The 56,666-nt window shown below is 71.0% G+C and carries 53 protein-coding genes (2 of these 53 cut by a window edge); 41 read left to right on the forward strand and 12 right to left on the reverse strand.

Going from position 1 to position 56,666, the window contains the following annotated elements:
- From PSH03_RS29950 to PSH03_RS29960, 3 genes are all read left to right on the forward strand, one after another.
- Window positions 1-978: the 3' portion of a DUF4331 domain-containing protein gene (locus PSH03_RS29950; protein ID WP_238691077.1), read on the forward strand. It extends 417 nt beyond the left edge of the window; 978 of the gene's 1,395 nt are visible here — the last part of the coding sequence; the start codon falls outside the window, past its left edge; it ends in the stop codon at window positions 976-978.
- Between the two features lie 19 nt (window positions 979-997).
- Complete coding sequence (locus PSH03_RS29955) at window positions 998-1,327, forward strand: phospholipase (RefSeq protein ID WP_238691078.1); 330 nt, start codon at window positions 998-1,000, stop codon at window positions 1,325-1,327.
- 458 nt (window positions 1,328-1,785) lie between these two features.
- Complete coding sequence (locus PSH03_RS29960) at window positions 1,786-2,043, forward strand: WhiB family transcriptional regulator (RefSeq protein WP_007455784.1); 258 nt, start codon at window positions 1,786-1,788, stop codon at window positions 2,041-2,043.
- Window positions 2,044-2,116: 73 nt separating this feature from the next.
- On the opposite strand, the gene PSH03_RS29965 is transcribed toward PSH03_RS29960, so the two are convergent.
- The gene (locus tag PSH03_RS29965; RefSeq protein ID WP_074316962.1) at window positions 2,117-2,566 is read right to left on the reverse strand and encodes a metallopeptidase family protein; all 450 of its coding nucleotides are present in this window, start codon (window positions 2,564-2,566) and stop codon (window positions 2,117-2,119) included.
- Between the two features lie 153 nt (window positions 2,567-2,719).
- Here PSH03_RS29965 and PSH03_RS29970 point away from each other — a divergent pair, with 153 nt between their 5' ends.
- Window positions 2,720-3,088, forward strand: a complete 369-nt coding sequence (locus tag PSH03_RS29970; protein WP_238691079.1) for a DUF3499 domain-containing protein — start codon at window positions 2,720-2,722, stop codon at window positions 3,086-3,088.
- 125 nt (window positions 3,089-3,213) lie between these two features.
- Here PSH03_RS29970 and PSH03_RS29975 read toward each other — a convergent pair whose 3' ends face one another.
- Complete coding sequence (locus PSH03_RS29975) at window positions 3,214-4,560, reverse strand: aspartate aminotransferase family protein (RefSeq protein WP_238691080.1); 1,347 nt, start codon at window positions 4,558-4,560, stop codon at window positions 3,214-3,216.
- 1,165 nt (window positions 4,561-5,725) lie between these two features.
- Between PSH03_RS29975 and PSH03_RS29980 the strand changes: the two genes are divergently transcribed.
- Both PSH03_RS29980 and PSH03_RS29985 read left to right on the forward strand, forming a co-directional pair.
- Complete coding sequence (locus tag PSH03_RS29980; RefSeq protein WP_210784531.1) at window positions 5,726-6,469, forward strand: DUF5753 domain-containing protein; 744 nt, start codon at window positions 5,726-5,728, stop codon at window positions 6,467-6,469.
- Complete coding sequence (locus PSH03_RS29985) at window positions 6,460-6,654, forward strand: DUF397 domain-containing protein (RefSeq protein ID WP_210784475.1); 195 nt, start codon at window positions 6,460-6,462, stop codon at window positions 6,652-6,654. Before PSH03_RS29980 ends, PSH03_RS29985 begins: the two co-directional genes overlap by 10 nt.
- Before the next feature lie 82 nt (window positions 6,655-6,736).
- Here PSH03_RS29985 and PSH03_RS29990 read toward each other — a convergent pair whose 3' ends face one another.
- Window positions 6,737-7,249, reverse strand: a complete 513-nt coding sequence (locus PSH03_RS29990; RefSeq protein WP_091394101.1) for an Lrp/AsnC family transcriptional regulator — start codon at window positions 7,247-7,249, stop codon at window positions 6,737-6,739.
- Window positions 7,250-7,463: 214 nt separating this feature from the next.
- Here PSH03_RS29990 and PSH03_RS29995 point away from each other — a divergent pair, with 214 nt between their 5' ends.
- The 14 genes from PSH03_RS29995 to PSH03_RS30065 all read left to right on the forward strand — a co-directional run bounded on the left by PSH03_RS29995 (window position 7,464) and on the right by PSH03_RS30065 (window position 21,994).
- Window positions 7,464-8,648, forward strand: coding sequence for a polyamine ABC transporter substrate-binding protein (locus PSH03_RS29995; RefSeq protein ID WP_238691081.1), 1,185 nt, complete (start codon window positions 7,464-7,466; stop codon window positions 8,646-8,648).
- A 5-nt stretch (window positions 8,649-8,653) separates the two neighbouring features.
- Window positions 8,654-9,805 (forward strand): ABC transporter ATP-binding protein, encoded by a 1,152-nt coding sequence (locus PSH03_RS30000; RefSeq protein ID WP_238691330.1) that lies wholly within the window; start codon window positions 8,654-8,656, stop codon window positions 9,803-9,805.
- Window positions 9,802-10,710 (forward strand): ABC transporter permease, encoded by a 909-nt coding sequence (locus tag PSH03_RS30005; RefSeq protein WP_238691082.1) that lies wholly within the window; start codon window positions 9,802-9,804, stop codon window positions 10,708-10,710. The genes PSH03_RS30000 and PSH03_RS30005 overlap by 4 nt, the downstream gene beginning before the upstream one ends.
- Complete coding sequence (locus tag PSH03_RS30010; protein ID WP_238691083.1) at window positions 10,710-11,525, forward strand: ABC transporter permease; 816 nt, start codon at window positions 10,710-10,712, stop codon at window positions 11,523-11,525. The genes PSH03_RS30005 and PSH03_RS30010 overlap by 1 nt, the downstream gene beginning before the upstream one ends.
- Window positions 11,522-12,976, forward strand: a complete 1,455-nt coding sequence (locus PSH03_RS30015) for an NAD(P)/FAD-dependent oxidoreductase (protein WP_238691084.1) — start codon at window positions 11,522-11,524, stop codon at window positions 12,974-12,976. The genes PSH03_RS30010 and PSH03_RS30015 overlap by 4 nt, the downstream gene beginning before the upstream one ends.
- Entirely contained in the window at window positions 12,976-14,157 is a 1,182-nt protein-coding gene (locus PSH03_RS30020; protein WP_238691085.1) for a saccharopine dehydrogenase family protein, read from the forward strand. The genes PSH03_RS30015 and PSH03_RS30020 overlap by 1 nt, the downstream gene beginning before the upstream one ends.
- A gap of 387 nt (window positions 14,158-14,544) precedes the next feature.
- Window positions 14,545-15,171, forward strand: coding sequence for a G5 domain-containing protein (locus tag PSH03_RS30025; RefSeq protein WP_238691086.1), 627 nt, complete (start codon window positions 14,545-14,547; stop codon window positions 15,169-15,171).
- A gap of 255 nt (window positions 15,172-15,426) precedes the next feature.
- Window positions 15,427-16,278, forward strand: a complete 852-nt coding sequence (locus PSH03_RS33205) for a type IV toxin-antitoxin system AbiEi family antitoxin (RefSeq protein ID WP_502361703.1) — start codon at window positions 15,427-15,429, stop codon at window positions 16,276-16,278.
- Window positions 16,279-16,649: 371 nt separating this feature from the next.
- Window positions 16,650-17,315, forward strand: coding sequence for a response regulator transcription factor (locus PSH03_RS30040; RefSeq protein WP_210784484.1), 666 nt, complete (start codon window positions 16,650-16,652; stop codon window positions 17,313-17,315).
- Window positions 17,312-18,376, forward strand: a complete 1,065-nt coding sequence (locus PSH03_RS30045) for a sensor histidine kinase (RefSeq protein WP_238691087.1) — start codon at window positions 17,312-17,314, stop codon at window positions 18,374-18,376. Before PSH03_RS30040 ends, PSH03_RS30045 begins: the two co-directional genes overlap by 4 nt.
- A 74-nt stretch (window positions 18,377-18,450) precedes the next feature.
- On the forward strand, window positions 18,451-19,461 hold the full coding sequence (locus tag PSH03_RS30050) for a threonine ammonia-lyase (RefSeq protein ID WP_210784485.1): 1,011 nt from the start codon (window positions 18,451-18,453) through the stop codon (window positions 19,459-19,461).
- Window positions 19,458-20,588 carry a D-alanine--D-alanine ligase family protein gene (locus PSH03_RS30055; protein ID WP_238691088.1) on the forward strand — a complete coding sequence of 377 codons (1,131 nt, stop codon included), beginning with the start codon at window positions 19,458-19,460 and terminating at the stop codon, window positions 20,586-20,588. Before PSH03_RS30050 ends, PSH03_RS30055 begins: the two co-directional genes overlap by 4 nt.
- On the forward strand, window positions 20,585-21,262 hold the full coding sequence (locus PSH03_RS30060) for a M15 family metallopeptidase (RefSeq protein ID WP_238691089.1): 678 nt from the start codon (window positions 20,585-20,587) through the stop codon (window positions 21,260-21,262). Before PSH03_RS30055 ends, PSH03_RS30060 begins: the two co-directional genes overlap by 4 nt.
- 57 nt (window positions 21,263-21,319) lie before the next feature.
- Window positions 21,320-21,994: an RlpA-like double-psi beta-barrel domain-containing protein gene (locus tag PSH03_RS30065; protein ID WP_238691090.1), complete on the forward strand. Its 675-nt coding sequence runs from the start codon at window positions 21,320-21,322 to the stop codon at window positions 21,992-21,994.
- Between the two features lie 55 nt (window positions 21,995-22,049).
- Here PSH03_RS30065 and gabT read toward each other — a convergent pair whose 3' ends face one another.
- Complete coding sequence (gabT, locus tag PSH03_RS30070) at window positions 22,050-23,321, reverse strand: 4-aminobutyrate--2-oxoglutarate transaminase (protein ID WP_238691091.1); 1,272 nt, start codon at window positions 23,319-23,321, stop codon at window positions 22,050-22,052.
- Window positions 23,322-23,324: 3 nt separating this feature from the next.
- Complete coding sequence (locus PSH03_RS30075) at window positions 23,325-24,761, reverse strand: gamma-aminobutyraldehyde dehydrogenase (RefSeq protein WP_238691092.1); 1,437 nt, start codon at window positions 24,759-24,761, stop codon at window positions 23,325-23,327.
- Window positions 24,762-24,903: 142 nt separating this feature from the next.
- On the opposite strand from PSH03_RS30075, the gene PSH03_RS30080 reads away from it, so the two are divergent.
- Window positions 24,904-26,343, forward strand: coding sequence for an aldehyde dehydrogenase family protein (locus PSH03_RS30080; RefSeq protein WP_238691093.1), 1,440 nt, complete (start codon window positions 24,904-24,906; stop codon window positions 26,341-26,343).
- Here PSH03_RS30080 and PSH03_RS30085 read toward each other — a convergent pair.
- A complete protein-coding gene (locus tag PSH03_RS30085; RefSeq protein ID WP_238691094.1) occupies window positions 26,340-27,602 on the reverse strand; it encodes an SUKH-3 domain-containing protein in 1,263 nt (420 codons plus the stop codon). The two genes, PSH03_RS30080 and PSH03_RS30085, sit on opposite strands and share 4 nt — an antisense overlap.
- A gap of 78 nt (window positions 27,603-27,680) precedes the next feature.
- Here PSH03_RS30085 and PSH03_RS30090 point away from each other — a divergent pair, with 78 nt between their 5' ends.
- From PSH03_RS30090 to ahcY, 13 genes are all read left to right on the forward strand, one after another.
- Window positions 27,681-28,103, forward strand: coding sequence for a YbaB/EbfC family nucleoid-associated protein (locus PSH03_RS30090; protein ID WP_210784493.1), 423 nt, complete (start codon window positions 27,681-27,683; stop codon window positions 28,101-28,103).
- Complete coding sequence (locus PSH03_RS30095) at window positions 28,100-28,432, forward strand: hypothetical protein (protein ID WP_210784494.1); 333 nt, start codon at window positions 28,100-28,102, stop codon at window positions 28,430-28,432. Before PSH03_RS30090 ends, PSH03_RS30095 begins: the two co-directional genes overlap by 4 nt.
- A 15-nt stretch (window positions 28,433-28,447) precedes the next feature.
- Window positions 28,448-32,731 (forward strand): toxin glutamine deamidase domain-containing protein, encoded by a 4,284-nt coding sequence (locus PSH03_RS30100; protein ID WP_238691095.1) that lies wholly within the window; start codon window positions 28,448-28,450, stop codon window positions 32,729-32,731.
- On the forward strand, window positions 32,731-33,165 hold the full coding sequence (locus tag PSH03_RS30105) for a hypothetical protein (protein ID WP_238691096.1): 435 nt from the start codon (window positions 32,731-32,733) through the stop codon (window positions 33,163-33,165). Before PSH03_RS30100 ends, PSH03_RS30105 begins: the two co-directional genes overlap by 1 nt.
- 62 nt (window positions 33,166-33,227) lie before the next feature.
- Window positions 33,228-33,506 carry a hypothetical protein gene (locus PSH03_RS30110; protein WP_238691097.1) on the forward strand — a complete coding sequence of 93 codons (279 nt, stop codon included), beginning with the start codon at window positions 33,228-33,230 and terminating at the stop codon, window positions 33,504-33,506.
- A gap of 10 nt (window positions 33,507-33,516) precedes the next feature.
- Window positions 33,517-34,236, forward strand: coding sequence for a deoxyribonuclease V (nfi, locus tag PSH03_RS30115; protein WP_210784498.1), 720 nt, complete (start codon window positions 33,517-33,519; stop codon window positions 34,234-34,236).
- Between the two features lie 151 nt (window positions 34,237-34,387).
- Window positions 34,388-35,449 (forward strand): hypothetical protein, encoded by a 1,062-nt coding sequence (locus PSH03_RS30120; RefSeq protein WP_238691098.1) that lies wholly within the window; start codon window positions 34,388-34,390, stop codon window positions 35,447-35,449.
- A 69-nt stretch (window positions 35,450-35,518) separates the two neighbouring features.
- On the forward strand, window positions 35,519-36,904 hold the full coding sequence (locus tag PSH03_RS30125; protein WP_238691099.1) for a phosphomannomutase/phosphoglucomutase: 1,386 nt from the start codon (window positions 35,519-35,521) through the stop codon (window positions 36,902-36,904).
- Between the two features lie 61 nt (window positions 36,905-36,965).
- Window positions 36,966-37,151 carry a Trm112 family protein gene (locus tag PSH03_RS30130; protein WP_210784501.1) on the forward strand — a complete coding sequence of 62 codons (186 nt, stop codon included), beginning with the start codon at window positions 36,966-36,968 and terminating at the stop codon, window positions 37,149-37,151.
- Window positions 37,148-38,347 (forward strand): SIS domain-containing protein, encoded by a 1,200-nt coding sequence (locus PSH03_RS30135; RefSeq protein WP_210784502.1) that lies wholly within the window; start codon window positions 37,148-37,150, stop codon window positions 38,345-38,347. Before PSH03_RS30130 ends, PSH03_RS30135 begins: the two co-directional genes overlap by 4 nt.
- A 67-nt stretch (window positions 38,348-38,414) precedes the next feature.
- The gene (locus tag PSH03_RS30140; protein ID WP_238691100.1) at window positions 38,415-39,422 is read left to right on the forward strand and encodes a cation diffusion facilitator family transporter; all 1,008 of its coding nucleotides are present in this window, start codon (window positions 38,415-38,417) and stop codon (window positions 39,420-39,422) included.
- 3 nt (window positions 39,423-39,425) lie between these two features.
- Window positions 39,426-40,589 carry a mannose-6-phosphate isomerase, class I gene (manA, locus tag PSH03_RS30145; RefSeq protein ID WP_210784504.1) on the forward strand — a complete coding sequence of 388 codons (1,164 nt, stop codon included), beginning with the start codon at window positions 39,426-39,428 and terminating at the stop codon, window positions 40,587-40,589.
- A gap of 279 nt (window positions 40,590-40,868) precedes the next feature.
- Window positions 40,869-42,368 carry an adenosylhomocysteinase gene (gene ahcY, locus PSH03_RS30150; RefSeq protein ID WP_091394012.1) on the forward strand — a complete coding sequence of 500 codons (1,500 nt, stop codon included), beginning with the start codon at window positions 40,869-40,871 and terminating at the stop codon, window positions 42,366-42,368.
- Between the two features lie 94 nt (window positions 42,369-42,462).
- On the opposite strand, the gene PSH03_RS30155 is transcribed toward ahcY, so the two are convergent.
- A complete protein-coding gene (locus tag PSH03_RS30155) occupies window positions 42,463-42,621 on the reverse strand; it encodes a hypothetical protein (RefSeq protein WP_210784505.1) in 159 nt (52 codons plus the stop codon).
- Window positions 42,622-43,000: 379 nt separating this feature from the next.
- Between PSH03_RS30155 and mtrA the strand changes: the two genes are divergently transcribed.
- The 5 genes from mtrA (at window position 43,001) to hpf (ending at window position 48,864) form a co-directional block, all read left to right on the forward strand.
- Complete coding sequence (mtrA, locus tag PSH03_RS30160; protein ID WP_030331519.1) at window positions 43,001-43,690, forward strand: MtrAB system response regulator MtrA; 690 nt, start codon at window positions 43,001-43,003, stop codon at window positions 43,688-43,690.
- A 12-nt stretch (window positions 43,691-43,702) separates the two neighbouring features.
- The gene (gene mtrB / locus PSH03_RS30165) at window positions 43,703-45,460 is read left to right on the forward strand and encodes an MtrAB system histidine kinase MtrB (RefSeq protein WP_210784506.1); all 1,758 of its coding nucleotides are present in this window, start codon (window positions 43,703-43,705) and stop codon (window positions 45,458-45,460) included.
- Window positions 45,461-45,492: 32 nt separating this feature from the next.
- Window positions 45,493-47,271, forward strand: coding sequence for an LpqB family beta-propeller domain-containing protein (locus PSH03_RS30170; protein ID WP_210784533.1), 1,779 nt, complete (start codon window positions 45,493-45,495; stop codon window positions 47,269-47,271).
- A 4-nt stretch (window positions 47,272-47,275) separates the two neighbouring features.
- A complete protein-coding gene (locus PSH03_RS30175; RefSeq protein ID WP_210784507.1) occupies window positions 47,276-47,983 on the forward strand; it encodes a ComF family protein in 708 nt (235 codons plus the stop codon).
- 245 nt (window positions 47,984-48,228) lie between these two features.
- Entirely contained in the window at window positions 48,229-48,864 is a 636-nt protein-coding gene (gene hpf / locus PSH03_RS30180; protein WP_210784508.1) for a ribosome hibernation-promoting factor, HPF/YfiA family, read from the forward strand.
- 67 nt (window positions 48,865-48,931) lie between these two features.
- Here the strand turns inward: hpf and PSH03_RS30185 are convergent, their stop codons facing one another.
- Window positions 48,932-50,044 carry a GNAT family N-acetyltransferase gene (locus tag PSH03_RS30185; RefSeq protein ID WP_210784509.1) on the reverse strand — a complete coding sequence of 371 codons (1,113 nt, stop codon included), beginning with the start codon at window positions 50,042-50,044 and terminating at the stop codon, window positions 48,932-48,934.
- Window positions 50,041-51,192, reverse strand: a complete 1,152-nt coding sequence (locus tag PSH03_RS30190; protein WP_238691102.1) for a GNAT family N-acetyltransferase — start codon at window positions 51,190-51,192, stop codon at window positions 50,041-50,043. The genes PSH03_RS30185 and PSH03_RS30190 overlap by 4 nt, the downstream gene beginning before the upstream one ends.
- Before the next feature lie 168 nt (window positions 51,193-51,360).
- Between PSH03_RS30190 and secA the strand changes: the two genes are divergently transcribed.
- Window positions 51,361-54,288, forward strand: a complete 2,928-nt coding sequence (gene secA, locus PSH03_RS30195) for a preprotein translocase subunit SecA (protein ID WP_210784511.1) — start codon at window positions 51,361-51,363, stop codon at window positions 54,286-54,288.
- 103 nt (window positions 54,289-54,391) lie between these two features.
- Here the strand turns inward: secA and PSH03_RS30200 are convergent, their stop codons facing one another.
- Window positions 54,392-54,988 carry an Rv3235 family protein gene (locus PSH03_RS30200; protein WP_238691103.1) on the reverse strand — a complete coding sequence of 199 codons (597 nt, stop codon included), beginning with the start codon at window positions 54,986-54,988 and terminating at the stop codon, window positions 54,392-54,394.
- A 104-nt stretch (window positions 54,989-55,092) separates the two neighbouring features.
- Window positions 55,093-55,320: a helix-turn-helix domain-containing protein gene (locus PSH03_RS30205; RefSeq protein WP_030490852.1), complete on the reverse strand. Its 228-nt coding sequence runs from the start codon at window positions 55,318-55,320 to the stop codon at window positions 55,093-55,095.
- A gap of 215 nt (window positions 55,321-55,535) precedes the next feature.
- On the opposite strand from PSH03_RS30205, the gene PSH03_RS30210 reads away from it, so the two are divergent.
- Window positions 55,536-56,045 carry a DUF6912 family protein gene (locus tag PSH03_RS30210; RefSeq protein ID WP_210784513.1) on the forward strand — a complete coding sequence of 170 codons (510 nt, stop codon included), beginning with the start codon at window positions 55,536-55,538 and terminating at the stop codon, window positions 56,043-56,045.
- Between the two features lie 81 nt (window positions 56,046-56,126).
- Here PSH03_RS30210 and PSH03_RS30215 read toward each other — a convergent pair whose 3' ends face one another.
- On the reverse strand, window positions 56,127-56,666 hold the 3' portion of the coding sequence (locus tag PSH03_RS30215) for a hypothetical protein (protein WP_238691104.1). Its footprint extends 594 nt past the window's final position; only the last 540 of its 1,134 coding nucleotides appear in the window; its start codon lies off the right edge, out of view; the stop codon is at window positions 56,127-56,129.

Genomic DNA, 56,666 nt, shown 5'->3' on the forward strand with positions numbered 1-56,666 from the left:
ACCCCGAAGTACGCCGACCTGGTGCGGCAGGCCACCTACTCGCTCTCCACGGGGGAGCGGGTCTTCGCGGGGCAGCGCGCCGACGGGTTCTTCGTGGACCTCGGGGCGATCTTCGACCTCGGCACGCTGCGGCCGTTCCAGCAACTGCACGTCGCCGGGAAGAAGATCTTCAAGGCGGAGGGGGAGCCGGTAAACGCCACCGACCGGATGAACGTGCACAGCATCGCGGTGCAGGTGCCGCTGGAGCGGGTGCGTCGACGCGCCAACCGGTACGGTGCCGCCGATCGGGCGTCGGTGATCGGGGTGTGGACGTCGGCGTCGCGTCGGCAGGTGCGGGTGCTCGGCGACCGGGGCGGGGCGGACACCAGCACCGGCCCGTTCACCCAGGTCTCGCGGTTGGGCAATCCACTGTTCAACGAGGTCATCGTGCCGATGTCCAAGAAGGACCTGTGGAACTCGCTGCCGCCGTCGGAGGACAAGCGCTTCGCCCAGTTCGTCGAGCAACCGGAGCTGGCCGTGTTGCTGCCGGCGCTCTACCCGGACGTCTTCCCCAACCTGGACAAGCTCACCAAGGCGAAGAAGGCCCGAGCTGATCTGGTGGCGATCCTGCTCACCGGCGTGCCGGCCGGGCTGATCGACGGCTTCACCAACGCCACCGGCGACGTGCAGGCCGACATGCTGCGACTGAACACGGCGATCCCGCCCACCAGGCGGCCGGACCGGTTCGGGGTGCTCGGTGGCGACCTGGCCGGGTTCCCGAACGGGCGGCGGGTCGGCGACGACGTGGTCAGCATCGCGTTGCGGGCCATCGCCGGGGTCACCGTCCCGCTGGTCGACAAGACGTTCCAACCGGACGCGGCGGCCGCCGCGGTCACCCCGGGGCTGAGCTCCGCCGACGTGACCGCGCCGTTCCTCGGAAACTTCCCCTACCTGGGTACGCCGTACGACGGGTTCAACAACCCGCCGGCGGCGTCCTGATCGGGCCGGGGGCGAGCGGATGCACGAGCACGCGTACGGGCCGTCGGAGACCGGGACAGTCGTCCTCGATCTGGGCGGTGACACCGGCGCCCTGATCGTCTACACGGGTCCGGATCTGCACGGCCGGGAGATCGAGATCAGTCGCGACGACGACCGGCGGGTCCACTCGGCGGTGCGTGAGCGTCGGGTGCGGGACGGCTCGTTCCACAGTGCGGTCTATCCCGATCTGCCGAGCGGAATCTATACCGTCTGGTGGGACGACTGTACGCCTGCCGGCACGATTTCCGTCCATGGTGGAGAGATAGCCGAGTTTGCCTGGCCCAGCAGCGGTTTCGGGGCCGCGGGCTGACCTCGACGCATCGGTTTCACCACCGTGCCCCGTCCACAATGTGGACGGGGCGCGAGTGCTGTCCGCAGCTCGACGGGCAGTCTGCGCCGCACCGCGTTAACCTGTCCCCCACCAAGATCAGCTTAGGGGTGGAGGTCTCTGGTGCCGTCCGGTCGGCGACTCGTCGGAGAAGCGCCACGGCAGAAAAGTCGGGCAACTCGCCGGAGAGGGCGTTACTCGGCCGGGGTCTGAATCGATAGGGCAGGTTGCGAGGCTGGACGGCCCGAGTGGCCGGCCGGGGGTGTCGGGAGGGCGACTCCATTATCAAGTTTGGCTTGACGGCGCACGCATTACACGCGTGTAATTTGAATGGGGTTGTTCGCACGGAACGCAACAAAACGGGACCGGACGGACAAGCACGCCTTTCGCGTGGGGGGTTGCAGCGGCGATGACGCCGGTGCGCGACAAGGAGGCATTTGATGGACGGCCAGCTTGAGGTGGCCGACCTGCTCGGAAACGCGCCGGAGTGGCAGGAGCGGGCGTTGTGCTCGCAGACCGACCCCGAGGCGTTCTTTCCCGAGAAGGGCGGCTCGACCCGCGAGGCGAAGCGGATCTGCTCGCGTTGCGAGGTCAAGACCGAGTGCCTCGAATACGCACTGGGTCACGACGAGCGGTTCGGCATCTGGGGTGGGCTCTCCGAGCGGGAGCGGCGCAAGTTGAAGCGGCGCGCAGCCTGAGCGGTGTGAGGTCGAGGCGGTGGGGGCCGCCCGACTCTCCGCTCGGGGGTCGGCTCAGGCTCGGGGGTTGGGCTCAGGCGAGCTCGTCCGGGTCTACTCCGAGAAGGTTCGCCACCTGTTCGATGATCACGTCATGGACGAGATCGGCGAGGTCCTCACGGTCCATCGCCCGGAACTCCAGGGGCCGCCGGTACAGCACGATCCGCGGCGGCACCTCCTGCCGGCCCGGGCGGCCGGGCAGCAGCCGGGCCAACGGGACCTCGCCGTCCTCCAGCACGTCCGAGTCGTAGACGTTCAGGTCCGGCGGGACGTCCTCGACCGCGAACTCGACCCCGGCCAGCTCCTTGGCGAACCGACGCTCCAGCGTCTCGACGGTGTCCAGGACCAGGTCGTCGAAGACCTCGGCCTTGGTCCGCGCCAGCGGGACGGTGGCCGGAACCAGCCGCCCGCGCAGGCCGCGCCCGTGCCGGTCACGATGCGCACGCCGGCCGGAGCCGGGGCGGCGGTGTTCCGGGCTCGTCATGAGGCAAAGGGTAGCGCCCGCGTCGGGCTGGCCAGCGGCAGCGCCGATCCCGTGGCGCGGCGCGCCCAGGACGGTCGAGTGTGATCACCATGACGGGCGTGTCGCAACGCGAAGCGATGCGCCGGACCCGGTAATGGAGATACCCTGCCGCACGTGAGGTCACCACGGCGCTGCTCCCGTAACGGCTGCCCCCGGCAAGCGGTCGCCACATTGACCTATGTCTACAACGAGTCGACAGCGGTGGTGGGGCCGCTGGCGGCGTTCGCCGAGCCGCACACGTACGACCTGTGCGAGCCGCACGCCCGTAGCCTGACCGCGCCGCGGGGCTGGGACGTCGTCCGACACGAGGGCGAGTTCGAGCCGCCGCCGCCCACGACTGACGACCTGGTCGCGCTGGCCGAAGCGGTCCGCGAAGCCGCCCGTCCGGCCCCCCGCCCCCCGGAGCCGGACCAGAACCGTCCCGAGCACCCCCACCAAACGGGCCGCCGAGGCCACCTCCGAGTAATCCCCCCCAACCACTAACCCCGCACCCCGCCCGGCCCCCGCCCCGCCCCCTTCCCTGGGTTGATCAAGAGGTTTCGGTCATCAGCCGGCTCGTCTTTGACGCAAACCTCTTGATCAACAGCGGTGGGTGGGGTGGGGTGGGGTTAGAGCTTGGTCCAGGCTTGGGTTAGGACTGTGCGGAGGGTTTGTTCGATCTCGTCGAAGTGGTGCTGCTCGGCGATCAGGGGTGGGGCCAGTTGGATGACCGGGTCGCCCCGGTCGTCGGCCCGGCAGTAGAGGCCCGCCTGGAACAGGGCGGTCGAGAGGAAGCCCCGCAGCAGGCGCTCCGACTCGGCCTCGTCGAAGGTCTCCCGGGTGGCCTTGTCCTTGACCAGTTCGATGCCGTAGAAGTAGCCGTCGCCGCGGACGTCGCCGACGATCGGCAGGTCGTACAGCTTCTCCAGGGTGGCCCGGAAGGCGTCCTCGTTGGCGCGTACGTGCCCGACCAGGTCCTCGCGGGCGAACACCTCCAGGTTGGCCAGGGCCACCGCGCAGGAGACGGGGTGGCCACCGAAGGTCACCCCGTGGGCGAACATGCCGGTCTCGGTGAGGAACGGTTCCATCAGCCGGTCGCTGGCGATCATCGCGCCGAGCGGGGCGTAGCCGGAGGTGATGCCCTTGGCAGTGGTGATGATGTCCGGCTGGTAGCCGTAGCGCACCGCGCCGAAGTACTCGCCCAACCGCCCCCACGAGCAGATCACCTCGTCGGAGACAAGCAGAACGTCGTACGCGTCGCAGATCTCCCGTACCCGATCGAAGTAGCCGGGCGGTGGTGGGAAGCACCCGCCGGAGTTCTGCACCGGCTCAAGGAAGACCGCTGCGACAGTGTCCGGCCCCTCCCGTTCGATGGCCCGACCGATCTCGTCGGCGGCCCAGCGGCCGAACGCCTCGGGGTCGTCGCCGTGCTCGGGCGCCCGGTAGAAGTTCGTGTTCGGCACCTTGATCGCGCCCGGTACCAGTGGCTCGAAGTCGCTCTTGATGCCGGGCAGGCCGGTGATCGACAGGGCGCCCATGGAGGTGCCGTGGTAGGCGATGTACCGGCTGATCACCTTGTACTTGTTGGGCTTCCCGGTGCGCTTGAAGTACGCGCGGGCCAGCTTCCATGCCGCCTCGACGGCCTCGGAGCCGCCGGTGGTGAAGAAGATCCGGTTGAGGTCGCCGGGGGTGAGCGCGGCGATCCTCGCGGCAAGCTCGATGGCCTTCGGGTGCGCGTACGACCAGAGCGGGAAGTAGGCCAGCTCGCCGGCCTGCTTGGCGGCGGCCTCGGCCAGTTCGGTGCGGCCGTGGCCGGCGTTGACCACGAAGAGCCCGGCGAGCCCGTCCAGGTAGCGGCGACCCTGCGCGTCCCACACGTACGCTCCCTCGCCGCGCACGATGGTCGGCACCTCACCGGCGGAGTAGCTCGCCATCCGGGTGAAGTGCATCCAGAGGTGGTCGGTGGCGTTGGCCATGTCAGCCCCATCGGTCGTCGGGCCGGTCAAAGGGGTGAGGCCGGCCGCTCTGTCAACGGTTATCGCACAGTTTCAACCTCCGAAGCAAGTGTTATCGGCGGTATCACGGTCGGTTGGCGACGGATTTAGCGCAGCGGCGTCATAGATGCAACGGAATCCGCACCGCTGTTTGCCGGCTGGTCGGCTGGCCGGCGGTCGGCTGGTCGGCGGTCGGCAGGAGGTGGAGGTGTGCTGGTGGCTGCCTTTGGAGCTGAATCGTTTGCGGCATCACGGCCGGCCTGTCGGGGCCGCGCCACGTGCCTTCCCGGATTCGGGCCTGTCGGATCGGGCCTGTCGGATCGGGCCTGTCGGATCGGGCCTGTCGGATCGTGCCTGTCGGATCGTGCCTATCGGATCGGGCCTATCGATCAGACAGGCCGGCTCGTCGCCGGGTTCTCCCGTCCGCGACTCGTTTGCGACATCAGCTCCAAAGGGCCCGGCGGGTGACAGCGCCTTCCTCGGCCGCCGCCTCGATCCACTCGGGTTCGCCGAGATCGCGGTGTCCGGGCGTGGTTGATACCGCGATATTCGTGAAGTCGAGTGGATCAAGCGCAAGCGCAAGCGCAAGGGCAAGCGCAAGGGCAAGCGCAAGGGCAAGCGCAAGGGCAAGTGCAAGGGCAAGCGCAAGGGCAAGTGCAAGGGCAAGCGCAAGGGCGGGGCCGGGGAGGCCGCAGGGCAGCGGTCGCGGATTGCGGTGACGCAGGCCGGGGTCAGTGACGCAGGCCGGGTCGGGTGCGCGGCTGGGGTCGGGTGCGCGGCTGGCGTCGGGTGCGCGGCTGAAGGTCGGGGCGACGCGTGACGGGGGAGGCGCGGGCCGGGGTGCCGGGGGCCGGGAGGGCGTGCTGGGGGCCGGGGAGGGCGTGCTGGGGGCCGGGAGGCGCGGGTCTTGGGACGCTGGTGGGGCACTTCGGGGACTGTCGGGGGGCGTCCTGGCTGCGCGCCAACACGTCCCACCGCAACACGCCGGTAGGTCGCAGACACGGACACGCAGCGTGGCTATCGTCCGCCGCAACGTGCATCGAGCGGCGTCGCAGCGCGCCTGCTGGGCGAACGACCCGGGGTCGTCCGCCACGGCACGGATGAGCGGCGGGAGGGTCCGGTGGCGAACGAGGCGTTGCGGGTGGCGATGGCCGAGGCGGGGGAGACTGTCGAGTCGTTGGCCGAGAAGGTCCGCGTCGACCCGAAGACGGCGGCGCGGTGGCTCGCTTCGGGGCGCATCCCGCATCCGCGTACCCGGGTGGCGGTGGCCGAGGTCCTGCGCCGGGAGGCAGCCGACCTTTGGCCGGAGCCGTTCCGCCGCCGTGACCTGCCGTGGTTCCGGCCGTGGGCCGAGCTGGAACAGGACGCCACGTCACTCCGGTCCTACCAGCCGCTGCTCGTGCCGGGCCTGCTCCAGACCGAGGGGTACGCCCGCGCGATCCTGGGCACCGGCGGGCTGGTCGCACCGTCCGAGGTGGACCTGATCGTGGCGGGCCGCCTTGAACGGCAGGCGGTGCTGTGCCGCGATGCCCCACCGCAGCTCGTGGCGGTGATCGACGAGGTGGTGCTGCGCCGGCCGGTCGGCGACCGCGCCGTGATGGCCGGCCAGTTGGCCCACCTCGCGAGAGTGGCCGAGTGGGAGCACGTGCAGGTCCGGGTCATCCCGGCCGAGAGCCCGTGGCACACCGGGTTGGCCGGCCCTTTCGTGCTGGGCCGGCTGCCCGACGGGACCGAATTGGCGTATCTCGACAACCAGCTCCGCGGTCAGGTCGTGACCGATCCCCTCGACGTCGCTAACCTGGGACGCAGGTGGGAGAGCGTCACCGGCGAGGCGTTCCCCCAACGCCGGTCGATCGAGCTGATCAGGGAAGTGGCCACGACATGGACATGACCGACGCCCGCTGGCGCACCGCGACCCGCAGCAGCAACAACGGTGGTGACTGCGTCGAGGTGGCCGACAACCTGCCCGGCCGGGTGCTGGTGCGCGACAGCAAGGACCGCGACGGCGGCACGCTGACGTTCGCGCCGACCGCCTGGGCGTCGTTCGTGCAGGAAGTCCGCGCGACGCACCGCTGATCCACTCGGGATCACGGAAGTCGGGGCATCAGGGCGGCCCGGACACCCCGACTCCCGGAAAGCCGAGTGGATCAGGGGAAGCTCAGGCCGTACCCCAGGTGTAGGTCTGCTTGCGCAGCTTGAGATAGACGAACGCCTCGGTGGAGAGCACCCCGGGCACCGCGCGCAGTCGCTGCAGGATCTCCAGCAGGTGGTCGTCGTTGCGACAGACCACCTCGGTGAGCAGGTCGAACGACCCGGCGGTGATCACCACGTAGTCGACCTCGTCCAACTCGGCCAGCCGGTCGGCGACAGCTTCCAGGTCGCCGTCGGTACGGAGGCCGATCATCGCCTGCCGGTTGAAGCCGAGCTGGAGCGGATCGGTCACCGCCACGATCTGCATCACGCCGGAGTCGAGCAGCCGCTGCACCCGCTGCCGGACCGCCGCCTCGGACAGCCCCACCGCCTTGCCGATCGTCGCGTACGGGCGGCGACCGTCCTCCTGGAGCTGCTCGATGATCTGCTTGGCCACGTCATCCAGCAGAGCGTGATTCGCACCGTCACGGACAGCGACGCGTCGACCGCCATTGCTGTTCTCGTGCTGCCGGTTTGTCATAGCCCGCTCCCCATGTCCCGAATCGTGATGTCGCGCATGTATCCCCGCGTAGTCTGGCGTATTTCGTCGTGTATCGCTATTCCCGCAACGGAATCCCTTGTAAGGGAGGTCCTCTCATGTCAGGATCAGTCGTCCATGGCACTTGACCCTCCCGACATTCCCGCCGGCGCGCCTCCCCGTCCCGCCCGCCGACGATGACCCCCTAGGAGTCGTCATGCGTACTCCCCTCCGGCCCCTCTCCCGGCGTGGACTGCTCACCGGCACTCTCGGTTCGGCCGCCCTGCTCACCATGGGTGGCAGCCTCGCGGGCTGCGGCACCAAGGGCGCGCAGCAGACCGAAACTGGCTGCGTCAGCGAGGACCTCTCCGGCACCGAGAAGAAACTCGCCTTCGCCAACTGGCCGCAGTACATGGACGTGGACGACACTGACGAGTCCAAGCGGCCGAGCCTCGACGAGTTCATCACGAAGACCGGCATTCAGGTGACCTACACCGAGGACATCAACGACAACAACGAATTCTTCGGCAAGGTGCAGAACCAGCTCGCCGCCTGCCAGAGCACCGACCGGGACATCATCGTGCTGACCGACTGGATGGCGGCCCGGATGATCCGGCTCGGCTGGATCCAGAAGCTCGACCCGGCGAAGATCCCGAACGTGCAGGCCAACCTGCTTCCGTCGCTGCTCAATCGCCCCTTCGACGCCGAGAACCGAATCTCCATTCCGTGGCAGTCCGGCCTCGCCGGCCTTGCCTACAACGGCAACGTCACGAAGGAACTGCGGACTGTCGACGAACTGCTCACCCGCCCCGACCTCAAGGGCAAGGTGACAGCGCTCAGCGAGATGCGCGACACAATGGGTCTGCTGCTCGGGTCGAACGGGCACGACCCGGCGAACTTCACCGCCGCCCAGTTCGACGACGCCCTCAACAAGCTCAAGAAGGCCGTCGACTCCGGGCAGATCCGCAGGTTCACCGGCAACGACTACGCGCCCGACCTGGCAAAGGGCGACATCGCGGCGTGCATCGGCTGGTCCGGCGACGTCATCCAACTGTCCGGTGAGGACGAGAAGGTGCGTTTCGTCGCGCCGGACTCCGGCGTGATGCTCTACAGCGACAACATGATGGTCCCCAACAAGGCCACCCACAAAGGCAACGCCGAAGCGCTGATCAACTACTACTACGAGCCGGCGGTCGCGGCGAAGCTCGCCGCCTACGTCAACTACATCTGCCCGGTCAAGGGCGCTCAGGCCGAGATGGAGAAGATCGACCCCGAGTTGGCCGCCAACCCGCTGATCTTCCCGGACGAGGCGCTGCTGTCGAAGTCCTCTGTGTTCATGGCCCTGGACGAGAAGCAGGAGAAGGAGTACGAGGGCAAGTTCCAACAGGTCATCGGGGCGTGACGAGGATGGCGCGCGAGACACCCGCCGGCGACCTGCGCCTGGCCAACCTCACCAGACTGTTCGGCGTCTTCACAGCTGTCGACGACCTGAGCCTGACCATCGAGCAGGGCTCGTTCTTCGCGCTGCTCGGCGCGTCCGGCTGCGGCAAGACCACCACGTTGCGGATGATCGCCGGGCTGGAGGAGCCGACCAGCGGCCAGGTGCTGCTCGGTGACCGGGACATCACCCGGCTGCGGCCGTACAAGCGACCGGTAAACACCGTCTTCCAGAGCTACGCGCTCTTCCCGCACCTCACCATCTTCGAGAACGTGGCCTTCGGGCTGCGCCGACGCGGCATCCGCTCGGTCGACGACGAGGTCACCCGGATGCTGTCACTGGTGCAACTCGACGGGTACGGCAACCGCCGCCCCGCCCAGCTCTCCGGCGGCCAGCAGCAGCGGGTCGCGCTGGCCCGCGCCCTGATCAACCGGCCGCAGGTGCTGTTGCTCGACGAACCGCTGGGCGCACTCGACCTCAAGCTGCGCCGACAGATGCAGATCGAGCTGAAGCGCATCCAGACCGAGGTCGGCATCACCTTCGTGCACGTCACCCACGACCAGGAGGAGGCCATGACAATGGCCGACACCGTCGCGGTGATGAACGCCGGCCGGATCGAGCAACTCGGTCCTCCCGCCGACCTCTACGAGTTTCCCGCCACCGCCTTCGTGGCGAACTTCCTCGGCCAGTCCAACCTGCTCGCCGGCGAGGCCACCGGCGCCGGTGGCGGCGACGTCGCGGTGACGGCGCACGGCACGCGCTTCTCGGTGCCCGCCGGCCGGTCGCGGGCCGACCACGGTCCGGTCCACCTGGGGGTACGCCCCGAAAAGCTGATTCTGGTCGGCTCCGCCGACCAGGTGCCCGCCGGGCATCAGCACGTCACCGGAGTCGTCACCGACGCCTCCTACGTGGGCGTCAGCACCCAGTACCTGCTGCGCACCGGTTGGGGCACCGAGTTGTCGGTCTTCGCCGCCAACAGCGGGACGTCGACGCCCGCGGCGGTCGGCAGCGAGGCAGTGGCGTACTGGGATCCGCAGCACGCGTTCCTGCTGCCCCGCGACGCCGCCGACACCGACCGGACATCACCGGTGCTCGACGAGCCGGTGGGTGCGTCGTCGTGACCCTGCTGGCCCCCACCAGGGCGGGGCACCCGCCACCCGCGCCACCGGCAGCCCGGTCCGGGCGACGCCGGCTCCTGCCGTACCTCCTGTTGTTGCCCGGCGCGGCCTGGCTGCTCATCTTCTTCGGTGTGCCGCTGGTGCAGTTGGCGGCGGCCAGCCTGTACGACCCCAGCGGCTCGCTCTCCACCGGGTACGCGATGACCTGGGCGGTCAGCAACTACCCGGACGTGCTGCAGGCGTACTGGCCGCAGTTCCTGCGCTCGTTCGGCTACGCCGGGCTGGCCCTGGTGCTGGCGTTGCTGCTGGGCTACCCACTGGCGTACGCCATCGCGCAGAAGGCCGGCCGCTGGAAGAACCTGCTGCTGGTGTGCGTCGTCGCGCCGATGTTCACCAGCTTCCTGGTCCGCACGCTGGCCTGGAAGACGATCCTGTCGGACAACGGCGCGCTCGTCGGTCTGTTGCGCGACGTGCACCTGCTCGCCCCGGACGGTCGGCTGCTGGCCACCCCGTTCGCTGTGGTGCTCGGCCTGACGTACAACTTCCTGCCGTTCCTGGTGCTGCCGCTGTACGCGAGCCTGGAGCGGCTGGACCCCCGGTTGCTGGAGGCGGCCACCGACCTGTACGCGAGCCCGGTGCAGACGTTCCGCCGGGTGACGCTGCCGCTGTCCATGCCCGGTCTGGTCGCCGGCACGCTGCTGTTCTTCATCCCGGCCAGCGGCGACTACATCAACGCCGAACTGCTCGGCACCCCGAACGAATACATGATCGGCAACGTCATCGACTCGGCGTTCCTGGTCCGACTGGACTACCCGCAGGGCGCCGCGCTGTCGTTCCTGCTGATGGCGGCGATCCTCGCTGTGGTCTTCGGCTACCTCCGTCGAGCCGGCACGGAGGAGGTCCTCTAATGAGACTTTCGCGCTGGTTCGCGGACCGCTGGGTGATGCTCGTGGCGTTGCTGGTGCTCGGCTACCTGGCGCTGCCGATCCTGGTGGTGGCCGCGTTGTCGTTCAACCGGCCGTCGAGCCGGCTGTCGTACGACTTCAACGAGTTCACGCTGGACAACTGGCGGCAGCCCTGCGCCACCTCGGACATGTGCGACGCGGTGGTCCGCAGCGTGCAGGTCGGCTTCATCGCCACGGTGGTCGCCACAGTGCTCGGCACGCTGATGGCGTTCGCGCTGGTCCGGCACCGCTTCCGTGGACGCTCCGGGGTCAACGTGCTGATCTTCCTGCCGATGGCCACCCCGGAGCTGGTGATGGGCACGTCGTTGCTGGCCCTGTTCGTGTCGGCGGGCGTACCGCAGGGTTTCTGGACCGTCGTGATCGCGCACGTGATGTTCTGCGTGTCGTTCGTGGTGGTCACAGTGAAGGCGCGGCTCGCCGGGATGGACCGACGGCTGGAGGAGGCCGCCATGGACCTCTACGCCAACGAGTGGCAGACCTTCCGGCGGATCACCCTGCCGCTGGTGCTGCCCGGCATCGTGGCCGCCGCGTTGCTGGCCTTCTCGCTGAGCTTCGACGACTTCATCATCACGAACTTCAACGCCGGCACCACTGTCACGTTCCCGATGTACGTCTGGGGCGCTGCCCAGCGTGGCATCCCACCGCAGGTCAACGTGATCGGCACCGCGATGTTCGCGGTCGCGCTGCTGCTCGTCGGGCTCAGCTCGCTGCGCGGTCGACGGGCCCGCCGCGCCAACCTGCTGACCGGCCCGTCATGACCCTTCCGCATACCGGCCGGGCGTTGGCCGACGCGGCACCCGTGCCGTACTGGCTCGATCGCCCGGACCGCCCCGACCCGCTACCGCCACTGAGCGGTCGGCACTCCGCCGACCTGCTGGTGATCGGTGGCGGTTACAGCGGACTGTGGGCCGCGCTGTTGGCGAAGCAGGCGGACCCGGACCGGGACGTGCTGCTCGTCGACGCCGGGACCTGCGGTTGGGCCGCGTCCGGGCGCAACGGCGGGTTCTGCGCAGCCTCGCTGACCCACGGCCTCGCCAACGGCGTCGACCGGTTCCCCGACGAGGTCGGCGAGTTGGAACGCCTCGGCCGGGACAACCTGGACGCCATCGCCGCCACCGTCGCGAAGTTCGACATCGAGTGCGACTTCGAGCGCACCGGTGAGCTGGCCGTCGCCGTCGAGCCGTACCAACTCGACGGGCTGGCCGCCGACGCGGACCTGGCCCGCCGGTACGGCCACCGGGTGCGGTTGCTCGACCGCGACGAGGTGCACTCGCCGACGTACCTGGGTGGGATGTTCGACGCCGACCGGGTGGCGATGGTGGACCCGGCGAAGCTGGCCTGGGGGCTGCGCCGCACCTGCCTCGACCTCGGCGTACGCGTGCACGAACACACCCGGGTCACCGGCCTGCGCGCCGACACCGCGGCGGTGCACGCCAGCACCCTGGGCACCGATCCCACCGCCCACCCGGCCGACCCTGGCCCGGCCGACACCCGGGCCGCCGGTCTTCCCGGCTCGATTCGGGCGCGCCGGGTCGTGCTGGCCACCAACGCGTTCCCGCCGCTGCTGCGCCGGCTACGGGCGTACCTGGTGCCGGTCTACGACCACGTGCTGATGACCGAACCGCTGACCCCGGCCCAGCGCGACGCCATCGGTTGGCGCAACCGGCAGGGGCTCGCCGACACCGCCAACCAGTTCCACTACTACCGGATCACCACCGACGGGCGGATCCTCTTCGGCGGCTATGACGCCGTCTACCACTACGGCAACCGCGTCGCGCCCGAGTTGGAGCAACGACCGGCCACCTTCACCACCCTCGCCCGCCACTTCTTCACCACGTTCCCGCAGCTCGCCGACGTGCGGTTCAGCCACCGCTGGGGCGGGGTCATCGACACCTGCACCCGGTTCTGCCCGTTCTTCGGCACCGCCTACGGCGGTCGGCTGGCGTACGCGGCCGGCTACACCGGCCTCGGCGTCGGGGCCACCCGCTTCGGGGCCCGGGTGCTGCTCGACCTGCTCGACGGCGGGAACACCCCGCTGACCCGGCTCGACCTGGTTCGCCGCAAGCCCCTGCCGTTCCCGCCGGAACCCGTCCGCGCGGTCGGCATCAATCTCACCCGCTGGTCACTGGCCCGCGCCGACGCGCGCGAGGGTCGGCGCGACCTCTGGCTCCGTACTCTCGATCGTTTCGGTTTGGGGTTTGATTCCTGATGCGTGTCCTCCTCGTCGGCGCCGGTGGCGTCGGCTCCGCCGCCGTAGCCATCGCCGCCCGACGGACCTTCTTCGAGTCCATTGTGGCCGCCGACCACGACCCCGTTCGGGCCCAGCGGGCGGTCGCCGGGCACGGTGACCGGTTCGTCGCCGCCCAGGTGGACGCCTCCTCGGCCGACGCGGTCACCGCGCTGTGCCGGGAGCACCGGATCACGCACGTGCTGAACGCCGTCGACCCGCGGTTCGTCATGCCGATCTTCAACGGGGCGTTCGCGGCCGGCGCGGACTACCTGGACATGGCGATGTCGCTGTCGCACGTGGGGACCGGCGTGAAGCTCGGCGACGAACAGTTCGCCCTGGCCGACACCTGGTCGGCCGCCGGTCGGCTGGCGCTGTGCGGCATCGGGGTCGAACCCGGCCTCTCCGACGTGTTCGCCCGCTACGCCGCCGACGAACTGTTCAGTGAGATCGACGAGATCGGTGTCCGGGACGGGGCGAACCTCACAGTCGACGGGTACGACTTCGCGCCCTCGTTCTCCATCTGGACCACCATCGAGGAGTGCCTCAACCCGCCGGTCATCTGGGAAAGGGACCGGGGCTGGTTCACCACCGAACCGTTCTCCGAGCCGGAGGTCTTCCACTTTCCGGAGGGGATCGGGCCGGTCGAGTGCGTCAACGTCGAACACGAGGAGGTGCTGCTCATCCCGCGCTGGGTCAAGGCCCGGCGGGTCACCTTCAAGTACGGCCTCGGCGACGAGTTCATCGAGGTGCTCAAGACGCTGCACAAGCTCGGCCTGGACGCAGTCTCCCCGGTACGGGTACGCGGCGTCGACGTCTCCCCGCGCGACGTGGTGGCCGCGAGTCTGCCCGACCCGGCCACGCTCGGTGCCCGGATGCGCGGCAAGACCTGCGCCGGCACCTGGGTACGCGGCCTCGGCCCGGACGGGCAACCCCGCGAGGTCTACCTGTACCACGTGGTCGACAACGAGTGGTCGATGCGGGAGTACGGGCACCAGGCGGTGGTCTGGCAGACCGCCGTCAACCCGGTCGTCGCGTTGGAGTTGCTCGCCAGCGGCGCGTGGGCCGGTGTCGGGGTGCTCGGCCCGGAGGCGCTGCCCCCGATACCCTTCCTCGACCTGCTGAACGGTTACGGGTCACCATGGGCGATGGAGGAGCGGTGAGCCGGCCGCGCTGACGGCATCGCGACAGTTTCGTTGTCGCCGTTGGGCCTCCGATCCCCTGTCGATGCGGTGCGTGGTGATCTGCGGCTTTTGTTGGTGCTGACACCCGCACGATCGGCCCTGCCCTGCCAACCTGGAGGGTTGCCGCGTCTGTCGACTCGTCGCCCGCGAGCGCGCCCACCGATCTTTCCCGTGAAGCGAAAGGCGCAGGTGACGAACGCGACGGGGGATATTGCAGACTGTGTTTGCGACGACACTCATCGCCGTGACGATGCAACCACCACAGAACCCGGGGCCCCGTACCCGCCGTCGTTCGGCCAGACGCCCCGACCGAACTGGTTCCGCCGGGCCACTCCCGCCGGCCGGGTCGCCGTGATCCTCGGCTCGGTGACGCTGTCGATCCTGCTGCTCTGCTGCGCCGGCACCGCCATCGTCGGCGCGTTGACCGGCGAGCCGGAGCCGACAAAAACCGGCACCGCCGCCGAGCAGCCGCAGCAGCCGATCCTGGCCGCACCCGGCGAGCCGGCCCAGGAGGAGTCGCCGACTGCCGCGCCGCCCTCCACCGTGCCCCCGGCCCCGCCCTCGTCAGCGGCAGCCGTGCCGGTGGTGCAGGTGACGACCGTGACGGAGAAGGCGACCATCCGGTACGGCGAGCGGACCGTCAAGGACTCGTCGCTGGCCGAGGGCAAGCGGGTCGTCCGGACCAAAGGCGTGAACGGCGTCCGGACCCTGACCTACGAGGTGACCACCACCGACGGCGTGCGGACGGCCAAGAAGCTGGTCACATCCGTAGTGACGAAGCAGCCGGTGACCCAGGTCGTGGCCGTCGGCACCAAGAAGCCGCAGTCGTCGAAGTGCGACCCGAACTACAGCGGCTGCGTCCCGATCGCCAGTGACGTCGACTGCCTGCCTGGCAAGGGCGACGGCCCCGCCTACGTCAGCGGACCGATCAGGGTGATCGGCAACGACATCTACGACCTGGACCGAGACGGCGACGGCACAGCCTGCGACTAACCCCGGTCCCGCCCCCGGCCCCGCCCCCGCCCCCGCCCCGCTGAACCGTGTCGATCATGGAGTTGTGGTGGGCGGAAGGCGCTGTATCAAGGCATTTGTCCGCCACCACAACTCCATGATCGACTCAGGTGGCGGACTCGGTGCTATAGCACGGTTGGAAAGGGCTGCGGGGGTTGTGCACAGGGTCGGCGGTTATCCACAGGGCGCGTTCTTGGGGTCGAGGGTTGGTGAAGTGGTGCTGCAGATTCCTGCGGCATGGCAGAACCTCTGTATCCATACTCGGAGTTACTCGCAGCCGGCCTCAGCCGGGAACAAGTGCGCAGATTGACCGAGCAGTCCCATCTGCACCGGCTGTCGCGGAGCATCTACGGGCCATCGGCCGACCAGGCTGGACGTCTACCGGCAATCTTCCGGCGGCTGCCTCCCGGAGCCGTCGTCGGCTTTCACACCGGGGCGCAACTGCATGGCTTCGGCGACGCGCGAAGCTCCGACGTGCACGTGATCGTGCCAGCGGGGGAGAAGGTCCCGCGCATCCGAGGCGTCGTTACACACGAGGCAGTGCTGCCGGTGCGTGACCCGGTGCTGCTCGGCGGAGTGCCGTGCGCGCCCGCCGTCAGGTGCGCGGTGGACCTGGCCCGGTCGTTGCGCCGAATGGAAGCGATGCCGCTGCTGGACCTTTGCCTTCGCGTAGGCGCCTGTCGGCCCGAGGAACTCCGGGTAGAGGTAGCTCGGCACGATCGTCTGCGGGGAGTCTCTCAGGCGCGCGATCTCGTGCCACGCGCCGATCCTCGGGCAGAATGTCGGCAGGAGAGCCAGCTGCGCCTGGTGCTGATAGATGGCGGCTTGCCGCCGCCGGAGCCGCAGATCTGGGTCCCGGACAACTATGGGATACCGCTCTACCGCCTGGATCTTGGGTATCGGCGACACCGCGTCGGCGTCGAGTACGACGGATCGTCCCATCTAAACCGTGCTCGACTCCAGCATGATCGCTCTCGTACGAACTGGCTCGCCGCCAACGGCTGGCAAATGCGCCACTTCACGGACCGGGACCTCTACCGTCGCCCCACCCACATCGTCCGAACCTTGATACCCCTCCTGTACCCCTAGCTCTCCAGTCATTCGCCTTCACCTGACCTCGCGCCGATCATGAAGTTGTGGTGCCTCACGGAAGGCGTGAAACGGATCTAACTCCCACCACAACTCCATGATCGACGGGAGGGGTCGGGGTCGGCGGCCGGGGCTTGGACGGGGCGAGCGCTTGTCGTGACGCAGCTCACTCCCGCACGCCAAGCGCCGTGGCCTTCGGGGACGCACGACGCAGATGACGTGACACGGGTACGAAGTCGACCGGGACTGGCTTGCGGTGGTTTGCCCGCTGGACACCCGCGTGGAGGATGGCTGCGACGGGTGCTTACAGAACCCTTAACCCGGGCCTGCGACGGTATGCCGGGCAAGCCGAACTGGGGGAGCGGAAAAACGTGCGGGTGCTGGTGGCGGACGACGAGCGGTTGTTGGCGGACACGGTGGCCGAAGGGCTGCGCCGCCTCTCGATGGCCGTCGACGTCTGCTACGACGGTGACGGTGCACTGGAGCGGGTCGGGGTGAACCGGTACGACGTCGCGGTGCTGGACCGGGACATGCCCGGACACACCGGTGACGAGGTGTGCCGCAGCATCGCCGACTCACAGGTCGGCACCCGGGTGCTGCTGCTCACCGCTGCGGCGGGCATCCGGGACCGGGTCGAGGGCCTCGGCCTCGGCGCGGACGACTACCTGACCAAGCCGTTCGCGTTCGCCGAGCTGGTGGCCCGGGTACAGGCCCTCGGGCGACGGTCCACCCCGGCGCTGCCACCGGTGCTCGCCCAGGACGGCCTCGCCTTGGACGTGGGCCGGCACCTGGCCACCCGGGACGGCCGGTCCCTCGCGTTGAGCCCAAAGGAGTTCGCGGTGCTGCACGTGCTGCTGCGCGCGGACGGCCAGGTGGTCAGCGCCGAGGAGTTGCTGGAGCAGGCCTGGGACGAGTTCGCCGACCCGTTCACCAACGCCGTACGGGTAACCGTGATGACCCTGCGCAAGAAGCTCGGCGATCCCGCGATCATCCACACCGTTCCGAAGGCCGGCTACCGCATCGGCGGCACGGCGTGAGCTGGACGCCACGACGTCGGGTGCTGCTGGTGGGGCTGCTGGCGCTGCTGGCCGGCCCGATACTGCCGGCGATGGGCAAGTGGCTCTCGGAGATGACCTGGGCCTGGGGGCAGCAGTTCTGTGACGTGCCCGTGCCCGGGTTGTCGACGGTGTGCGGCAACGTACGGCCGGGGGCGTTCATGCTGCCCCTGGTGGCCGTCCTGCTCGTGACAGTGGCTGTCCTGGTGGCGCTCTGGTTCGCAGCGGTGTGGTGCCTGCGTCCGGTCGCTGATCTGGCCGGGCCGATCGGGCACCTCGGCCCGCAGAACCTTGGTCACCGGATCCGGCCGCGGGGCAGCGACGAGTTGGCCCGGCTGTCCCGGGCGATCGACGAGATGATGGAACGCGTCTCCGCCGGGTACGAGGGGCAGCGGCGGTTCGCCGCGAACGCCTCGCACGAGCTGCGGACGCCCCTCGCCGTGCAGCGGACGCTCATCGAGGTCGGCATGGCCAGGGCGCTCACCGGTGAGCAGTTGGAGCTGCTGACCAGTCAGCTGCTGGAGACCAACGAGCGCAACGAACGACTGATCGAGGGCCTGCTCGCGCTCAGCGAGAGCGACCAGGGCCTCCGTTCGCGGATACCGCAGCGGTTGGACACGATCGTCGAGGCGGTGCTGGCCGGGTACCTGGACCGGGCCGGGGAGGCCGGGGTCACAGTGGAGACCCATCTCGCACCCCGCATCGTCGTCGGCGAGCGGGTGCTGCTGGAACGCCTGGTCACCAACCTGGTGGAGAACGGGATCAAGTACAACCGGCCGGGCGGCTCACTGACCGTCGTGGTGAGCGGCGTGCCCGCGCTGTCCGTTGTCAACACCGGCCAGCCCGTGCCGGCCGAGGCGGTGGCCGGCTTGTTCGAGCCGTTCCGCCGACTCGCCCGGGACCGGACCTCGCAGGGCGGCGGGGCCGGCCTGGGCCTGGCCATCGCCCGCTCGATCACCCAGGCCCATGACGGCATCATCGCGGCCCGGCCCGCCGAGTACGGCGGCCTGCGGGTCGACGTCCGGCTACCCACATTGAACTGACACTTCCACCCACCTTCACCGGGGTCCACGTGCCGCTGGACCCCTTCTGTGGTGTGCCCGAAAGAGGAGAGACGATGACACGCACCGTTGGCCAGGTCCGGGCCGATGTCGAGGAGGCCAGCCGCTGGCTTGCCGGCCGCGTGGTCCGTACCCCCGTGCTGCGCTCCCCGGTGATCGACGAGCGTGCCGGGGCGCGGGTCCTGCTCAAGGCGGAGAACCTCCAGAACGGCGGCTCGTACAAGATGCGGGGCGCGCTGCGCGCGGTCGGCCGCCTCGCGGTGGCCGGCCACACCGGGGTTGTCGCGCAGAGCACCGGCAACCACGCGGTGGCGGTGGCGTTGGCGGCCCGGCAGCACGGGCTCGCGGCGACAGTGGTGCTGCCTGTCGACGCGGCATCGACGAAGGTCGGCCGGGCGCGCGCGGCGGGAGCGCGGGTGGTGTTCGCCGGCACCAGCGTCGAGGAGCGGGTGGCGGTGGCCACCGGGCTCAGCGACGAGAGCGGTCACCCCGTCGTCGACGCGTACGACCACCCGGATGTCATCGCCGGGCAGGGCACCGCGAGCCTGGAGCTGATCGAGGACGCCGAGCGCGCGGGGACGCCGTTGGACGCGTTGGTCGTACCGGTGGGTGGTGGTGGCGGGGTGGCCGGCGCGTGCCTGGCCGCCGCCGGCTCCGGCATCGAGGTGTACGGCGTGGAGCCGGTGGGCTGCGACTCGCTCGCCCGCAGCCTGGCGGCAGGTGTACGCGTGCCGGTCGCGCCGGCGCCCACCATCGCGGACGGGCTGCGGCCGTCCTGCGTGGGGGAGCTGCCGTTCGCCATCGTGCGGGACACGCTGCGCGGGGTCGTCCGGGTCGACGACGACGAGATCGCTGCGGCGTTCCGGCTGATCCTCACGGAGCTGAAGGTGCTCGCCGAGCCGTCCGGGGCGGCGGGCCTGGCCGGCGCTCTCCGGCTTCCGCCGGACCGGGACCGGCAGCGGACGGTCGGTGTGGTGCTTACCGGCGGGAACGTGGAGGAGGCGTTGGTGGCCCGGTTGATGGCCCCGCGATCCGCCGACCTGGCTGAGGAAGGGGCGGCGGCGTGAGCGCGCCAGTTCGGATCGGAATTCTGTTCGGTGGACCGTCGGCGGAGCACGAGGTCTCCGGTGCCTCCGCGCTCGGGGTGGCTCGGGCGCTCGCCGGTGGCGGCTACCGCACTGTCGCCATCGGCGTCACCCGCAGCGGCGGGTTTCGGCTGATGCCCGACGCGCTGCTGGCCGAGCTGCGTGACCGGCCGGCCGGCGAGCGGGCCATCGACGACCAGTTGGTGGTGACCGGGCCGGCCGTCGAGTTGCGGGCCGGTCCGCGTCCGGGTGTCGTGCAGGTGTCCGCCGGTAACGCCCCCGGCGCGGTGCACGCCGAGCTGGACGTGGTCTTCCCGGTGCTGCACGGCCCGTACGGCGAGGACGGTGTGGTGCAGGGGCTGCTGGAGTCACTGAACGTGCCGTACGTCGGGTGCGGCATCCTCGCCTCGGCGGTCGGCATGAACAAGGTGGCGATGAAGCGGGCGCTGCGCGCCGAGGGCATCCCCGTCACCCCGTACGTGTCGTTCGACGCGCACACCTACCGGGCGGTCGACGACCCGGAGAAGTTGGTGACCGGGCTGAGCCGGCCACTGTTCGTCAAGCCGGCCAGCATGGGTTCGTCGATCGGCATCTCCCGCGTCGGCGAGGATGACGACCTGGCCGCCGCCGTGGAGGAGGCGCTTCGCCACGACCAACTCGTCATTGTCGAGCAGGGGGTCGTCGGCCGTGAGTTGGAGTGCGCGGTGCTCGGCGGCTGGCGTCCCGAGGCGTCAGCGGTGGGCGAGGTGCAGGTCAGCGGCGGCTGGTTCGACTACCAGCAGAAGTACTTCGGCGACGCCGACCCGATGATCGTCCCCGCCGTGCTGCCGGACGAGGTGACCGCGCGGGTCCGCGAGCTGTCGCTGCGCGCGTTCGCCGCGATCGGCGGCTGGGGTCTGGCCCGGGTCGACTTCTTCTACGACGAGACGACCGGTGAGCTGTACGTCAACGAGCTGAACACGATGCCCGGCTTCACCGCGCACTCGATGTACCCGAAGGTGTGGGCCGCCGTCGGGGTCAGTTACCGGGAGGTGGTGGACCGGCTCGTCGAGTTGGCCCGGCTCCGGCACGCGGAACGGCCCGCGAGCACGGCGGGGAGCATCAGATGATCCTGCTCTCCGACCCCCGGGTGGCGGCGGTGCCCAGCGCCGACGACGGCGAGGAGTTCGTGGACCTGCGTGAGCTGCCGGAGTTGCGGCTCGACAGCCGGGCGGCCGACCCGGCCGGGGCGTACGCCCGGTTGCGCGCCGGTGTCGTGGACCGCCTGCTGGCCGCGCAGCGTGCCCTGCCCGACGGGCTGCGGCTGCTGGTGGTCGAGGGCTACCGGCCGTACCAGGCGCAACTGGCCATCTTCACCGGCTACCGCGACGAGCTGCGCCGACGGCACCCGGACTGGTCGCCACAGCGGCTGCACCGGGAGACCACGAAGTTCGTCTCACCGGTCGAGGTGGCCCCGCACAGCACCGGCGGCGCTGTGGACCTGACGCTCTGCACCGACGACGGTGTGGAGCTGGACCTGGGCACGGCCATCGACGCCACCCCGGAGGACAGCGCCGACGCCTGCTTCACCGACGCGCCGACGATCGGCGGCACCGCCCGTCGGCACCGGCAGATCCTGGTGGACGCCCTCGGTAGCGCGGGGATGGTCAACTACCCGACCGAGTGGTGGCACTGGTCGTACGGCGACCGTTACTGGGCGCTGATCACCGGGGCCCCGCGCACCCGGTACGGGCCGGTGGACCTGGCCGCCGCACGATCGATACCCGTGCCGGCTGAACGGTAGGACGCTCCGGTCCGTACCGGTGAGTGAAGGACACCACCGAGGACGGGAGTGACGGCGATGAGGGTGCAGCGCAGGCACGTGCTGGCAGCGAGCGTGGCGGTGCTCGCCGCGGTGGGCGTGTCGGTGGGGACCAGCTTCGGGTTCGCCGACACGGCCCCGGCACGGTCGTCGGTCTGCTCCGGCTCGGTCACCTTCTCCGCGGAGGGCGGCGCGCCGGCCGCGACCAGCGACCGGTTCCCGGTGGGTACCCGGCTGCGGGTGACCAACCTGGACAACAACCGGGCGGCCACTGTGACGGTGACCGGCCCGTCGGGCAGTTGTGTGCTGCTCAACGCGGCGGCCATGGAGCTGGTCCGCGAGCCGGGGAAGAACGTGATCCGCCGCAACGTGGTGGAACGCGTCGACGGCGCGGCCCCGCCCGCCGGCGCTCCGGCCCCCGGCACCGTGCGCCCCGGCGCCGCGTCGCCCGGCGCGTCCGGCCCGGCGCCCCAGTCGGTGTGCTCCGAGGCGATCACCTTCTTCGAGGAGGCGGCCGGACCGGCGGCGACCAGTGGGCAGTTCCCGGTGGGCACCCGGCTGCGGGTGACCAACCTGGACAACAACCGGGCGACCACTGTGACGGTGACCGGCCCGTCGGGCAGTTGCGTGCTGCTCAACTCCGCCGCCATGGAGCAGATCCGCGAACCGGGCAAGAACCTGGTGCGCCGCAACACTGTCGAGGTGCTTCGCTGACCTCGGCGGAGGGGCCCGTGCACCGGGCCCCTCCGCCGCTCAGCCTGCTCAGCGCTCAGCCGAAGGCGGCGTCGAGGAGGTCGGCACCCCGACCGAGGTGCCCGTCGGAGATCACCAGCGGGGGCAGGAAGCGCAGCACGTTGCCGTACGTGCCGCAGGTCAGGGTGAGCAGGCCCGCGGCGTGACAGGCCGCCGAGATCGCCGCGGTGGCGACCGGGTCGGGGGTGAGGGTGCCCGGCAGCACCAGCTCCACGGCGAGCATCGCGCCCCGGCCGCGTACCTCGGCGACCCGGGGATCCCGCTCGGCGATGGCCCGTAGCCGGGGGACCAGCACCGACTCGATCCGTCGGGCCGCACCGGCCAGGTCCAACTCGTGCATGGTCTCGATGGTGCCCAGCGCGGCGGCGCAGGCGATCGGGTTGCCGCCGTACGTGCCGCCGAGCCCACCGACGTGCACCGCGTCCATCAGCTCGGCCCGGCCGGTCACGGCGGCCAGCGGCAGACCACCGGCGATGCCCTTGGCGAGCGTCACCAGGTCGGGTTCGACGCCCTCGTGCTGACAGGCGAACCAGTCACCGGTACGGCAGAAACCGGTCTGGATCTCGTCGGCGACGAAGACCACCCCGGCCGCCGTCGCCCAGGCCCGCAGCGCCGGCAGGAAACCCGGCGCGGGTACGACGAAGCCACCCTCGCCCTGGATCGGCTCGATGAGCAGCGCGGCGACGTTCTCCGCGCCGACCTGCTTCTCGATCGTCTCGATCGCCCGGGTCGCCGCCTCCGCGCCGGTGAGCCCGCCATCGCGCAGCGGGTACGACATCGGCACCCGGTAGATCTCCCCGGCGAACGGCCCGAACCGGTGCTTGTACGGCATGTTCTTAGCGGTCAACGCCATGGTCAGGTTGGTCCGGCCGTGGTACGCGTGGTCGAACACCACGACCGCCGGCCGCCCGGTGGCGTGTCGGGCGACCTTGACGGCGTTCTCCACCGCCTCCGCGCCCGAGTTGAACAACGCCGAGCGTTTCGCGAACCCGCCGGGCGTCAACGCGTTGAGCTGCTCGCACACCGCCACGTACGACTCGTACGGCGCGACCATGAAGCAGGTGTGGGTGAACCGCTCCACCTGCGCCCGGACCGCGTCGACCACCCTCGGAGCCGAGTTGCCCACGCTGGTCACGGCGATGCCGGCGGCGAAGTCGATCCACTCCCGGCCGTCCACGTCGGTGATCGTCCCGCCGGACGCCCGGTCCACGTAGGACGGAATCACACTGCCGACACCCCGGGCCACCGCACCGCCGCGCCGCTTGTGCAGCTCCTCGCTCGACGGCATGGCTCAGCTCCCCAGGTTGTGCATGACGTGCTTGATCCGGGTGTAGTCCTCCAGGCTGTAGACCGAGAGGTCCTTGCCGTGCCCGGAGTGCTTGAAGCCACCGTGCGGCATCTCGGAGACGAACGGGATGTGCGTGTTGACCCAGACGCAGCCGAAGTCCAGTCGACGGGTCATCCGCATGGCCCGGCCATGGTCGCGCGTCCAGACCGACGCGGACAGGCCGTAGTCGACACCGTTGGCCCAGCGCACCGCCTCGTCCTCGTCGGAGAAGCGTTGCACGGTGATGACCGGCCCGAACACCTCGTCCTGGATGATCTCGTCGGCCTGACGCAGCCCGGAGACCACTGTCGGCGCGTAGAAGTAGCCGCGTTCGCCCTGCCGGGACCCGCCGGTCTGGATCGCCGCGTGGTCCGGCAGACGGTCCACGAAACCGCTGACCCGGGTGAGCTGGTTGGCGTTGTTCAGCGGACCGTAGAGCACGTCGGCGTCGTCCGGGGCACCGGTCCTCGTGTTGCGGGCCTGCTCGGCGAGCGCCGCCACGAAGTCGTCGTGGACGCCGGGGCCGGCCAGCACCCGGGTGGCCGCCGTGCAGTCCTGCCCGGCGTTGAAGTAGCCGCCCAGCGCGATGGCCTCGGCGGCCGCCGCCACGTCCGCGTCGTCGAAGATCACCACCGGGGCCTTGCCGCCCAACTCCAGGTGGGTGCGCTTCAGGTCGGGGGCCGCCGCGGCGGCGACCTCCATGCCCGCGCGGGTCGATCCGGTGATCGACACCAGCTGCGGCGTCGGGTGCGACACGAGGGTACGACCGGTGTCCCGGTCGCCGCAGACCACGTTGAACACCCCCGGTGGGAAGAACTCGGCGGCGATCTCGGCGAGCAGCAGCGTCGACACCGGTGTGGTGTCCGACGGCTTGAGCACCACAGTGTTGCCGGCGGCGAGCGCGGGCGCGATCTTCCAGACCGCCATCATCAGCGGGTAGTTCCAGGGGGTGACCTGCGCGCAGACGCCGATCGGCTCCCGCCGCACGTAGGAGGTGTGCCCGGCCAGGTACTCCCCGGCGGACCGCCCCTCCAACATCCGGGCGGCGCCGGCGAAGAACCGGAACTGGTCCACCGCCGGGGGAAGCTCCTCCTCGGCGGTGAGTTGGCGGGGCTTGCCGGTGTTGCGGACCTCGGCGTCGACCAGCTCGGCGGCGCGCGCCTCCACGGCGTCGGCGAGCTTGAGCAGCGCCCGCTGCCGCTCGGCCGGGGTGACCTCCCGCCAGCTCTCGAACGCGGTGGCGGCGGCGCTCATCGCCGCGTCCACGTCGGCGGCGCCGGAGACCGGGGCCTGGGCGAACACCTCACCCGTGCAGGGGTCGACCAGGTCGGCGTAACCGCCATCGGACAGGTCGACGTAGGAGCCGTTGACGAAGTTGCGCAGCTGCTGCTGGTCACTCATGAGGGATCACTCCGAGGGGGCCGGGGGCGCGGTTCTGCGGCGGTTATCGCAATCTCTCTGCCATCTTCGCTACTGAATTCGCGGCAGACAAGGGTTATCGCGACTGTTTCCGTCGGCTGGCCGCTCGGCTACTCTGCTCGGCGTGGAGCCCGCAGCCTTCTTCGTCGCCTCCCGCCCCGCCACCGGCGAGGGTGAGTTGACAGTCCACCACCCGTACGACGGCCGCACGGTGGGGCGTACCACATTCGCCACGCCCGACCAGGTCGACGCCGCCGTCGCCGCGGCGGCCGGGGTGGCCGCGCAGGCCGCGACCCTGCCCGCGCACGCCCGCGCGGCGGCCCTCGACCACGTTTCCCGGCGGATCGCCGAGCGCGCGGGCGAGATCGCCGCCCTGATCACCGCGGAGAACGGCAAGCCGCTCAAGTGGGCCCGCGCCGAGGTCGGGCGTGCCGTGTCGACGTTCCGCTGGGCCGCCGAGGAGGCCCGCCGCTTCTCCGGCGAGTTGCAACGACTCGACACCGACCCGGCCGCCGGCGGGCGGATCGCCCTGGTCCGCAGGGTGCCGCGCGGGCCGGTGCTGGGCATCACGCCGTTCAACTTCCCGCTCAACCTCGTCGCCCACAAGGTGGCGCCGGCCATCGCCGTCGGCGCGCCGATCATCGTCAAGCCCGCGCCCGCGACGCCCCTGACCGCGCTGCTGCTCGGCGAGTTGCTGGCCGAGACCGACCTCCCGGCCGGGATGTTCTCGGTGCTGCCGCTGCCCAACGACCGCGCCGCCGAACTGGTCACCGAACCCCGGCTACCGGTGGTGTCGTTCACCGGCTCCGGGCCGGTCGGCGCCGCCATCCGCCGCGCCGCGCCGGAGAAGCACGTGACGCTGGAGTTGGGCGGCAACGCCGCCGCGGTGCTCTGTGCGGACTGGACCGCCGACGAGGACCTGGACTTCGCCGCGCAGCGCATCGCGACGTTCGCCAACTACCAGGCCGGCCAGTCGTGCATCGCCGTCCAACGGGTGTACGTGCACCACGCCCGGCACGCCGACTTCCTGCCCCGGCTGGTGGCGGCGGTGCGGGGGCTGCGGACCGGAGACCCCGCGTCCGAGCTGACCGACGTCGGGCCGATGGTGTCCGAGGACGCGGCCCGCCGGGTCGAGACGTGGGTGGCCGAGGCCGTCGCCGCCGGCGGCACCGTCGAGGTGGGCGGCCTCCGCGACGGTGCTACCTACCCCCCGACCGTGCTCACCGGCGTGCCGCCGAACGCCAAGGTCGTGGCCGAGGAGGTGTTCGGGCCGGTGCTGGTGGTCACGCCGGTCGCCGACGACCAGGCCGCGTTCACAGCGGTGAACGACTCGGCGTACGGCTTGCAGGCCGGCGTCTTCACGCGACGCCTGGACGTGGCCTTCGCCGCCGCCCGCGCGCTGGAGGTGGGCGGGGTGATCGTCGGCGACGTGCCGTCGTACCGCGCCGACCAGATGCCCTACGGCGGCGTGAAGGGCAGCGGCGTCGGCCGGGAAGGGCTGCGCAGCGCGATGGACGACTACACCGAGCCCCGGGTCATGGTGCTGACCGGCCTCACGCTCTAGCCGGCAACGCCGCCGGGCTGGTCGGCCCGCCAGGTGCCGTCGTCGCGGACCCGGGCGGGGGCGCGGCCGAGCAGCAGAGTGGTCAGCGCGGCGTCGATGGTGTCGCCGAGGAACCACTCGCCGGCCTGGTCGAGCGCGAAGACCCGGCCGCGCTCGTCCACCGCCAGGATGCTGTCCTGCTGCTCGGTGCCGATCGGAAAGAGGCGTACGCCGAGCACCGCGCCGAAGTCCGCGAGGGTGTCGGCGGTGTGCGCGATGGTGTGCGGGCGGATGTCGAAACGGGAGATCCACACCTGCTCGCCCCTGCCGCGCCGCGCACCCACCAGGCTGGGGAACGCGGTGAGCGCCTCCACGGCGGCGGGAAAGACCTCGTGCCGATGGTTGCGCCCCGGCACCGACGTGACGTCCCGTACGGCGGCGGCGGCCATGATCTGATCCCCGATGTGTGGCCGCCAACCGGCCGCGACCAGCGCGTTCACGACCTCCGCCGGGAAGCGCCCAGGATCGGGGTCGGCTGCCTCCGGCGCGTTCCAGGTCTCGGTGTAGGCGCGAGCCGACTCCGGCAGGACGTTCGCCCGCACCAGGAAGGCGATGCACGAGTCGCAGGGCCGCTCGGCGGGCCCACCAGCGGGATCGCCCGGCTCACGGACCCGGAAGATCTCGAAGCGGGCGCCCTCCAGCAGCGCCGCTGCCTCGGCCCGCCCCATCGGCGCGATGCCCTCGGCGGCGCGGCGGTGGTCGTACTCGTGCAGAACGTCGGAGACCACGATCAGCTCCGCGTGCGCCTCCCCGCCGCGAACCAACTCGCCGGGGGGCAGTTGGTCGAGGTAGTCGCGGACCAGCGGGTGATGGTGGAGTGGCACGTCGGCCTTCGTGCCCTGGGCCGTCCAGATCCGTCCGTCGATGGTCAGGTGCGCGGCGGTGTTCGGGGTGGCGCCCCGATGGATCTCCCGGAGCAGCAGGCTCGACGGATCGAGAGTGCGGGGAGCTGTCGGCCCGACGGGCTGGCTACGCCGGTACAGCTCCGCCACCACAGTGCTCGGCACCCGGGGCCAGGTGGTGACCGTGCCGGTCTGCTTGTCGATGACTGTCGTCGGCAGGTCACCCGGCACCGTGCGCACCTCGGTGGGCACGACGGACGTGATGACCCACCCCAGGTCGAACTCGTCGACCATCGCGGTGCACTCGTGGCCGAGACGCTGCGAGTCACGGCGGGCCCAGGTGGCCGCGAGCTGCTCGGCCTGTTGACGGTCGATCACGCATTGAAACTACCGGACTACACGGATCGATGGCGGCCGGTATTGTTTCGCTCTACCGACGGTGACGGGAGGGCGGCGATGGACGAACAGGCAGACCGGGGCGTCAATCGCGAGCTACGGGCCCGATTCGACGACGTTTATGGGCAATACCAGCAGCTCAGATCCGGTTTGGACACCCTCCAGACGCGACTCGCCGCGCTGCGGGTGACCCGCCGGTCGGCCGACGGGCAGGTGACGGCGACAGTGGGCGCGCAGGGCCAGTTGATCGAGGTCAAGCTGACGCCGGCCATCTACCGGGACCGCGACGCTGACGCGCTGGGCCGAAAGGTCACCGAAACGATCCGGGCCGCCGCGACCGCTGCCGCCGAGGTCACCCGCGACCTCGTCGCCGAGAGCATGCCGGCCGGCTCCGGGGCGACGGACTTCCTCAAGACCGGCGATTACGCCACGCTGCTCGGCCGGGCCGACGCCGTACTCGGCAAAAATGAGGCGAAGCCATGACCGACGGGCAGCTCTGGCTTGATCCGTCCCGGGCCCGCCGAGGTGGCGCCGACCTGGCGCTCGCCGGCGAGGCGGTGACGGCCCGTCGTGCGGCGGAGGGGGGCGCGATCGAGGCCACCAGCGGTGCCCGGCCGTGGGGTCGCGACGACATCGGTGCCGCCTTCGAGCGCAACTATCGCGGGTTCGAGCAGACAGTGCTGCGGGCCTGGGCCGGCGTCGGGCACCGGCTCACCGAGCTGGGCAGCGACGTGGTCGAGGCGGTCGACGCGAGCGTGCAGACCGACGGGGCCGGCGCCGCCCGGGTCGGTCGGGCCGCCGACCGGCGCTGACGGCCGACGATCCCGATGAGCGTGCTGCCGAGCCCCATCCCGCACCCCCTGGACTACGCGCCGTGGGACGTGCCCGGCTGGATCTACGAGGCCCTCGACTGGGTGGTCGGCGTGCAGTGGCCGGAGGGCAACGAGCGGGCCGTCTGGGACGTCGCCGACCAGTGGTACGCGGTCGCCTCCGTGCTCGCCGGGCCGCACGCCGACGCCGCCGCGGCCGCCGTCGAGGTGCACAACGGGTACGGCGGCGTCGGAGCTGTCGACGCGGCGTTCGAGGCGGCCTGGCGGGGGATCGCCGAGGGTGCCGACGCCCCGCTGCCCGTGCTGCTCGCGGTCACGGCCGACCTGGGCCGACTGGTCGAGGAGTGCGGTTGCGACATCGAGGGCGCCAAGCTGGAAGTCTGGATCGAGCTGGGCATCCTGGTCATCGAGCTGCTCACAGTGGCGGTGGCGGCGGTGCTGACCGCCGGTGCGGCAACCCCGGCCGCCGGCGCGGCGATCACCGCGACACGACTGCTGGTCCAACAGATCTTCAAGCGGCTGATGGGCCAACTGGCCAGCAAGTCCCTCAAGCACGGGCTCAAGGAGGCCGGCGAGCGGGCCGCCAAGGATGTCGCCCGAGGTGGCGCACGCGGGCTCGCCAAGCGGGCCGCCCGTGGCGGGCTGGAGGAGGCCACCGAGGAAGCCGGGGTCACCCTGGCCACCCAGGCGTACCAGAACTCCACCGGGCGGGCACACGGCCTGGACCTGACCGATCTCGGCGCCTCGGCGGTGGGCGGGCTGGCCGGCGGGGCGGTGGCACCGCTGGCCGGCCTGGGCCGGCACGCGACCGGGCGAGCGGCGAAAGTCGGGGAGCACCTGGGGCGGGAGATGACCGGCGAGGTGCTCGCCGACAGCGCGGCGAGCCTGGCCACCGGTCAGGGCCTGACCTCGATGGAGGACGTGGCGCGCGCCGCCGCGTCCGGGGCCACCGGTTCGGCGACCGGGCAGACCGACCACGCGCTACGCGCACGGCTCGACGCGCAGGCCAACGCCCTCGCCGGAGCATCGTTCACGGGCCCCTCCCTCCCGACTGTGCTGCCTGTCGCTGGGGATGTGGCCTCGGCGGGAGCCTCTCCCTCTTCGGCGGCGGCGTCGGCGGCGGTCTCGCCTGCGGTGGGGGCTGCGTCTGCGGGGGCTGCCGGTGGTGTGGCTTCGGGTGCTCTGGTTACGGCTGCGGGCGTTCCTGCGGAGGCCGTCGTGGCGTCGTCGCCGAATCAACTGGCTGCGCCGACGTCCCCGGTTGTCGAGCAGTCACGGGGAGCCGGGCCGGCGTCTCCGGTCGCGGCCGACCCCGTGCTCTCGGCGACGACCACCGACCCGACCACGTCGGCGGTGGGTGCCGGTCCGGTCGCGTCGGCTTCTACTGCCGATCCGGCCACCTCGGCGGTGGCTGATCCGAGTCGGCCTGTGGTGGGTGCTGATCCGAGGCTTTCGTCGGCGTCCGCACCCGTGGTCGGTCCCCTCGAATCGAGCAGCGGGCCGGCTGCCACCGGTGTGCCGCCGGTCCAGCCCGGCAGTTCCCCGCACCCCGCCACCTCCGGACCGACCGCCTGGTCTCCGGCGGCCGGCCCCTCCGCACCGACGATCACCCCCGGCCCGGCGGCACCGACCACCTTCGGCGCCCCGACCACCACCAACGGGCCGCCGCCGGTCGCCTCCACCCCACCGGCGGTGGGTCGGTTCGCCGTGCCGTCGCGTGTCCCGACCCGGGAGGCACCCGCACCGGTGCGAGCGCCCGACCATCCCGCCCGGGGAAGGGCGTCGATCCCCGTCGACGTGGCCGCGTTCGGTGCCCCGTCGGTGCGCGAGCCCGAGACCAACGACTCGTACGCGGCGCAGTGGGCCGCAGCGGCGGAAGCCGCCGAGCGACGGCGCTACCAGGACCACTACGAGTCACTGCGGATCGGGTTCGAGAACAACCGCCGGCAGGCCGAGGCCGCCCGACTGCGCACCCGTGCCCTGGAGCACGATCGCCGAGCCGTCGAGTACGCCACCTACGCCCGACAACTGCACCAGGCCGGCAACCGGCAGTGGGCCGACGGCTGGCAGCGCGCCGCGAACGAGGAAGCTCGCGCGTACGCCGAATGGCGTGACCTGGCAGACGCGGTGCTGGCCGGCACCACGGCCCCGCCGGTCGTGGACATCAGCGCGACCTTCGAGCACGCCAACCGGGACGTGGGCGCCCTCGCGCTCGGCGCGGTGGAGACTGCCGGCCCGTCAATGCTCACCGGCGACGACGATCCGCCGCCGATCGACGACTCCCGGCCGTACGGGCAGCCCGGGGGACTCCGGCCACCGCTCGCGCTGCACCAGGTCGACGTCGAACGACAGATGCCCCGCGATCGAGACGGCACCGTCACCCGCACCGCCGACCCCCGACACGGCGGCTGGTTCCGGCTGCTCAACGACGGCGGTCCCGCTGCCGACGCCACCCGTGGCATCAACTGCCTGGACTGCACACTGTCGCTGTTCGAGACGTGGGTGCACGGGCGACCCCGCGTGTCGGCGCCACGAACCTTCGACGGCTACCTCGACGGTGACATCCGGCGCCCTATCCGTGGCGAGGCAGGCGGCCCGGGTCGGGTGGAGGACGCGACCGGCGGGCGCTACCAACAACTCCTCGCCCCGGCGTCCGGTCACCGTACCGACGCCACGCAGGCGCGACAGGCCGCCGACCGGGGCTACCGCAACCTGCACGACCAACTACTGCTGGGCGGCCACGGCAGCTACTCGTTCCTGGTCACCGAGTGGGCGCACGGCGGTTCGCACGCCTGGGTGGCGCTCAACCAGAACGGCACCGTGCTCTACGTGGACCCGCAGAACGGCGTGGTCCGGGACCGGCCGCTCTACCCTGACGTGGTCGGCATCGACGCGCTGGTGCTGAGCGGAGACGGCCGACCGATGCCGCTCGGCGGACTGCCCCGGGGCCGGTTCAGCGAACGGCCCGACCTGCCGGATCACCCGCCGACGCACGACGACGGCGGCCACGGCGACCCGTACATCAACCGGATGTACCTGCTCCTCGACGGCCCGGGCTCGGTCCCCGATGCCGATGCCGACGCTCCGGAGAGCGCCGATCTCGACCAGCCCACACCGGGTGGCGGTCCTGCGCGCGCCGTTCTGTCGGCCAACAGCGTGGACGACGTCTTCGCGGCGGGGGTGACTCCCGTTGAGTTCGCGACGGTGATCGACCCGCCCACCCTTCGTCGGCTGGTGCCGGACCTCGACGAAGCGTCGTCACGGGATCTCGTGCGACTGTTCGCCGACGACCGGGTCCGGGACATGCTCGACAGCGCTCGGCGAGAGCCGCCCCCGAACGAGCCGGACCTGGCCGAGCGGCTGGTACGGCAGTTGGTGCAGCATCCGGACCTGGCGCGCATGATCCAGTCCACGCCTGAACTCGCGAAGTCGCTGACGGCCCGCCCGCTGACCCTGTACCACCTGGCCAGCCATCAACAGGCCATCGACGTCCTCGCCGAGGTGCTGGATGACGTCGCCCAGCAGGAGGCGGCAGGGCCCGGGGCGCAAGGACAGGCAATCAGGACCGGTAGCGATGTGGACCGACCACAGCCGACGCCACTCACGGACGACCAGCGGCGGATCAGCGCGAGTATTCGGATTCCGGATGATCCACCGACCCAGCGGGGATTCGAGAAGCGTCGTCAGTCTGACCCCTCCTATCGGCAGCATTACCTCGACGATCTCTATGCAGCAGCAGCTGTTGCCCAGGCGGAACTGAATCAGTTGGCGTCGTCCCTAGCCCTTGTCGGTGATCGTCGGGTCGGTGAGCCCGGCTGGCGTCTCCAGCCCAAGGATCGCCGTCGAGCCGAGGACAAGGTGACCAAACACCAGGGCGATGCGTCCAAGCTGCTCGACCTGGCCGCCGCGAAGGTCGAGTTCCGCAACCTCGACGACCTCTACGCCGCCCTCGGGCGGATACGCGACCATCCTGACGTTGTCGTCATGGGCCTCGATGATCGCTTCATCTCGCCTAGGGATAGCGGCTACCGAGACGTGCAACTCCTACTGCAGATGAGGAACGGTCATCTTGCAGAGTTCCGGCTGCACCTGGCCGCCTTGGACGCGGTCGCGGTTTGGGAGCATGTGCTCTATGAGGTGCGCCGCGACGTGGAAGCGCTCGCCGAGGCGGATGGTCGAGCCTTGACGAGGGGCGAGCGAGCGATCACGGCGGGCATCCGCCGCCGCGAGCAGCAGCTTTTCTGGCAGGCTTTGCAGTCAACTTTCGAGGGGAATGCCTGATGGTCGAGGGTCTGTTGCTTCCCTCCTATTACCTCTATTACCAGTCTCCGGTCAAGATCGTGGAAACCCTGGATGGAGGTGCCAGGGTTTGGCGTGTGTCCATCGATACAGGCGGCTGGCACGAGAAGAACGACATTTTCACGGAGATCACCCTCGGTGTTGGGGGTGACATTTTCCGGCGCACTCCTGAGGACTTCGTGCAGGAGGTGGAGCGCTTCCGGGCTCACTATCTCGAGGGCGAAGGTCCGATCTTCGCTCTCTACGAGACGGTGCAGGCGGTCAGAGACGTGGCGAAGGCCGAAGATCGTCACCTGACGCCGAAGGAGCAGGCGCTCATTCGTGGGATTCGGCAGCGGACGTTCGTCATGTTCGAGGAGCAGCTTCGCGCGGCCGGTGATCCTGGCGCGGACCCCGACATAGCAAGAGTGCAGTAGGCATGCTTCGCGGATGGACAGACGGAGGGTGGAGCCCCGGCGGTGCCGAATAAGATCGACGCATGGCGAAATCCGGTACGCAGAGCGTCAGGTCCACCGTCTGGGCCTGGCCGGTCGGCATCCTGATCGGTCTGGCGATCGGCATTCCCGTGTTCGGTGCGAAGGGTGGCGTCGCCTTCGGTGTCGCCCTCGGCATTGCCTTCGCGCTCGGCCTGGGTGCGATCCGGGGCCGGGTCGACGGTGGCCCCGACGGGATGGCCGCCGGGATGGCACCGACGCCTCAGGCCGAGGGTGATCGACTCCGGTTCCTTGAAGTCGGGGCATCCAAGGCCGTGGGATAGCGCGACTTCCGTGAAGCCGAGTGGATCATGGCGCACGCCGGGCACGCCGGGCACGGGGGCGACAGGGCCGGGCAGTGTTGCCGAGGCGGTGGCCGTACAGGAGGAGTTGCGGCCGCTGGTGGACCTGGTCGGGCCGGGGCCGAGCGCGCCCGCGACGGTGGCCGGGCTGGACGTCGCGTACGCCGAGGGTGGTGACCTGCTGGCGGCGGCTGTGACGGTGCTGGACGCCCGGACCCTGGCGGTGGTGGATTCCGCTGTCGGTGTGGGGCGACCCGCGTTCGGCTATGTGCCGGGGTTGTTCGCCTTCCGTGAGTTGCCCGCGTTGCTCGCTGCGCTCGACCGGCTGACCACCGTCCCGGACCTGTTGGTCTGCGACGGGCACGGGCTGGCCCATCCGCGCCGGTTCGGGCTCGCGTGCCATCTGGGGGTGGTCACGGGGTTGCCCGCGATCGGGGTGGCGAAGACGCCACTGGTCGGGGTGTGGGATCCGCCGGCCGCCGGGCGGGGTTCCTGGTCGTCGTTGCGCGACGGTGGTGAGGTCGTCGGTCGGGTGCTGCGGACCCGCGACGGGGTGAAGCCGGTCTTCGTCAGCGTCGGCCATCGGATGAGCCTGGAGAACGCGACAGCGCAGGTGCTCGCGTTGACTCCGCGCTACCGGCTGCCGGAGACCACCCGCACCGCCGACCGGCTGTGCCGTGACGCCCTCGCCGAGGCGGAGCCGGCCCGCTGATTGGCTGGTCAGTCCGGTCGCCAGGAGGTCGGCGAAAGGTGCCGTAAACCGTAACGCCGCACACATGCGGGGCGCTCTATGACCGGTGGGACAGGGGGGCCGGTAGTAGCCTGACCCGCGGACCCCTCTCGGGGAGAACGGCGAGGTGATCATGACAGTGCGTCGACGCGTGGCACGGCTCGCGGCGGTCTGCGGTCTTGCGGGCGGCCTGGTGATGCTCGGCGCGTCACCGGCGCTGGCCGATCAGGACTCGGTCCGGGTGGGCGCGGCCAGTAGCTTCGCCGCCGGTGGTTCCGCGCAGGGGGTGAACGTCGCGGTGCGCAAGCGCACCGACGGGTGCGTCCTGCTGCGTACCGCGCTGGGCTTCAGCCTGGAGGGTCTCCAACCGAACCAGGTGACGGTCGAGGTCAACGCGGGTGGGCGTTGGTTCCCGGTGGCCGTCACCGGCGGCGCCGGCACCGTGTCGACCGCGCAGACGTCACCCTCGAAGCCGACGCTGTGCAAGGGCAAGGGCATCACGGTGCGCTACCGGGTGGCGTTCGCGGCGGGTTCGCCGGGCGGCCGTCTCGTGGTCAGGGGCGCGGGCATCAGCGCCGCCGGCCAGACGCTGGGTCATGCCACCGACGCGGCGCGGCTGACCGGAGGGCGGGTCACTCCGTCGCCGACTCCGTCGCGGTCGAAGACGCCGACGCCGACTCCGACGCCGACCGAGGTCGCGACCGTCGACGAGGCGGTGAACCCGGCGGCGCAGGGTGGCGTCTCCTCGGCGCCGAACACCACGGCGACCGCCGCCGAATCGTCCGGAGGAGGTTCACCGGTGATGTACTTCGGCATCGTGTTGGTGGCGGTCGGACTGCTGCTCATCGTGCTGCTGTTCCGTCGTTCGCGGCAGGACCGCAAGCCGTCCGACGACGCGCCCGGCACCCTGCCGGGCAACCCCGGTGGCACCACCTACCGCGCCGGGGGTGGGTTGCCGGCCGCGCCCGGTCGCCCCGGTCAGGTGTACGGCCAGCAGCCGCCGGCCGCCGCCTGGGGTGGTGCGGTGCCGTCACCGCGTCCGGCCACCGGGGGGGTTTACGGTGCCCGGCCGGACACCCCCGCCCCGGAGGCCACCCAGCCGATGCCGGGTCGGCCCGACGGTCGCCCGAAGCCCGGTGACCCGCCCACCGACGGTGACGGCCACACCGCGTTCATTCCCCGCCTCCCCGGCTGAGCGGAGTACGGCCCGGCCCTCCGTTAGGCTCAGGATCGGTGTCTAACCTGCGGCCAAGGAGTGGAACACGTGTCTGATCTGTCCCAGATTGTGAAGGCGTACGACGTCCGCGGGACGGTGCCGGACCAGTGGGACGAACGGGCCGCCGAGGCACTGGGCGCCGCCTTCACCCAACTGCTCAACTCCACCGACGAGCCGGGCGACGCCGTCGTCGTCGGATACGACATGCGGGCCACCTCGCCCGGCCTGGCCGCCGCGTTCGCCGCCGGCGTACGCGCCGAGCGCCGGTCGGTGATCGAGATCGGTCTCGCCTCCACCGACCTGCTCTACTACGCGTCCGGCTCGCTCGACCTGCCCGGCGCGATGTTCACCGCCAGCCACAACCCCGCGCAGTACAACGGCATCAAGATGTGCCGCTCCGGCGCGCGCCCGATCGGCCAGGAGAGCGGCTTGGCCGAGATCCGGGAGCGGGCCCAGGCCCTGCTGGACTCGGGCGATGCTCGTCCCGCCGGTGCGCCGACCCGGCCCGCCGAGCGGCGCGACCTGCTTCCCGACTACGCCGGCTACCTGCGCAAGCTGGTCGACCTCTCGGGCATCCGGCCGTTGAAGGTGGTCGTCGACGCCGGCAACGGCATGGGTGGCTTCACCGTTCCGACAGTGCTGGGCGACGCAGCCCTGTCGCCGCTGCCGCTGGAGATCGTGCCGCTCTACTTCGAGTTGGACGGCAACTTCCCCAACCACGAGGCCAACCCACTCGACCCGGCGAACCTGGTCGACCTCCAGCGCGCTGTGGTCGAGCACGGGGCCGACATCGGGTTGGCCTTCGACGGAGACGCCGACCGGTGCTTCGTGGTGGACGAGCGCGGCGAGCCGGTCTCACCGTCGGCGATCACCGCACTCGTGGCCGCCCGTGAGTTGGCCAAGCACCCGGGTTCCACGGTGATCCACGGCCTGATCACCTCCAGCGCGGTCGCGGAGATCATCCGGGAGCACGGTGGGCAGCCGGTCGTCGCCCGGGTCGGGCACTCCTTCATCAAGGCGGAGATGGCCCGCACCAACGCCGTCTTCGGCGGCGAGCACTCCGCGCACTACTACTTCCGGGACTTCTGGTTCGCCGACACCGGGATGCTCGCGGCGATGCACACCTTGGCCGCGCTGGGCGAGCAGTCGCTGCCGCTGTCCGTGTTGGCCGGTGAGTACGAGCGCTACATCGCCTCCGGCGAGATCAACTCGACGGTGGCCGACCAGGCGGCGGCGGTGGCCGAGGTGCGCGCCGCGTACCCCGACGCGGTGGCCGACGAGATGGACGGGCTCACCCTGCGTTTCCCCGACGGCGCCTGGTTCAACCTGCGCGCCTCAAACACCGAGCCGCTGTTGCGACTCAACGTCGAGGCGCCCACCCGGGATCGGATGGTCTCGCTCCGGGACGACGTGCTCGACCGCGTTCGCCGATAAGATCGCCTGCGCCGGTCGGCACCGCCGTCGGTCAAGCCGTACACGTGGAAGGAGCCGCGCCATGGCCCTGGATCCGCAGTTGCTCGAGATCCTTGCCTGTCCGGACACGCACCACGCCCCGCTCACCTATGACGCCGAGGCGCAGACGTTGACCTGTACGGAGTGCGGCCGGATCTTCGAGGTCCGCGACGACGTGCCGGTGCTGCTGCTCGACGAGGCGCGCGGCGGCCCCGGGCAGACCTCATGATCGACGGTACGGCCGGGGTCAGCGGGCGCCGTGACGCCGACGAGGCCCTGCTCGACAACCCGCAGGCGTTGGCCGAGGCCGACCCGGGCGGCATGCTCCGGCACACGGCGTCGGCCGGTGCGCAGGTCCGCGAGAGCGCCGCGCTGGCAGCCGAGGCGAACCTCGCGGTGCTCGCCGACGACGGGCGGCCCCGAGCCGTCGTGATCGCCGGCATCGGCACCGCCGGGCGTACCGGGGACGTGCTGGCCACCGTCGCCGGACCACGCTGCCCGGTCCCGATCATCGGGCACCGCTCCGCCGGCGTACCCGGTTGGGTGGGCGCGGCCGACGTGGTGATCGCGGTGAGCGCGTCCGGACGTAGCCCGGAGGCGCTCGGCGCCGCCGAGGCGGCCCACCGCCGTGGGGCCCGACTCGTCGCCGTGGGTGCCCCGGACTCGCAGCTGCAGTCGATCGCCGAGCAGGCCCGGGCGCCGTTCATCCCGGTGCCCCGGCGTGCCCCGGCCCGGGCCAGCCTCTGGGCGCTCACCGTGCCGGTCCTGCTCGCCGCCCGTTCCCTCGGGCTCGTGAAGGTCAACGAGGCGGACCTGGCCGAGACCGCGGCCCGGCTCGACGCGGACGCCGACCGCTGCCGGTCGGCCGCCGAGTCCTTCGTCAACCCGGCGAAGTCACTGGCGCTGGGCCTGGCCGGCTCGATCCCGATCGTCTGGGGTTCGTCCCCGCTGGCCACTGTGGCGGCCCGCCGGTTCGGCGACACCCTGTCGGCGAACGCCCGCTACCCGGTGGTCACCGGAGCGCTGGGTGAGGCCGGGCGGGGTCGGGTCGGGCTGCTCGACGGCGTCTTCGGCGGCCTGGCCGAGGGGGAGCGGGACATCTTCGCCGACCCGGCCGACGACGACGACGGCGAGGGCACCCGGCTGCGGCTGGTGCTGCTGCGCGACGGCGGGCTCAACGCCGAGGACGACACCGACGAGCCGCTCGCCGTCGAGGAGCGCCGTGCGGACGCGGTGCAGACCCTCGCGGAGCGCCGTGGCGTGCGGTGCGACGTGGTGACCGCCGAGGGCGGCTCCGCCCTGGAGCGGCTGGCGTCGCTGATCGCCGTTCCGGATTTCGCCTCGATCTACCTTGCTCTGGCGCACGGGCTGGACCCGATGGCCGTACCGGCCATCACCGAGATGAAGGAGCTGTCGAACCAGTGAACGAACGTAGGGGGCGGCGCGTCATGCGCGGACCGGGCGGCTTCGTGCGGCGAAGCGGAGCGGTGGCATGAGCGCCAACGGTGGGACGAAGGCGATTGTCGCCGCCCTGCTGGCCAACATCGGCATCGCCGTCACCAAGTTCATCGCGTTCCTGCTCTCCGGCTCGTCGTCGATGCTGGCCGAGGCGGTCCACTCGGTCGCCGACTCCGGCAACCAGGGCCTCCTGCTGCTCGGTGGCAAGCGGGCGAAGCGCGCGGCCACCCCGGAACACCCGTTCGGGTACGGCCGGGAGCGCTACATCTACGCGTTCATCGTGTCCATCGTGCTGTTCAGCATCGGTGGCCTGTTCGCGCTCTACGAGGCGTACCACAAGTGGCATCACAAGGGTGGCATCGAGTCCTGGCACTGGCTGCCGGTGGTCGTGCTGGTGTCGGCGATCATCATGGAGTCGTTCTCCTTCCGGACCGCCATCAAGGAGTCCAACCACGTCCGGGGCAACCAGTCCTGGGTGCATTTCATCCGGCGGGCCAAGGCACCGGAGCTGCCGGTGGTGCTCCTGGAGGACCTCGGCGCGCTGGTCGGTCTGGTGTTCGCGCTGTTCGGTGTCACCATGACGCTGATCACCGGCAACGGCGAGTGGGACGCCGCCGGCACCGCGATGATCGGCATCCTGCTGGTCGTCATCGCCGTGGTGCTGGCCATCGAGACGAAGAGCCTGCTGCTCGGTGAGGGTGCCGAGGCGTCCGACGTGGCCGCCATCGAGCGTGCCGTCACCGAAGGCCCCGAGGTGGAGCGGATCATCCACATGAAGACGCTCTACCTGGGCCCGGAAGAGCTGATGGTGGCCGCGAAGATCGCCGTTCCGGCGTGGGAGAGCGCCCGCGACCTGGCGCGCGGCATCAACGCCGTCGAGGCGCGGATCCGCGCCGCGGTGCCGATCGCCCGGGTGATCTATCTGGAGCCGGACGTGTACAGCGCGGCTGCCGCCGAGGCCGGCACCGGTGCCGCGGCCGACACCGCAGTGCCGCAGCCGCAGGACACGTCGGGCGAGGCGGCCGGGCGGCCCGGGGGCTGACGCGTGGAGCCACTGTACGGGCCGATCCGGGACTACGCCTGGGGCTCGCGCTCGGCAATCGCCCTCCTTCAGGGGCGATCGGTGCCGAGCGCGGGTCCGGAGGCGGAGCTGTGGTTGGGGGCCCACCCGGGCGCTCCGGCCCACGTGGATCGCGCCGGCCTGCGGGTGAGCCTTTGTGACCTGGTGCGGGACGAACCAGGGCAGTGGCTCGGCCAGCGGGTGTCCGAACGGTTCGGCAGCCGGCTGCCGTTCCTGCTCAAGGTGCTCGCGGCCGACGCTCCGCTGAGCCTGCAGGCCCACCCGGACGCCGAGCAGGCGCAGGCCGGCTACGCGGCGGAGGCGGGGCGCTCCGAGGGGCAGCGCAACTACTCCGACCCGCACCACAAGCCGGAGTTGCTTGTCGCGCTCACCCCGTTCGAGGCGCTGTGCGGTTTCCGGGATCCGGTGGAGTCGGCCGAGGCGCTCGCCGCGTTCGGCGTACCGGCGTTGGCGCCGGTGGTCGCGGCGTTGCGGGCCGGCCCGGCGGGGTTGCGGACGGCGGTGCGGACACTGCTCGCCTGGCCTGTCGCCAGGCGTCACGACCTGCTGGCAGCGGTGGTGGCAGCGCCGACCGACGGCCCGGACGCGGAGCTGACCCGCCGGTTGGCCGAGGCGTACCCGGGGGATCCGGGTGCGCTGGTCGCGCTGCTGTTGCACCACCTGCGGCTGGAGGCGGGGGAGGCGATCTGGATGCCCGCCGGCAACCTGCACGCCTACCTGAGTGGCTGCGGCGTGGAGATCATGGCGGCCAGCGACAACGTGCTACGCGGCGGCCTGACCCCGAAGCGGGTGGACGTCGACGAGTTGTTGCGGGTGCTGCGCTTCGAGGTGCTCGACGATCCGGTGCGGGCCGCGCAGCCGGTCGGCCCGGGCGTGGACTGGTGGCCTGTGCCGGTGGACGATTTCGCGCTGCACCGGGTGCGGGTCGACGCGGCGGTGCCCTCGGTGACGCTGGCGTTGCCCGGCCCCCGGGTGGTGCTCTGCGCCGGCGGTTCGATCACCGTGGACGACGGTGCCGGCGCGTTGACGCTGGTCTCGGGCGAGGCGGCGATCGGTACCGCGTTGGAAGCGCCGCTGCGGATCGACGGCGCCGGTGTGGCGTATGTGGCGACGTCCGGGCTGCGCTGACCTCGGCTCGGGCTAAAGACACAAGTCCGACTTTCCCGGAATAGCTTGACGTTGCCCTGCCTGAGTGTGACTCTATGAGTACGCAGCGTTATCGCGACGACGGTCCGAGAACGTGCGGGGGAACCAAACCGGGGGGATGCACGGGGCGGGCGGGACGTGGGCGGGAAGGTCCGTCCATCACCGACCGCCCCGTGCGCTGTCCGCGGACCGTGCCTGATGCCCGTCGGCGACGCGCGTAAGGTGGAGGGTCGGCGCAGACATCGTTCGACAGGAGCTTTCATGACCAGCACCCTCCCGGCGTCCGCCAGCGGCACGCCGTCCGAGGCCCGGCCGAGCACGCTCGCCGACGGCGACTTCAAGGTGGCGGATCTGTCGCTCGCCGAGTTCGGGCGTAAGGAGATCCAGCTCGCCGAGCACGAGATGCCCGGCCTGATGGCGATCCGTCGCGAGTTCGCCGAGGCGCAGCCGCTCGCCGGCGCGCGGATCACCGGCTCCCTGCACATGACCATCCAGACCGCCGTCCTGATCGAGACGTTGGTCGCGCTCGGCGCGCAGGTGCGCTGGGCGTCCTGCAACATCTTCTCCACCCAGGACCACGCCGCCGCGGCGATCGTCGTCGGCCCGGACGGCACCCCCGAGGCTCCGGCCGGGGTTCCGGTGTACGCCTGGAAGGGCGAGACCCTGCCGGAGTACTGGTGGTGCACCGAGCAGGTGCTCGCCTGGCCGGACGGGCAGGGCCCCAACATGATCCTCGACGACGGCGGCGACGCCACGCTGCTCGTGCACAAGGGCGCCGAGTTCGAGCGGGCCGGGGCGGTCCCGCCGGTCGAGTCCGCCGACTCCGAGGAGTACGCGGTCATCCTCGAGCTGCTGCACCGCTCGCTCGGCGAGGACGGCCAGCGCTGGACCCGGATCTCCGCCGGCATCAAGGGCGTGACCGAGGAGACCACCACCGGCGTGCACCGGCTCTACGAGATGCACCGGGCTGGCACCCTGCTCTTCCCGGCCATCAACGTCAACGACTCGGTGACCAAGAGCAAGTTCGACAACAAGTACGGCTGCCGGCACTCGCTCATCGACGGCATCAACCGCGCCACCGACGTGCTGATCGGCGGCAAGATGGCGGTCGTCATGGGCTACGGCGACGTGGGCAAGGGCTGCGCCGAGTCGCTGCGCGGCCAGGGCGCCCGGGTCGTGGTGACCGAGGTGGACCCGATCTGCGCGTTGCAGGCCGCGATGGACGGCTACCAGGTCGCCACCCTGGACGACGTTGTCGAGCAGGCCGACATCTTCATCACCGCCACCGGCTGCTTCGACGTCATCACCAACGAGCACATGGCCCGGATGAAGCACCAGGCCATCGTCGGCAACATCGGCCACTTCGACAACGAGATCGACATGGCCGGGCTGGCCAAGCGGTCCGACGTCGAGCGGATCAACATCAAGCCGCAGGTCGACCTGTGGCGCTTCGCCGACGGGCACGCCATCATCGTGCTCTCCGAGGGCCGCCTGCTGAACCTGGGCAACGCGACCGGGCACCCGAGCTTCGTCATGTCGAACTCGTTCGCCAACCAGACGATCGCCCAGATCGAGCTCTTCACCAAGACCGAGGAGTACCCGATCGGCGTCTACGTGCTGCCCAAGCACCTGGACGAGAAGGTGGCCCGGCTGCACCTCGGCGCGCTCGGCGCCAAGCTGAGCACGCTGACCAAGGAGCAGGCCGCCTACCTCGGCGTCTCCACGGAGGGTCCGTTCAAGCCGGATCACTACCGCTACTGATCGACATCTCCGGACCGGGTCGGCTGTTCGCAGCCGGCCCGGTTCGTCGTCTGCGCCGCCGGCTCGGCGGGCTCAGCGTCTGTCCGCCGCCGGGTCAGCCCGAACGGGGGCCGCGCCGGGTGGGCCGGAACCACGTCCAGACGCACCAGACCAACCAGCCGACCGACACCACGGTGGCCAGCGCCCGCAGGCGTAGTGCGCTGAGCAGCAGCACCACGGCCAGCACCGTCAGCCACGGCAGGAATCCCCTCACGGCGGGGATCCTGCCACAGCCGGCTGGCTGCCGGGGCGGTCGTCGGTCCTCGGCAGTGGCTCAGGAGGCTTGTCGTGAACCTCCCCGGTGGGGTGTTCGCCTGCCCGCCCGGGGTAGAAGACGGCGGGGCCACTGAGGGCTCGGCTGTTCGGCTGACCGTCGTCCGGATAGCGACAGCCGGATCGGCCCAGCCTGTGGTGGCGCCCGGCGGCGTCGAAGGGGGATCATGGTGGCAGCCTGGCGACGGCCCGTTCGCGCGCCAGGCACCGCAGCCGTGGCGCCGCCGCCGCGGACCGCGATCACCGGTTTGACGGCGGCGCGAAGCGTTACCGGCGGACGCCGGTCCCACCGAACTGAATGAGGATGCAATATTAATCCCATGAGAGCCCGCGTACTGGTGGTCGACGATGACCCCGCGCTCGCCGAGATGCTCGGCATCGTGCTGCGCAGTGAGGGTTTCCTGCCCTCGTTTGTGGCGGACGGCGAGCGGGCGTTGGCCGCCTTTCGCGACAGCCGTCCCGATATCGTGCTGCTTGACCTGATGCTTCCCGGTATGAGTGGTATCGACGTGGCCCGGTCGATCCGGGCGGAGTCCGGCGTGCCCATCGTCATGCTGACCGCGAAGAGCGACACCGTGGACGTCGTGCTCGGCCTGGAGTCCGGCGCCGACGACTACGTGGTCAAGCCGTTCAAGCCCAAGGAACTGGTGGCCCGGATGCGGGCCCGACTGCGCCGAGGCGAGGACGTGGCCCCGGAGATGCTCACCATCGGGCCGCCGGACAACCAGATCACCATCGACGTGCCCGCGCACACGGTGAGCCGCAACGACGAGGAGGTGAAGCTGACGCCGCTGGAGTTCGACCTGCTGGTCGCGCTCGCCCGCAAGCCACGTCAGGTCTTCACCCGCGAGGTGCTGCTCGAACAGGTCTGGGGCTACCGGCACGCGGCCGACACCCGTCTGGTCAACGTGCACGTCCAGCGGTTGCGGGCCAAGATCGAGCCGGACCCGGAGCGACCGGAAATCATCCTCACCGTGCGGGGCGTGGGCTACAAGGCAGGGACCGGATAGCCTGGTCGCACTGTGTCGACCTCGCCGCCCCCACCCTCCCCGAGTACGGCTGCCCGCCGGCCCAGCGCCGGCGGGGAGCTCTGGCGTGCGGTGAGCGGTCGGGTCGCTCGTGCGGTTGGTCGGGCACACCAGACCTGGCGCCGGTCGCTCCAGGTCCGGGTCGTGACCATCACGCTGGTCGCGTCCAGCCTGCTGGTCGGCGGGTTCGCGTTCCTGATCGCTGACAAGATCACCACCATCCTGCTCGACAGCGCTCGCAGCGACGTCCGGCAGCGGGTGACCAGCGGCGCCAGCTACGCGGCCAAGCAGGTCTCCTTCTACGGGCAGCCGCAGGAAGCGCAGCTCCAGGAGACCATCGACGGCACTGTCAACTACCTGGCCGGCGGCGACCCTCAGCAGACCAGCGGGGTGGTGGTGGCGATCACCGCCGACGACTATCCCAACGACATCCAGACGCGCACCTCCCCGTCGGCGAACGTGCAGTCGCTGATCAGCCCCGAGCTGCGGGCCGCGATCGCCGACGGCAAGGTGGCCAGTCAGATCCGCACCGGGCGACTCACCGGCGAGACCACCAAATACCTGGTCTACGGCTCGCCGGTGCCCACCCGCTTCGGCCAGATCGAGCTCTACTATCTGGTCCCGTTGGGCCGGCAGGACGTCACAGCCGCCGACGCCCGCGCGACAGTGGTGGCCACCGGCGTCGCCCTGGTGATCCTGCTCGGGTTGCTCGCGGCGCTGGTCACCCGGCTGGTGGTAAACCCGGTCCGGGTCGCCGCACGAACCGCCCAGCGGCTCTCCGCGGGCCTGCTCGACCAGCGGATGGTGGTCAACGGCGAGGACGACCTGGCCCTGCTCGCCGCGTCGTTCAACCAGATGGCCACCAACCTGCAACGGCAGATCCTGCGCCTGGAGGAGATGTCCCGGTTGCAGCGCCGCTTCACCTCGGACGTCTCCCACGAGCTGCGTACCCCGCTGACCACTGTCCGGATGGCCGCCGACCTGATCTTCGCCGAGCGCGACGAGTTCGACCCGGCGGTCGCCCGCAGCGCCGAGCTGCTCCAGGCCGAGTTGGACCGATTCGAGGAACTGCTCACCGACCTGCTGGAGATCAGTCGGTTCGACGCGGGCTTCGCCATGCTGGATTCCGAGCCGACCGACCTGGTGCCGGTGGTGCACCGGGTGGTCGACCGGCTGGCTGGCCTGGCCGAGCGGGTGGGCGTACCGATCGAACTCGACCTGCCGGGCACGCCGGTCATCGCCGAGGTCGACCCGCGCCGGGTCGAGCGGGTGTTGCGCAACCTGGTCGGCAACGCCGTCGAGCACGGTGAGGCCCGCCCGGTGCTGATCACCCTCGGCATCGACGAGACCGCCGTGGCGATCACCGTCCGCGACCACGGTGTGGGGCTGAAGGTGGGCGAGGAGAAGCTGGTGTTCAACCGGTTCTGGCGGGCGGACCCGTCCCGGGCCCGGCAGACCGGGGGCACCGGGCTGGGCCTGTCGATCAGCCTGGAGGACGCACGGCTGCACGGCGGCTGGCTGGAAGCGTGGGGTGCTCCCGGGCAGGGCGCGCAGTTCCGGCTCACCCTGCCGGCCCGTGCGGGCGATCGGCTGACCACCTCACCGCTGCGGCTGGTGCCGGCCGACGCCGCCCTGCCGTTCGGCGGCCCCCGCGACGGTGGACCACTGGCCATCGGCCCCGGCACCGGCGGGGCACTGGCGATCGGCCCGGCTCCGGCCGGAGACGGGCAGCGGACGGAGGTGCGCTCGTGAGACGGCCGACTCTGCTCGGGACCCTCGGCGTGATGGTGCTGCTGGGCGCCGGCTGTGGCATCCCGGCGGCATCCGACGTGCGGGTGGACGGCAAGGGCGGCGCCGCGACCGAGGCCGGTGTGATCAGTCGGGGCAGCGAGCCACCGACGCGGACGGCCAGCGGCAGCGTCAACGAGACGTTCGTCCGCAACTTCCTGTCCGCCGCCGCCGGCGAGCCGGATCGGGCGTACGAGCGGGTCAAGGCGTTCATCGCCCCGGAGGACAAGACCCGTCTACAGGACAAGAAGGGCAGCGAGGTCGCGCTGAACGTGGTCCGGCTGCGCGAGGCGGTCTACACCCTCAACAGCGACTCGACCACGACCGTGAAGATCGCCGTGCAGCAGATCGGGGTGCTGCGGACCGACGGCACCCTGGCTCCACCCGTGGCGACCGAGACGGAGTACGAGTTCGGCCTGCGTAGCGCGTCCTTCAACGGCGGCGTCAACGATGACCGGGCCGGCCTCTACATCATCAACCCGCCCAACGTGCTGCTGCTCAGCGACACCGCCCTTCGGGAGTTTTACCAGGACGAGACGATCTACTTCTGGAGTTCGGACCGCAGCCGCCTGGTGCCCGACCAGCGCTACCGGCCGCAGGCGGTGCCGGTCGAGCGGCAGGTCAACGAGGTGGTGAAGTGGCTGGTCGGCGGCCCCTCCGACTGGTTGCGGCCGGGAGTCGTCGGGCTGCCGGACCGCACCGAGCTGATCAACAACGCCACCGGCGGCAACGGTCGGTGGGAGGTCAACCTGGACATGTCCGGTGACGACCAGAGCGGGATCGATCAGTTGATCACGCAGATCGCCTGGTCGTTGGGCGACCTCACCGGTCAGCTGGAGCTGAAGATCCGCAACAACGCGCAGCCCGTGGTGGACCTGGGCGAGCGCCGAGACTCCCAGGTGCTGTATCCGTACGCCGCCAGCCCGCAGCGGTTCGGCGTGTACGACGGCGCGATCCACCCACTCGACTTCGAAGGCGAGCCCAGCGGCACGGTGCCGTTGACACCCGAGGCCAACCGTAACGTCGTTTCCGCCAGCCTCGGGCTGGCCAAGGACCGCCGGATCCTCGCCGCCATGATGGTCACCGGCAGCAGCAAGAACCGGTACCGACTCGCCGTGGGCACGGGCGCCGACCCGGTCTCCGTGATCAGCCGCAGCGACACCGAATACTCCTCGATCGGCCGACCGGTCTGGCTGCGTACTGTCGACAACCGCCCCAGCCGCGGCCTGGTGGTGGCCGACGGGCAGCTCTACCGGTTCGACGAGGCGGCCCGGATGTATCCGGTGCCGCTCAACCTGCCCTCCGCCGCGGTCACCGCGGTGGCCGCCGCGCTGGACGGCCAGCGGGTGGCGCTGATCGCCGGCGGCCGTCTCTACGTCGCCGCGGTCAACCTCGACGGCGGTGGGGCCTCCATCGGCCCGCCCCGAGAGCTGGTCACCTCGCTGACCAACCCGACGGCTGTCGACTGGGGCAGGGAGGACCAGCTGGTGGTGGCGGGGTCGGTCGGCCAGCCGGCGATCTACGAGATCAGTGTCGACGGCGCCCTGGAGACGCCGCTGCGGACCGACCTCGGCGCCAAGGTCACCCACCTGACCGCGTACCCGACCAACCGCGGTGTGCGGGCGCCCAGCGGGGCGTACATGTACGAGGCGAACGGGGTGGCCTACCGCAGCAGCCCGTTCGAACGGATCGAGCCCGGCCGGGTACGCGACATCGCCCCGGTGCCGACCGGTGTCCGGCCGAGCAACCCGTCGGCGCCGTTCTTCCTCTACTGACACGGTGAGCGGGCTCTGGGCGGACCTCGCCGACCTGGTGCTGCCCGCCGACTGCGCCGGTTGTCGGGAGCGCCGACCCGGCCTGCGGCACGGGGTCTGCCCCGCCTGCGTCGTGGCGCTGGGTGCACTACGGCCACTGGCGGTCCGCCCCACCCCCGCCCCGCCGGGCCTGCCGTCCTGCGTCGCCCTCGGCCCGTACGCAGGTCCGCTGCGCGAGGCCCTGCTGGCGTACAAGGAACACGGCCGGCACGGGCTTGCTCGCCCGCTCGGCGCGCTGCTCGCCGAGGTCGTCGCGGCGGCCGTCGGTGGGGCCCGTCCGCTGGCGTTGGTTCCGGTCCCGGACACCGCGGCGGCGGCCCGGTCCCGCTACGGCGACCACCTCGACCGGCTGGCCCGGCACTGCGCGGCCCGGCTCAACCGGAGCGGCTGGGTGGTGCGGGTGCACCGTCCGTTGCGGGCGTCGCCCCGGCCCGACTCGGTCACCCTGGACAGCGCCGAGCGTGCGGCGGCGGCCGAGGCGGCATTCCAGCCCCGCTCGACCGGGCCGGTCCGGGGGCGTGCCGGGGGCGCGGCGCCGGTCGTGGTGCTGCTCGACGACATCGTCACCACCGGCGTGACCCTGGCCGCCGCGAGCCGGGTGCTGACCGCGACAGGATGGGCACCGAGTGTCGCGGTGGTGCTCGCGGCGACCGAGAAAAGACACCAGTCGTAACCGACAGTGTTTCCGTTTCACCCGTTGGTGTATGAGCTGCGAAAAATCCTGGGCCGTCTCGGCAACATGGGGTGACTGCCGGGCAAACAGGAGTTAGCGTTTCGCTGTCGGGGGTAGGAGGTCGTTCCCACCACCCTCGGCGGTGAGAGGAGGCGTAGCCGTACCAACCGGTCGACGCCAGCGGGTCTCCCCACGGCGCGCGGCCGGGCAACCGGATCGAAGACCGTCCGAACAAGGGAGGTCACGTGGACATCGTGGTCAAGGGCCGAAACGTCGAAGTGCCGGACCATTACCGGGTACACGTAGCCGAGAAACTCGCGAAGATCGAACGCTACGACCACAAACTCATTCGCGTTGATGTCGAGCTGTTTCACGAGCGCAATCCGCGCCAGGCCGACCACTGCCAGCGGGTGGAGATCACCTGCGTTTCCCGGGGCCCGGTGATTCGGGCCGAAGCCTGCACGAACGACTTCTACAGCGCGCTCGACGCGGCCATCGCGAAGCTCGACACCCGGCTGCGCCGCGCGGCCGACCGCCGCCGCGTACACCGGGGCCGGCACGCGCCGATCTCCGTCGCCGAGGCCACAGCGGGCCTGCCGGTTGCGGACCTGGTGCCCAGCGCGCTGAGCGCGCCGAGCGATGGCGCCCGCGCCGGCACCGCGGTCGCGGAGCGGGTCGAAGAGGAGCAGGACGACCAGCCGTGGCACATCGCCCGGGAGAAGGTGCACCCGGCCGAGCCGATGACCATCGACGACGCGTTGTTCGAGATGGAGCTGGTCGGCCACGACTTCTACCTGTTCCAGGACAAGGAGTCCGGCCGCCCCAGCGTCGTCTACCGGCGCCACGCGTACGACTACGGCATCATTTCCCTCGCCACCTGACCGGTAGCCGATCCGCGTCGACCACGGAGTTGTGGTGGGGAAACGCCCACCACAACTCCATGGTCCGTCAGCGGACGTCGGCGGGGAGCAGCGCGAAGGTCAGGTCGTCCAGGCGGGTGCCGGCCAGCCCGGGCAGCCGGCCGCGCTGAAGGGCCTCGCGCCGAAAACCGACCCGCTCCAGCACCCGGTGCGAGGCGGTGTTGTCCGGCACCGTGCCGGCCGACAGCCGGGCGACACCGGCCGAGCCGAACGCCCAGCCCGCGAGCAACCGGACCGCTCGCGTCGCGTACCCCCGGCCGCGCCACTCCGGCAGCAACGCGTAGCCCACCGACGCCTCGCCGGCGGCCACGTCGGTGTACGACAAGCCGCAACTGCCCACGGGTTGGCCGCTGGCCACGTCCGTGATCAGCAACCTGGCGATCTCGCCGGTCAGCCAGCCGCTCTGCGCTTGACGACAACGCCGCTCCATCGCCTCGCGGGTCGGCGGCACCGGCGGCGCCTGGTTCGCCACCACCTCGGGTCGGCTGTGCAGCCGGTACATCAGCGCCGCGTCGTCCGGACCGAGTGGGCGCAGCGCCACCACCTCGTCGGTGAGCACCCCGCCGGGCAGGTCGGGCAGCAGCCGGGCGGCAGGGCCGGGCGGATCACCGGCGACGCGTACCCAGGCCAGCAGGTCGTGCCGGCCCGCGTCCCGGGACGCACCGGCCGACCGGCGCAGACCCTCGTAGCGGAAGCCGGCGGCCAGCGCGACCCGCTGGCTCGGACCGTTCTCCGGTTCGGTGAGCAGCTCCAGGCGGGCCGCCCCGGCGGCGAACGCGTGCTCGCTCAGTGCGCGGGTCGCCGCGGTGGCCAGCCCGCGACCGCGCGCCGCCGGTCGCATCCAGTAACCGATCTCCAGCTGACCCCGAGCGGGCACCGGGTTGTTCAGCCCCACCGCGCCGAGCAGCCGATCGGTCGCGGGGTCCGCGACGGCGTACGCCGTGCCGCCGCCGGTCCAGGCCGCCGGGGCGCCGACGTCGATCCACCAGCGGGCGTCGGTCTCGGTGTACGGCGTCGGCAGGTTCGACACGAAGCGTTGAGTCAGCGGGTCCGCGCAGCCGTCCACCACGTCGGCGCTGTCCTCCGCGCGAAACGGGCGCAGCCGCACCCCGTGCGCCTCGACGACCGGCCGCGGATTCATCCCAGATCCTTCGCGAGAAGCGCCCCGACCCACACGTCCACCCGCTCGCCCCGGTGCTGCACGCCACCCCGGGCGATTCCCTCGATCAGGAAGCCCGCCTTCTCCGCCGCCCGGCGGGAGGCGGTGTTGCCCACATTCGCCTTCCACTCGATCCGCGCCAGGCCCAACGTGCTGAAGCCCCAGGCGCTGACCGCTACCAGCGCGGCGGGCAGGTAGCCCCGGCCCCGGGCCGCCGGCGCGGTCATGAAGCCGGCGTCGGCCACCAGCGGGTCGGCGGGGGAGAGCCGCAGGTCGAGCGTGCCCGCGTACCTGTCGTCGGAGTCGGCGATCACGAAGCAGGCGGCGTCCCCCCGAGCCCAGGCGTCCCGGCCGTAAGCCTGGTAGCCCTGCGCGTCGGCGCGCTCGTACGGGTCCGGCACTGTCGTCCAGCGGATGCTCTCCGGGTCCCGACAGGTCTGCACCACGGCGTCCAGGTCCTTCTCCTCCATGGGCCGCAGCCGCAGCTCGCCGGCCCCGGTCTCGGCGAACAGAACGGGCTGCGGGCGGCCGAAGACGGCGGCCCGCAGGGCGGCGAGGGTGCCCGGTCCGGCCGGACCGGTCGTCCCGGCGGCAGGCACCTCGCCGGGCAGCAGCGAGCCGATCCAGCCGTCCGCGCTGCCGGGCAGCGCCGGGTTGGCCAGCCGCAACCTGCCGTCGATCCGGAAACCGGCCCGGAGGGCCACCAGCCGCGAGGCGTGGTTGCCCACCTCGGCCTGCCAGACGAGCCGGCGAAGCCCGAGGCTGTCGAACGACCAGCGGGCCACCGCCCGGGTGGCCCGGACCGTCACGCCCCGACCACGCGCCCAGGGCGCCGTCCAGTAGCCGATCTCACCGGTGCCGTCCTTGTCGATCGAGATCAGCCCGCTGGAACCCAGCAGCTCCCCGGTGTCCGGGTCGCAGACCGCGAACGGTGCCCCGGTGCCCTCGGCCCAGGCCTTCCGGCTCATCTCGGTGACAAATCCGCTGGCGTGTTCCGGCCGGTACGGGCGCGGTACGTTGGTCCAACGCTGGATGTCCGGGTCCTGGCAGGCTCGGTGCACGGCCTCGGCGTCCGTCTCCCGCCAGGGCCGCAGCAGCAGGCCGTCCTCGATGATCTCCACGGGCTCCACTCGTGCATCCTGCCGTAGCGTTCGCCGACGGCGTAACCGGATAACGTTTGGAGCGTGCGCAGGACGCGAGTTATGTCGGGTTCGGCGGGGTCGAGCACCGCCACCAGTGACCATCGGGCCGATGGAGCGCCTACGATGGTTCGAGACTGTCTAGGGGAGCGTTGATCCGTGTCGATTCTGGAAAAGGTCCTTAACGCGGGCGAGGGCCGCATGGTGCGACGGCTCAAGGCCATCGCCGCCGCCGTCAGCTCGATCGAGGACGACTACGTCAACCTCACCGACGAGGAACTGGCCGGCATGACCGAACAGTTCCGGGAGCGGCTCGACGAGGGTGAGACCCTCGACGACCTGCTGCCGGAGGCGTTCGCGGTGGCCCGCGAGGCGGCCGCCAGGGTGCTCGGCCAGCGCCCGTACGACGTCCAGGTGATGGGTGGCGCGGCGCTGCACTTCGGCAACATCGCCGAGATGAAGACCGGTGAGGGCAAGACGCTGACCTCGGTCATGGCCGTCTACCTCAACGCGCTCTCCGGCAAGGGCGTCCACGTGATCACGGTCAACGACTACCTCGCCCAGCGTGACGCGGCGTGGATGGGCCGGGTGCACGAGTTCCTCGGGCTGACCGTCGGCGTGGTGCTGCCCAACCGGCCGGCCAGTGAGCACAAGGCCGCCTACGAGTGCGACATCACCTACGGCACCAACAACGAGTTCGGCTTCGACTACCTGCGCGACAACATGGCCTGGTCGAAGGAAGAGTTGGTGCAGCGCGGGCACAACTTCGCGGTGGTCGACGAGGTCGACTCCATCCTGATCGACGAGGCCCGCACCCCGCTGATCATCTCCGGCCCGGCCGAGCACTCCGCCCGCTGGTACGGCGAGTTCGCCGGCGTGGTGGCCCGGCTCCAGCCCGGCACCGACGGCGAGGGCGACTACGAGGTCGACCACTCCAAGCGCACCATCGCGGTGACCGAGCGGGGTGTCGCCAAGGTCGAGGACCGGCTCGGCATCGACAACCTGTACGAGTCGGTGAACACCCCGCTGGTCGGCTACCTCAACAACGCCATCAAGGCCAAGGAGCTCTACAAGCGCGACAAGGACTACATCGTCAGCGACGGTGAGGTCCTGATCGTCGACGAGTTCACCGGTCGCATCCTGCACGGCCGTCGCTACAACGAGGGCATGCACCAGGCGATCGAGGCCAAGGAGGGGGTGGAGATCAAGCAGGAGAACCAGACCCTGGCCACCATCACCCTCCAGAACTACTTCCGCCTCTACGAGAAGCTGTCCGGGATGACCGGTACGGCGCAGACCGAGGCGAGCGAGTTCAACAAGGTCTACAAGGTCGGCGTCGTGACCATCCCGACCCACCGCCCGATGGTTCGCGAGGACCGGCCGGACGTCATCTACAAGACGGAGAAGGCCAAGTTCAACGCCGTCATCGAGGACATCGCCGAGCGGCACCAGATGGGTCAGCCGGTGCTGGTGGGCACCGTCTCGGTGGAAAACTCCGAGATCCTCTCCCAGTTGCTGCGCCGCCGCGGCATCCCGCACAACGTGTTGAACGCCAAGTTCCACGCCCGGGAGGCCGAGATCGTCGCCCAGGCCGGGCGTAAGGGCGCGGTCACCGTGGCGACCAACATGGCCGGCCGCGGCACCGACATCCTGCTCGGCGGCAACCCCGAGTTCCTCGCCGCGAACGAGCTGCGCCAGCGCGGCCTCGACCCGCTGGAGAACGAGGAAGAGTACGCCAAGGCGATGGAGGAGGTCCTTCCCACCTGGAAGCAGGCCTGCGACGCCGAGGCGGAAGAGGTCTCGGCGGCCGGCGGCCTCTACGTGCTCGGCACCGAGCGACACGAGTCCCGGCGGATCGACAACCAGCTGCGTGGTCGCGCCGGCCGGCAGGGCGACCCGGGCGAGTCCCGTTTCTACCTGTCCCTTCAGGACGAGCTGATGCGGCGCTTCCGGGCCGGAGCGGTCGAGGCGGTGATGGAGCGCTTCAACATCCCGGAGGACGTGCCCATCGAGTCGAAGATGGTCACCCGGCAGATCAAGAGCGCCCAGGCCCAGATCGAGGGCCAGAACGCCGAGATCCGCAAGAACGTGCTCAAGTACGACGAGGTGCTCAACAAGCAGCGCCAGGTCGTCTACGCCGAGCGGCTCCGGGTGCTCAACGGTGAAGACCTCTCCGACCAGGTCCGCAACATGATCGACGACACCGTCGAGGCGTACGTGCGGGGCGCCACCTCCGACGGCTACGGCGAAGACTGGGACCTTGAGCAGCTCTGGTCCAGCCTCAAGCAGCTCTACCCGGTCGGCGTGACGATCGAGGAGTTGGAAGAGGAGGCCGGTGGCTCCCGGGCCGGCATGGACGCCGACTTCCTGGTCGCCCGCCTCAAGGAGGACGCCAACGCCGCGTACGACAGGCGTGAGGAGCAGCTCGGCACCGAGGGGGTGCGCCAGCTCGAGCGGATGGTGCTGCTCCAGGTCATCGACCGTAAGTGGCGCGAGCACCTCTACGAGATGGACTACCTCCAGGAGGGCATCAACCTGCGGGCGTACGCCCAGCGCGACCCGGTGGTGGAATACCAGCGCGAGGGCTTCGACATGTTCGCCACCATGATGGACGGCATCAAAGAGGAAACCGTCGGTTTCCTCTACAACGTCGACGTCCAGGTGACGGAACCGGAGCCGGCGGAGGGGGCCGACGAGGTCACCCTGCTCGACAAGCCGGTGGAGATCCGGGCCAAGGGCCTCAACCAGGCGCCGCGGCGGCAGGGCCTGCAATACTCCGCCCCCACCATCGACGGTGAGGCCAGCCCGGGCGCGGTCGCCGTGGAGCAGGCCGAGCAGCAGGCTCCGGCGCTCGGTGTGGGCCGACCGGCTCCGGGTGCTCCGGCGGCACCGGGGCGGAGCGCGCCGTCCGCGCCGCAGCGGCCGGCATCCGGGCTGCGTGGCCCGGCAGTTCCGTCGGCCGCCGCCCGTCGGCCGGCACCGAACCAGGCGGAGGCGAGCAACGGTCCGTCCCGCAACGCGCCGTGCCCGTGTGGCTCGGGCCGCAAGTACAAGCGCTGCCACGGCGCCCCCAACGGCGGCAACTGACAAACAGCAGCTGCACCGACAGCGTCTGACCGACGGGTCCCGGCCGACCAGGCCGGGCCCGTCGTTGTCGTGTGAGCCTCGCCGGCGACCGGGGCAGGTGGGGTCAGAGCACGTGCAGGGCAACGCAGAGCCAGCGGCCCCGGCGATGTTCGAGGCGCAAAGCCATCGCCCAGCTTCGGCCGCCCGCGCCGGTGAGGACGGCTGCCGCCTCCACCGCGGCGTCGCGGGGCTCACAGACCCGCAGGCGTAGCAGCCGGACCAGTGGTCGGCCGCTACGGCGGCGGGACGTCCCGGCCCGGCCGGACGCGCGGGCGAGTTCGGTCAGCAGGTCGCCCGCGCGGGCCGGGTCGAGCAGCGCCCGCACCTGGGCCGGCGAGCGGTAGCCGTTGACCACCTCCAGGCAGGTGCCGACGAAGCGGTGCGCGGCTCGGGTGGTTTCCGGTGCGGTCGACGGCGGCAACGACGCAACCGGGTGGGTGGCGGCGGACCTGCTGGGCACCGGGCGCAGAGCTGCTCGCCGCTCCGGCGGCCGGACCGGGCTGGGACGGGTGGAGGCGAACAGGTCGAGGGCGAGTTGGCCGTCGGTCGGCGCCGGCCAGTACGACCCGTCGGTCTCGTCGGCGTACGGCGGGTCGAAGGGCGGGACGGGGCGCAGCCGAACGGGTGGTCGAGAGGGACCGGGTCGCGCTCCGCTCATCATGGCCCCCTTGATCTTGCGTTTGCCTTCGTTTGCCTCCGACAGTCTCGATTCTGGGCGACAGAACAGTCTCGGTCAATGGCTTCGTGGCGGCTTCCGCCCGTCTGCTACTCGGGATCGCGGTCGACCAGCGGGTTGCTCTGCACCCAGTCTGCCGTTTCGTCATATTTGCGCGCTATGTACTCCTCCAGTCGAGCGCGCTCGACGCGCCACTGGCCGCGCCCGCCGATCTTGATCGCCGGCAGTTCGCCGCTGCGCACCATGTGGTAGACCTGCGAGTCCGACACGTTGAGCTCGGCGGCCACGTCGGAGAGCAGCAGGAACCTCGGCTCCACAGAAACTCCCGGGGTTGATGTCGTTTGGCTCAGTTTGCCACCGACAGCCCTCGCCGCCCAGCACCGCACCTGGTTGGTGGCGGACCGACCACGCGGGACACACCGGCCGGGAACTTCCTCCGGCCGGAGGCGGGGTGTATGACGGTCACGGCGTGCGGCATGATCTGCGCCCGTGCCGGCGGCCGCCGGTGGAGGACGACGCGGGGAGACGACCGGTGACCGACGAGCTTGTCCGGGTGTACGTGCCGGCGACCGTACCGATGCTGGCCCGGCTGCGTGCGGAGGGGCTGGCCGCCGATGAGGCGCACGCCGTGACTCCGGCGCTGCGCGAGTGGTACGCCGAGGGTGACGAGGAGGAGTTGGAGTACGTCGCCTTCACCCGGGCTGCCCAGGACGCCCTGCACCTGCTCCGGGCCGACCCGACCGCTCCCCGCCGCCGCGTCGTCATCTCGGTCGACCTGCCGTCGGCAGCGATCGGGCGTGGCGACGGTGAGTTGGGCTCCAGCACTGTGACGTTGACCGACGCCGTGCCGGTGGGCGCCGTCGCGGCCATCCACGTGGACGGCACGGACGCGGCCGAGCAGGTCGGCGCGGCGGCCGACGTGGTGGCCGAGGCGGCGGCTGGTGACCCGGACGCCCAGTTCACTGTCGACGGCGCCGAGGACCACGAGCTGGAGTGGTACGACGTGACGGAGCTGGACCAGCTGCTAGGCGCGACCGACTGAGCCGGGACGCCGTCCCAGCCGCAGCCGGACACCGGACGCCGGGCACGCCCACCTGGGCCGCACGCCGGCCTCGGTCAGGCGTCAGCGAGCCGGGTCGGCCTTCGCCGGGTCCGCGTCGGTCGTCTTGGCTGTGTCGTCGTCGAACGTCTCGGCCGGGTCCGCGTCGAACGCCTTGGCGTAGCCCGGCTTGTCGTCCGCCGGGTCGACCTGGTCCGCGACGGGGTTCGGGACGTGGGCCGGTTCGTCGTCGTCGCTGTGGGCCGGGCTGAGCGTGCGGCCGAACGCGATGAGCGCGGTCAGCGCCCCCACGAAGAGCACCCAGATGCCGTTGTCCACCCGCGAGGTGCCCAGCGAGGTCTGCGCCACCGCGTCCGCCTCACTGAGCGCGCTGGCAAGGTCGAGCAGCGACCGCCCGCCAACCCTGATGATCACTTCGGCGAGCAGCAGGAGGAGCCCCGGCCCGGCGCCGGCGAGCAGGTACGCCGGCCAGCGCAGCGCCGGGGCCTCGGGATCGCGGCGGACGGCTCGACGCCGTGCCCAGGTCAGGTAGCCGAAGGCCAGTAGCCCGGCGAGCAGCCCGGCGACGAGCGATTCGGTACGGGACACCCACTTGGCCGCGTT

The organism is Micromonospora salmantinae (assembly GCF_022230905.1).
GTDB lineage: Bacteria > Actinomycetota > Actinomycetes > Mycobacteriales > Micromonosporaceae > Micromonospora > Micromonospora salmantinae.

What these genes read in the sequence shown, in the direction of transcription:
- PSH03_RS30185 (WP_210784509.1), bottom strand. Translation starts at nt 50,044, where the DNA reads ATGAATCCGCGGCCGGTCGTCGAGGCGCACGGGGTGCGGCTGCGCCCG.
- PSH03_RS30105 (WP_238691096.1), top strand. Translation starts at nt 32,731, where the DNA reads ATGGTCGAGGGTCTGTTGCTTCCCTCCTATTACCTCTATTACCAGTCT.
- PSH03_RS30200 (WP_238691103.1), bottom strand. Translation starts at nt 54,988, where the DNA reads ATGATGAGCGGAGCGCGACCCGGTCCCTCTCGACCACCCGTTCGGCTG.
- PSH03_RS30065 (WP_238691090.1), top strand. Translation starts at nt 21,320, where the DNA reads ATGAGGGTGCAGCGCAGGCACGTGCTGGCAGCGAGCGTGGCGGTGCTC.
- PSH03_RS29975 (WP_238691080.1), bottom strand. Translation starts at nt 4,560, where the DNA reads ATGGCCAACGCCACCGACCACCTCTGGATGCACTTCACCCGGATGGCG.
- PSH03_RS30060 (WP_238691089.1), top strand. Translation starts at nt 20,585, where the DNA reads ATGATCCTGCTCTCCGACCCCCGGGTGGCGGCGGTGCCCAGCGCCGAC.
- PSH03_RS29985 (WP_210784475.1), top strand. Translation starts at nt 6,460, where the DNA reads ATGGACATGACCGACGCCCGCTGGCGCACCGCGACCCGCAGCAGCAAC.
- PSH03_RS30135 (WP_210784502.1), top strand. Translation starts at nt 37,148, where the DNA reads ATGATCGACGGTACGGCCGGGGTCAGCGGGCGCCGTGACGCCGACGAG.
- ahcY (WP_091394012.1), top strand. Translation starts at nt 40,869, where the DNA reads ATGACCAGCACCCTCCCGGCGTCCGCCAGCGGCACGCCGTCCGAGGCC.
- PSH03_RS30020 (WP_238691085.1), top strand. Translation starts at nt 12,976, where the DNA reads ATGCGTGTCCTCCTCGTCGGCGCCGGTGGCGTCGGCTCCGCCGCCGTA.
- PSH03_RS29960 (WP_007455784.1), top strand. Translation starts at nt 1,786, where the DNA reads ATGGACGGCCAGCTTGAGGTGGCCGACCTGCTCGGAAACGCGCCGGAG.
- PSH03_RS30170 (WP_210784533.1), top strand. Translation starts at nt 45,493, where the DNA reads ATGGTGCTGCTGGGCGCCGGCTGTGGCATCCCGGCGGCATCCGACGTG.
- PSH03_RS30050 (WP_210784485.1), top strand. Translation starts at nt 18,451, where the DNA reads ATGACACGCACCGTTGGCCAGGTCCGGGCCGATGTCGAGGAGGCCAGC.
- PSH03_RS29955 (WP_238691078.1), top strand. Translation starts at nt 998, where the DNA reads ATGCACGAGCACGCGTACGGGCCGTCGGAGACCGGGACAGTCGTCCTC.
- PSH03_RS30075 (WP_238691092.1), bottom strand. Translation starts at nt 24,761, where the DNA reads ATGAGTGACCAGCAGCAGCTGCGCAACTTCGTCAACGGCTCCTACGTC.
- PSH03_RS30140 (WP_238691100.1), top strand. Translation starts at nt 38,415, where the DNA reads ATGAGCGCCAACGGTGGGACGAAGGCGATTGTCGCCGCCCTGCTGGCC.
- PSH03_RS30090 (WP_210784493.1), top strand. Translation starts at nt 27,681, where the DNA reads ATGGACGAACAGGCAGACCGGGGCGTCAATCGCGAGCTACGGGCCCGA.
- PSH03_RS30120 (WP_238691098.1), top strand. Translation starts at nt 34,388, where the DNA reads ATGACAGTGCGTCGACGCGTGGCACGGCTCGCGGCGGTCTGCGGTCTT.
- PSH03_RS30110 (WP_238691097.1), top strand. Translation starts at nt 33,228, where the DNA reads ATGGCGAAATCCGGTACGCAGAGCGTCAGGTCCACCGTCTGGGCCTGG.
- mtrA (WP_030331519.1), top strand. Translation starts at nt 43,001, where the DNA reads ATGAGAGCCCGCGTACTGGTGGTCGACGATGACCCCGCGCTCGCCGAG.
- PSH03_RS30015 (WP_238691084.1), top strand. Translation starts at nt 11,522, where the DNA reads ATGACCCTTCCGCATACCGGCCGGGCGTTGGCCGACGCGGCACCCGTG.
- PSH03_RS30000 (WP_238691330.1), top strand. Translation starts at nt 8,654, where the DNA reads ATGGCGCGCGAGACACCCGCCGGCGACCTGCGCCTGGCCAACCTCACC.
- PSH03_RS29965 (WP_074316962.1), bottom strand. Translation starts at nt 2,566, where the DNA reads ATGACGAGCCCGGAACACCGCCGCCCCGGCTCCGGCCGGCGTGCGCAT.
- PSH03_RS33205 (WP_502361703.1), top strand. Translation starts at nt 15,427, where the DNA reads ATGGCAGAACCTCTGTATCCATACTCGGAGTTACTCGCAGCCGGCCTC.
- PSH03_RS30130 (WP_210784501.1), top strand. Translation starts at nt 36,966, where the DNA reads ATGGCCCTGGATCCGCAGTTGCTCGAGATCCTTGCCTGTCCGGACACG.
- PSH03_RS30095 (WP_210784494.1), top strand. Translation starts at nt 28,100, where the DNA reads ATGACCGACGGGCAGCTCTGGCTTGATCCGTCCCGGGCCCGCCGAGGT.
- PSH03_RS30100 (WP_238691095.1), top strand. Translation starts at nt 28,448, where the DNA reads ATGAGCGTGCTGCCGAGCCCCATCCCGCACCCCCTGGACTACGCGCCG.
- PSH03_RS30010 (WP_238691083.1), top strand. Translation starts at nt 10,710, where the DNA reads ATGAGACTTTCGCGCTGGTTCGCGGACCGCTGGGTGATGCTCGTGGCG.
- gabT (WP_238691091.1), bottom strand. Translation starts at nt 23,321, where the DNA reads ATGCCGTCGAGCGAGGAGCTGCACAAGCGGCGCGGCGGTGCGGTGGCC.
- PSH03_RS29995 (WP_238691081.1), top strand. Translation starts at nt 7,464, where the DNA reads ATGCGTACTCCCCTCCGGCCCCTCTCCCGGCGTGGACTGCTCACCGGC.
- PSH03_RS29980 (WP_210784531.1), top strand. Translation starts at nt 5,726, where the DNA reads ATGGCCGAGGCGGGGGAGACTGTCGAGTCGTTGGCCGAGAAGGTCCGC.
- PSH03_RS29990 (WP_091394101.1), bottom strand. Translation starts at nt 7,249, where the DNA reads ATGACAAACCGGCAGCACGAGAACAGCAATGGCGGTCGACGCGTCGCT.